The organism is Microbacterium sp. NPDC089698, from assembly GCF_044749045.1.
Classification (GTDB): Bacteria; Actinomycetota; Actinomycetes; order Actinomycetales; family Microbacteriaceae; genus Microbacterium.
This window is the reverse complement of sequence record NZ_JBIVHE010000004.1, coordinates 309,257-365,248: the sequence shown is the minus strand read 5'-3', so window position 1 is coordinate 365,248 and position 55,992 is coordinate 309,257. Positions and strand designations below refer to the sequence as shown.

Sequence of the window (55,992 nt, the reverse complement as noted above, 5' to 3'; positions counted from 1 at the left end):
CGGATCCGTCTCCCGGGCTCCGGGAGAGCACCCCGGGACCGGGAGAGCACCTCGTCTCCTCTCACGCCGGCATCGCCGGTGTTCGCTCAACGCCCGGCGGGGTCCTTGACCGCGCCCCCGTACCGGCGTAGTCCGGAGGCATGCACGGGTTCGCGGATCGCGCCGACGCGGGGCGGCGGCTCGCGGCGCTGCTGGTCGCGGATCCGCCCGCCGATGCGGTCGTCCTCGGTCTGCCGCGCGGCGGCGTCCCCGTGGCGGCCGAGGTGGCGCGGGCGCTCGGCGCGCCCCTCGACGTGCTCGTCGTGCGCAAGGTCGGGGTGCCGTGGCAGCCCGAGCTCGCGATGGGCGCCGTGGGCGAGGAGGGCGCGGCCGTGCGCAACCCCGACGTCGTGCGCGCCTCAGGGATCGACGAGCGGACCCTGCGCACGGCCGAGCGCAGGGAGCGCGCCGAGGTGGAGCGCAGGGCGGGGCTGTTCCGCGGCGGGCGCCCCCCGGAGCCGCTCGCCGGGCGCACCGCGCTCATCGTCGACGACGGGATCGCGACGGGCGCGACCGTCCGCGCGGCCTGTGCGATCGCGCGCGCCCGGGGTGCGGCGCGGGTCGTCGTCGCCGTGCCGGTGGCGCCGCCGGAAGCGCTCGAGGCGCTGCGGGCCGGGCCGGATCCGGAAGCCGACGAGGTCGTCTGCCTGGAGGCGCCGGAGGACTTCATGGCGGTCGGCATGCAGTACGTCGACTTCCGGCAGACGCCGGACGAGGAGGTCGTCCGCCTGCTCGCCGCCGCGCGCTGACCGGATCCGGACGGCCAGGCGGTGGCGGACCCGGACCCGGACCTCGTTCCCGGACCATGTCCCGCTTCTGGTCGGTTTCGGGCCCCAGAACCGACCAGAACTGGGACATGGACCGACCAGAAGTGGGACACTGTCTGACCAGAACTGGGACACGGTCCGACAGCGTGCGGAAAGAGGCGCGACAGCGGCGCCCCGCTAGCCTGGCGACATGGATCCTGAGATCTTCTACGTGCTGGTCGGATCGGTGGTCGTCGCGGCGATCGCGCGCTGGAGGGGCTGGCCCGCGCCGCTGCTCGTGACGGTCGTCGCGCTCGCCGTGTCGTTCATCCCCGCGGTGCCCAACCTGCGCATCGACGGGCATGTGCTGCTGAACCTCGTGCTGCCGCCGCTCCTGTACTCCGCGTCGCTGGACGTGTCGTTCGTGAGCTTCCGTCGCAGCATGCCGCAGATCCGCCGACTCGGCATCGGCCTGGTCGTCGTGACCACGGCCGTGGTCGGGCTGGTCGCGTGGCTCATCATGCCCTCGCTGACCCTGCCCGGTGCGCTGCTGCTCGGCGCGATCGTCGCCCCGCCCGACGCCGTCTCTGCCGCGGCGATCGGCCGCAGGCTCGGCCTGCCGCGCCGGGTGATGACCGTGCTGTCGGGGGAGAGCCTCATCAACGACGCGACCTCGCTGACGCTGTACCGCGTGTTCGCGGCGATCGTGGCCGGCGCGACGATCAGCCTCGGCGGGGCGTCTGGCAGTTCGTCGTGGCGGTCGTGGTCGGCGTCGCGATCGGCGTGGTCGCGGGCCTCGGCATGCACCAGCTGCGCATGCGCATCTCGGATCCGGTCGTCATCGGCACCTTCGGCCTGCTCGCGCCGTTCGGCGTGTACGCGATCACGGAGCACCTGGGCGGATCCGGCGTCCTCGGCGTCGTCGCGATGGGGCTCGTGGTCGGCTACAACGCGCCGCGCACGAGCTATGCCACGCGCATGCAGGAGGCGCCGATCTGGCTCTCGGCGGACTTCCTGCTGGAGGCGTTCGTGTTCGCGTACATCGGGTTGCAGCTGCCGCCGGTGATCGCGGAGCTGGGCGCGACCCAGGTCGCGGGCGTGCTGTGGCTCTCGGCCGCGGTGCTCGTGGCCGTGCTCATCGTGCGACCGCTGTTCGTGTACCCGGCATCGGCATGGGGCGCGTTCTGGTCGAAGCTGCGGCTGAAGCAGTTCGAGCGCACGCTGGAGTCGGGGCAGCTCGAGCATCGGATGCAGGCGGTCGAGGAGAAACGGGCACGGCGGGGCTGGTCGAGCCGTCGGCCGACCGAGGAGCAGCTGCGCGAGCGATTCCGCGAGTCGCAGCTGAGCTGGCGCGACAACGCGGTGATCTCCTGGGCCGGCATGCGCGGCGTGGTCACCCTGGCGACCGCGCTCGCCGCGGCGGATCTCGCGGGGCTCGACTCGGGCGCCGCGCACGCGATCGTCGTCGTCGCTTTCGTGGTGACGGTCGGCACCCTACTGCTGCAGGGGCTCACCCTGCCGCTGCTGATCAAGGGTCTCGGGGTCGCCGACGTGAGCGATGAGGAGGATGAGGACCGGCGCCAGCTCGCCCAGGTCCGCGCCCGCACGCGCGAGGCGGGCAAGGTCTTCCTCGACGCCAAGCGCAAGGCCTGGGAGGCGGAGCACGGACCCGAGGCGCTCGCCGGATTCGACCGTTTCGCGCAGCGCTTCACCCGTGTCGAGCGCGACACCGAGAAGGGCCAGCGGGAGGAGGACCGCATGCCGCGTCCGAGCCGCGACGAACTCGTCGGGCTGTCCAAGGGCTGGCTGCAGGTGCGTCGCGACGTGCTGATCGCCGAACGCGATGCGGGGGAGCTCAACGAGGAGGTCATGCGCGAGCTCATCACCGCGATGGACGCCGAGGAGCTCGCCCTCGACACCCGCCTGGCCAGCCCCACCGCGGAGCGCTGACATTCGGATCCTCACTCTCAAGATTGAATCCCACTTGGGGATTCATCGGAATATGATGGTGGCATGACCACTCAGATCGCCGTCCGACTGCCGGATCCTGTCGTGGAGTTCCTCGATCGCGAGGTCTCCGCCGGGCGGGCGAGCAGCCGTGCGGCGGTCGTGGCGTCCGCGCTCGAACGCGAGATGCGCCGTCTCCTGGCCGAGCGCGACGTCGAGATCCTGCAGCGCGAGGGCGCGGCCGACGACCTCGATGGCCTCGTCGACTGGGCGGCAGGACGTATGGAGCTAGACGGCTGATGCGCGAGATCTGCCTCGCGCGGCTCGACAAGACCCGTCCCGTGCTGGTGCTGACGCGCGAGGTGGCGCGGGCGGCGATGACCAAGGTCACGGTCGCACCCATCACCACGACCGTGAAGGGACTCAGCAGCGAGGTTCTCCTCGGGGCACAGAACGGGCTCGATCATGCCTGTGCCGCATCGATCGACAACGTCGTGACGATCCCGAGCGCGAGCCTCGGGCGCACGATCGGGTTCCTGTCCGAAGAGCAGGAGCGCCGGCTGGCTCATGCGATCGTGCTCGCGTTCGATCTCGAACTGCCGCTGATGGACTCGTGATTCGCGCGTAACGGAGGACGCATGCGAAAGGCCCTCGGATCCCGAAGGATCCGAGGGCCTCGTGCGCGACGGGGTATCAGCGCGCGGATCCGACCGCGGCCTCGTCGGCGGCGGACTCGACGGACTCCGGTGCCTCGTCCTCGATGTCCTCGGCGAACGGCAGGCCGTTGCGCGGGGCGTTGTAGAGGTCGAGGTCGAGGATGCCCTCGCGCTTGGCGACGATCGTCGGGACCAGCGCCTGGCCCGCGACGTTCACGGCAGTGCGGCCCATGTCGAGGATCGGGTCGATCGCGAGCAGCAGGCCGACGCCCTCGAGCGGCAGGCCCAGGGTCGACAGGGTGAGCGTCAGCATCACGATCGCGCCGGTGGTGCCGGCGGTCGCGGCGGATCCGACCACCGAGACGATCACGATCAGGATGTACTGCATGATGCTCAGGTCGATGTGGAAGAACTGGGCGACGAAGATCGCGGCGAGCGCCGGGTAGATCGCGGCGCAGCCGTCCATCTTCGTGGTGGCGCCGAGCGGCACGGCGAAGGACGCGTAGCCGCGCGGCACGCCGAGGTTGCGCTCGGTGACGCGCTCGGTGAGCGGGAGCGTTCCGATCGAGCTGCGGCTCACGAAGCCCAGCTGCACGGCCGGCCACACGCCGGTGAAGTACTGCTTGATCGAAAGACCGTGCGTCTTCACGAGGATCGGGTAGACCACGAACAGCACGAGCGCGAGGCCGAGGTAGATCGCACCGGCGAACCAGGCGAGCGAGGTCAGCTTGTCCCAGCCGTAGTTGATGACCGCGGATCCGATGAGGCCGAAGGTGCCGAGCGGGGCGATGCGGATGATCCACCACAGCACGCGCTGGATGACCTTGAGCAGCGACTCGGTGAAGGCCAGGAACGGCTCGGCCTTGCGGCCCGCCTTGAGCGCGGCGATGCCGACGACCGCGGCGACCACGATGACCTGCAGGATGTTGAAGTTCACCGAGGAGACGAACGTGCCCTGCGCCTCACCCGGGCTGGTGCTGACCGCGAGGCCGAGGAAGTTCTGCGGGATCAGGCCGAGGAGGAAGTTCCACCAGGTGCCCTGGGTCGCGACGGCGCCCTTCACCAGGTCGGTGCCGGCGTGCGCGCCGGGCTGGATCGTGATGCCGAGCACGATCCCGATCGAGACCGCGATGAACGCGGTGATCGCGAACCAGAGGATGGTCTGACCGGCGAGGCGCGCGGCGTTCTGCACCCGGCGCAGGTTGGAGATGCTCGCGACGATCGCGGTGAAGATGAGGGGCACCACGGCCGCGCGGAGCAGCGTGACGTACGAGCCACCGATCTTGTCGAGCGTGTCGGACAGCACCGTGTGCGTGTCGTGCGTCGCTCCCAGCTGGCGGCCGATGAGGCCGGCGGCGATGCCGAGCACGAGCGCGGCGAGGATCTGGAAGCCGAACGAGGTCAGCAGCTTGCGGACGGGACCGCGCGTGTCCGGCGCCTTCGGGCGTCGTGCGGTCGCAGAAGAGGTGCTCATGGAGACTCCAAGTCGGAGCGCGGGGATGCGCGGGAGACGGGGCGGCGCGTGGACCGCGCCGGATGTCTGCAACGCTATGCGTCCGCTGATATTCCGGGCCCGGGTGTGACGAACGATGACACGGCGCGCTCGCGGAGTCGCCTCACGGGTCGTTGAGCGAGCGCAGCGAGACGAAACGCGGCGCCCTCACGCGCCCCCCGGTCGTTGAGCGAGCGGAGCGAGACGAAACGCGGTGCGCTCGCGGACTCACCCGGATCCTTGCCCTCCCTCCCGCGGTCACCCCGCGCTGACGGTGCTCTCCGCGGCGAGCCACGCGTAACCGTCGGGGTCGACGAACGTTCCCTCCGCGACGACCGCGAGGCGGTGCGCTCCGGTGCCGTTCGGATCGATGCCGACCTGCTTGGCGAGGGAGGCGCGCTTGTAGAGGGCGAGCTTCACGTCGCCGGAGTCGAACTCGACGTAGGAGGGGAAGCTCTTCGCGACGGTCAGGCCCTGCTCCTGGTAGAAGCGCCTGCTGGCCTTGACGCTGTCGACGCCGAGCAGCAGCACGAGCCGCTCGACCTCGCCGGTGGCGGGTGCCGTCGCGGTCTTGTTCGCACTCGCGATCTGCCAGGCCGTGCCGTCGGGGGCGAGGAAGGAGCCGCCGTAGCCCCAGAGGCTCTTCGCGACCGGCTTGATGACCGTCGCACCGGCGGCCAGTGCCCGCTCGACGGCGGCGTCGACATCGCCCGGCTGGACGAAGATCAGCGAGGGCGCGAAGCCGCGGAAGCCCGTGCTCGGCGCAGAGGTCGCGCGCACGCCGACGCGGTCCGCGAGGCCCAGAGCGTCCCGGTAGAAGGTCTCGGCTGCCGGCACGGCGTCGGAGGTGGTCTCGATGATGATGCGCTGAATGTTCATGCTTCGAGTCTCGGATCCGGCTCGAAAGGGCGCTTCTCGATTCCTGCTCGATGCGGAGCGCGGTGTGCTCCTGCTCAGACCGGTGAGGGACCCTACGGGAACAGCTGATCCAGCACGGGCCAGTCGCCCGCGTCGAGCGCCTTCGTGGCGGCGTCCTGGGCGGCCGGTGAGACGTGCCCGGACAGGGACCGGGCCCAGAGCGCCCGAGCGGTGTCCAGATCGTGCGTGCGCACGGCGGCGCCCATCTCGTAGATCGTGCTGTTGTAGTCGACGGTGTTGGTCACGTTCGGGATCGCGTCGAACGGCATGTGGGGGTCGATCCAGGGGATCGTCGGATCCGGGCGGAGGATCAGCTGCGCACCGGGTTGGATCGCGCTGCCGAGTACATGATCGAAGACGCTGACGGATCCGTAGTCGATGCACAGCCGCCGCTCGATCGAGATCAGATTGTCGTTCGGCGCGACGATGTAGGAGTAGATGCCCTGAGCATTGCTGACGACCTCGCCGCGCGCGCCGGACCGCGCACCTTTGTCGGTCAGCGAGCTCGCGAAGACCAGCCTCGCCGTAGGCGCACTGTCGCCCTTGCTCGTGATGCTGATCGTCGCCTCCTCCGTCGGGCAATCATCGGATCCATCGTCCTTGCTCGGAGTGGGCGACGGCGTGGGAGCCGGCGCCGCCGTCCGAGGGGCTGAGGACACCGCACTCGCGCTCGGATGCTCCAGACCGGCGAGAGCGGCGAAGGCCGGATAGGCCAGCACGACCAGACCCGCGATGACGGCGGCGGCCGCGACCCCGGTGACGACCTTGGCTGCGCGGCTCACGAGGATCACCGTAGTGCGCTCGGGCGTGTCGACGCCATAGGATGCTGCGTGCGCCGGAACCCGACGGCCGCAGCCCGCCGTCGCAGTGAAGGACTCCGATGACTGACGCCCCCGCACGCCCTGTCCGCAGCACGCTCTCCCGACGCACGGTGCTCCGCGCCGCGGCGTGGAGCACCCCCGTCGTCGTCGCGGCGGCCGCAGTCCCGTTCGCCGCCGCGAGCGTCGCCGCGATCGATGCCGCCGGCGTGGCGCTCACGTTCACCGGACCGCAGTGGAGCTCGGAGTTCCGCCTGAGCGGCGTGCTCCAGCTGCCGCAGGCGGCCGCGACCGCGACGACGGTTTCGGCGACGGTCACCTGGCAGGGCACCGGATCCAACGGCGCCGCCCAGGGCCTCTACCTCTACAAGGGCAACATCCCGGGTGGAGATGCCGGCATCGTGGGCTGGACGACCGTGACCGGCGCGGCCGACGACCAGCTCCACCAGACCTTCGTGTTCGAGACGATCGTCCCCGCCGGCACGACGCAGACACCGGTCGTCTCGAGCTACGACGGTTCCACCGCGAACGGCTTCATGTACGGCGCGGAGACCCCGAACAACGGCACCGCGTTCTGGGACGGCGTGATCACGATCCGCTTCTCGGCACCGGGATTCGCCGACGCCGTGCTCACCGTGCCCTACGTCCAGTAGGTCCGGCGCTCAGCGGACTCGCTGTTCGGCAGTCTGTCGTACGGCGGGCCGCAGTGCAGTCAGTTGACGCAGGGGACGTTGCCCGACTGCAGGGGCGAAGACGAGTCCGTGTAGACCGGGTGCGGCGCCGGGGTCGACGCAGAGCCCGAGGAGCCGGACGAGCCGGAGCTGGATCCGGAGGACGACGACTTCGGGGAGGTGGACGGCGCGGCGGTCGGCGTCGGCGGGTTCAGCAGGTCGTGCACCTGCGCCCGGATCGCGTCGACGTCGACGATGTTCACGCTCTGCCCGTCGACCGTGTCGAAGTGGTCGATCGGCAGGGTCACGAACGAGATGTTGCCGCCGGCGAGGCTCTGCGCCTGCTGGGCGAACGACAGCAGATCCAGCTTGTCGTCCATCGCCACGTCCTTCTTCGCCACGTCGATGAGCTTCTGCAGCTTGCCGAAGTCCGTGAACGTCGACGCCTGCTTGAGCTTCACGGCCAGCGACACCATGAACGCCTGCTGACGCCGGGTGCGGTCGAGGTCCGTCATGTCGAAGTCGCTCGAGGTCGTGTCGCGACGCTGGCGCACGAACGCCATCGACTGCGCGGCGTTCAGCTCCTGCACGCCCGCGGGGAAGTCGGCCCCCGAGAAGGTGTCGGCGGTGGCGTGGTTCAGGCACACCGTGATCGGCTGCACGGCCTGCGCCACCTCATAGAACGCGGCCATCGTCACCTCGACGAAGTGGTCGATCCGCACGCCGCCGAGGAACGCGGACACCGTCTTGATCGTGCTCTGCCGTGCCGCCGTCCTGGACTGCTGGTACGCGTCGGCCTCGGCGACACCCTTGTTGGTGAGCTTCGTCATCGAGGCGTCCATGGCGTCGCCGTAGGCTTCCTTGATCTTGCCCTTGTCCACGCCGTCGGGGGAGTCGGGGAAGTCCACGTAGTCGTCGCGCGGGATCGAGATCCCCACGGCCTTGCCGCCGTTCGCGGGGATGTGGATCAGCATGAGCACGTTGGTGTTGTAGCCGCCGACCGATGCGTCCTCCGCATGGATCTGGTCGTAGATCGCCTGCGGGAACGGCTTGCCGTTCTCGTCCACACGGCTGTCCAGTCCCATGATCAGGATGTTCGACTCACCCGTGTTCTGCTCCGGGCCCGTCAGCCCCGCGATCGAGGAGCGGTGGATCCCGTTGTTCGCGTCGGCGTAGGTGATCGTGATGAACGCCGCGGCCGCGATCAGCGCGAGCACGACCACGGCGATGATGCCCACGGTCCACCGGCGTCGACGGTACATGCGGCGCCGGGCGGCGTGCTGGGGGCTCATCGTCATCGTGCGGATCCGTTCCTGGGGGACTGGGCTGTGGACGGGTCGGTGGGGTCGTGCCGCGGCGCGCTGTGCGGGTGCGCCGAGGGCCTCGTCGATCCTCCGACGGGGACCTGTGTGGACTCCGGGAATGACGTGGGAAGCGGCGTGTAGCATCGCGTTCCCCGTCGGACGTTCGTCCTCCACAGTCTGGTGTTGCGTGGGGTTGTTCCCTGTTTGGGAATTTGGGTTTGATCTGGGGTTCGAATGTCGGTGGTGGCGGGGAGGATGGGGGTATGAGGACGTTGGATGCGATCGCGGCGCTGATCCCGACCCTGGCCGGGCGGATCGGTGCGGGTGCGGGCGCGTCGGACGTGCAAGTGGTGATCGAGGGGTTGGGGGATGATGCGGCGGTGGCCGCTCTTGAGGAGATCTCCGAGAACGTTCGGTTGCTGGATCAGTTGCGGTTGATCGTCACGGGCGTGATCGCGGGTCGTTCGACGCGTGAGGCCGGTCATGGCGGGTTGGCGCAGTCGCGCGGGTTTCCGTCGGCGGTGTCGCTCGTGCAGCAGGTCACCGGTGTCACGAAGACCGAAGCCGCCCGGCAGGTGCGGGTCGGGGAAGCACTCCTCGAGGAGCCCCCGGGGGCGGGTGCTGATCCCGATCCGTGGGAGGGCGTGGCACCGGATGAGCCCCTTATGCGGGAGTGGCGGCAGGTGCTGCGGGACGGGTTGCGGTCCGGGGCGGTGACGTCGGCGCAGTTCGACGCGATCCGCCGCGGACTGGGCGACCCACCCACCCCACCAGAAGGGTGCTCCGACGCCGACCGTGCCACCCACGACCAGACCATCCGCGACGCGTGGGCCCAGGCCGCCGTGCAGTTGATCGAGGAGGCCTCACGGCGGACCGTGGAAGAACTCGCCACCGCCGCCCGGACGATCCGCGACCTGCTCGACCCCGACGGGGCAGAGGTGAGGTTCCTGGCCCGGTATGAGAAGCGGGCGTTTCGGACCTGGTTCGATCAGGACGGACAGCGTCGGGCATCGATCGCGTTCGACGACGAAGGCGGCGCGCTCGTGGACACGATCTTCGCGGCCGCGCTACGACCCCGCCGCGGCGGACCCCGATTCGTCGACCCCACCGAGAAGGCATCCGCCGCGGACCTCGCCGCAGACCCGCGCACCAACGACCAGCTCTCCTACGACCTGCTCCTCGACCTCATCCGCACCGGGGCTCTCGCCGACCCGACCACGGTGTTCGGCACCCGGCAGGCCGGCATCCGGCTCGTCCAGCAGGTCGCGGTCGATGGCACCCCCGGCCCGGTCGCCGTCACCGAAGACGGACTGGTCTCCGTCCCCGCCACGGTCGCGGAACGGCGCATCTGCGAGACCGGGGCAGTGACGGTGACCGTCGACACCTGCGGGAACCCGCTCGACGTGGGCCGCGAATCACGGCTCTTCACGCCGACCCAACGCATCGCCCTCGCGATCCGCGACGGCGGATGCCGATGGACCGGCTGCGACAGACCAGCCTCGTATTGCGAAGCCCACCACATCGACGAATGGGCCCGCGACGACGGACACACGAACATCGACCGGGGGATCCTGCTCTGCCGGTTCCACCACATGCAACTCCACCACAGCGGCCGGCACATCACCCGCGATCGGAAGGACGACTTCGTCCTCCACCACCCCGACGGGGAACAGGTAGTGCTGCACCCAAGACTCCCGCTCCGCTACGCCTGGGGAGACATCGACCCACCACCCCCACGAACCCACACCACCGCCTGAACCCGAGGGGGAGAGAACGAGGCGCCGTGCGGGCGGCGACACAGCCGGCTCAGGATCACGACGCCGAACAGATGCGCGGACTCCTTCCTCGTGCGACGATAAGCGCATGTTCATGGTGACGACGAACGATGTTCCCGGCTATCGCGTGACCCAGGTGCTCGGCGAGGTCATGGGCCTCACGGTGCGCTCGACGAACTTCGGGCAGGGCTTCACCGCAGGCTTCCGAGCCCTCGGCGGAGGCGAGATCCCTGAGTTCACGCAGCTCATGTACGAGAGCCGGTACGAGGTCATGAACCGGATGTGGGCGGAGGCGGTGCAGCGCGGCGCGAACGCCGTGATCGCGATGCGGTTCGACTCCGGCTCCCTCGGCAGCTTCAGCGAGATGTGCGCCTACGGCACGGCCGTCGTGATCCAGCCGGTCGACGGCGCCATGCTCGCCCCGGCGCAGCCCACTGCGCCTCCCGCGCCGCCCGCGGCCTGAGCTCGGCCGCATTCCACGGGCGGTGGTGCCTTCTCGGGATGGATCCGCGAGGATCGTCCTTCAACGTCGTGGAATCTGACGCGATCCTGAACCCGGCTCACTCGGCGGAGGTTCTGAGCTCGCGGACAGCTTCCCAGGCGCCGCGCGAGCGAGGCCGCCACCACGTCACGGTTCGTCGCACGGGTCAGCCGACGGCGAACAACGGCTTGCACCCCTCGCCCGGTCGTTACTCTCGATGTATCCGGCACGAACTGTGCCATCGCCCCCACCGGGCAACGAACAAGGAGTGACATGTTCGAGAGATTCACCGACCGAGCCCGTCGTGTCGTCGTCCTCGCCCAAGAAGAGGCGAAGATGCTCAACCACAACTACATCGGCACCGAGCACATCCTCCTCGGCCTCATCCACGAGGGCGAGGGAGCCGCCGCCAAGGCGCTGGAGTCGCTCGGCATCTCCCTCGAGTCCGTGCGCGAGCAGGTGCAGGACATCATCGGCCAGGGTCAGCAGCAGCCGACCGGCCACATCCCCTTCACGCCGCGCGCGAAGAAGGTGCTCGAGCTGAGCCTGCGCGAAGCGCTGCAGCTCGGCCACAACTACATCGGCACCGAGCACATCCTCCTCGGCCTCATCCGCGAGGGCGAGGGCGTCGCCGCCCAGGTGCTCGTCAAGCTCGGCGCCGACCTGAACAAGGTCCGCCAGCAGGTCATCCAGATGCTCTCCGGATCCCCGGGGCGCGAGCCCGCCGCCGTCTCCGGCGCCGCGCACGACACCCAGCAGCAGGCCCAGGGCGGATCCCAGGTGCTCGACCAGTTCGGGCGCAACCTGACGCAGGCCGCGCGCGACAACAAGCTCGACCCGGTCATCGGGCGCGAGAAGGAGATCGAGCGGGTCATGCAGATCCTCTCCCGCCGCTCCAAGAACAACCCCGTCCTGATCGGCGAGCCCGGCGTCGGCAAGACCGCCGTCGTCGAAGGCCTGGCCCAGGCGATCGTGAAGGGCGACGTCCCCGAGACGCTCAAGGACAAGCAGCTCTACTCGCTCGACCTCGGATCCCTCATCGCCGGATCCCGCTACCGCGGCGACTTCGAGGAGCGCCTGAAGAAGGTCACCAAGGAGATCCGCACGCGCGGCGACATCATCGTCTTCATCGACGAGATCCACACCCTCGTGGGTGCGGGCGCCGCCGAGGGCGCGATCGACGCGGCGAGCATCCTGAAGCCGCTGCTCGCCCGCGGCGAACTGCAGACGATCGGCGCCACGACGCTCGACGAGTACCGCAAGCACTTCGAGAAGGACGCCGCGCTCGAGCGCCGGTTCCAGCCGATCCAGGTCAACGAGCCGAACCTGCCGCACACGATCAACATCCTCAAGGGTCTGCGCGACCGCTACGAGGCGCACCACAAGGTGCAGATCACCGACGGCGCGCTCGTCGCCGCGGCGAACCTCGCCGACCGCTACGTGGCCGACCGGTTCCTGCCCGACAAGGCGATCGACCTGATCGACGAGGCCGGCGCCCGCCTGCGCCTGTCGATCCTGTCCTCTCCGCCCGAGCTGCGCGAGTTCGACGACAAGATCGCCAAGGTCCGCGAGGAGAAGGAGCTGGCCTCCGAGGAGCAGGACTTCGAGAAGGCGGCCTCCCTGCGCGACCAGGAGAAGGAGTTGCTCGCCGAGCGGCTGCGCCTGGAGAAGCAGTGGCGCTCGGGCGACGTCGCGACCAACGCGGTCGTCGACGAGGGCCTGATCGCCGAGGTGCTGGCCCAGGCCACGGGCATCCCGGTGTTCAAGCTCACCGAGGAGGAGTCCAGCCGCCTCGTCTTCATGGAGAAGGCGCTGCACCAGCGCGTCATCGGCCAGGAGGAGGCGATCGCCGCGCTGTCCAAGACGATCCGCCGTCAGCGTGCGGGTCTGAAGGACCCGAAGCGCCCCTCGGGCTCGTTCATCTTCGCCGGCCCCACGGGCGTCGGGAAGACCGAGCTCGCCAAGGCGCTCGCCGAGTTCCTGTTCGACGACGAAGGCGCCCTGATCTCGCTCGACATGAGCGAGTTCGGCGAGAAGCACACCGTCTCGCGGCTGTTCGGCGCCCCTCCCGGGTTCGTCGGCTTCGAAGAGGGCGGCCAGCTCACCGAGAAGGTGCGCCGCAAGCCGTTCTCCGTGGTGCTGTTCGACGAGATTGAGAAGGCCCACCCCGACATCTTCAACTCGCTGCTGCAGATCCTCGAGGAGGGCCGCCTCACCGACGGCCAGGGACGCGTCATCGACTTCAAGAACACCGTGATCATCATGACGACGAACCTCGGTTCGTCGGCGATCGCCGGTGGCCCGGTCGGCTTCCAGATCGAGGGCAACTCGCAGACGACCTACGAGCGGATGAAGGGCAAGGTCGACGAGGAGCTCAAGCGCAACTTCAAGCCCGAGTTCCTGAACCGTCTCGACGACGTCATCGTGTTCCCGCAGCTCAACAAGGACGAGCTGCGCCAGATCGTCGGCCTGTTCGTGAAGCGCCTGAGCGACCGCCTGCTCGACCGCGACATGACGGTGGAACTGACGGACGCCGCCAAGGACCAGCTCATCGAGATCGGGTTCGACCCGACGCTCGGCGCCCGACCGCTGCGTCGCGCGATGCAGCGCGAGGTCGAGGACCAGCTGTCCGAGAAGATCCTGCACGGCGAGCTCAGCCCCGGCGACCACGTGCACGTGGACGCGAAGGACGGGAAGTTCGTCTTCACGACGGGTCCGCGCGGCGAGAAGGTCTCGGTCGGCGTGAACACCGCCGGCACGATCCCGACCACGCCGGACATCGCGGCGGGCGCGGCCTGACCGGATCCGGAACCCGTACGACGAAGGGGGACGAGCACCTCGGTGCTCGTCCCCCTTTTCGTGCGTTCGACGGGGTCGTCGAGCGCCCTTCGTCTCGCTGCGCTCGCTCAAGGGCCCGCAGCGACGAGGCGAAGGGCGTCTCGCTCCCTGCGGCGGTGCTCGCTCAACGTCCTCGGAGAGGGCTGCCGGTCAACGGCTCCGTGCGGTGGACGGACGCCGGCGGTTCCGGGCGGAGCGGCGCGGGCGATGCGGCGCCGTGGATGCGGGCGCTCCGGCCACAGGGGCGGGCGCGCCGAAGGACTCCAGCGCGGTGCGCGCGGCGGAGAGGGACGGATAGCTGCCGAGGCGGCGGCTGTGTCGGTCGTGCAGGACGTGGGACGCGCCGTCGACGGCCACGAAACCGGCGTATTCGCCGTCCGTGGTCGCCACGTACACGTCGTGGTCGGCCTGTTTCCAGGTGATGTTCATCGTGATGCTTCTTCGTGCTGCCCGGCGGCGCGCGGCAGCCGGGAAAGTCGGATCCCGTCTGGACGCGCGAAAACGCATCGGTGCGATTCGCGACCCTTCGACGAGCTCAGGGACCGTTCCGGACGGGTGGATCCTGAGATCGCTATCGGGATCGGGCGGCGCGGCACCGAAGAGACGTCGGCAGGCCAGGCGCGCAATCCTTCACCTTAGCAGATCTGTTCTCCCGGCGCAGGCCGCCGGGTTCGGCGCCGCACGACACGGTGTCGGAGGCGGGCGTCCCGCCTTGCGCCGCCACGACGGGGAAGCCGGGCGCGGAGGTCGAATAGCATCGCCCTGGCAGCACTCGACGAGGAGGACGGAGACGGCGATGACGCGGTGGGACATCGAGGACATCGACGGGCTCATCTTCTCGGACGGTTGGCGCGCGGGATCAGGCGGCACCCAGCCGATCGTGTCGCCCGGAGACGGCGGCGTGGTCGCGCAGGCCGGACTCGCGGACGAGTCCGACGTCGCGCGCGCGGGCGCGAGCGCTGTCGCGGCGCAGAGCACCTGGGGGCGTACGTCGTACCGCACCAGGGCCGACGTGCTCAGGAAGGCGGCGGACGCGCTGCGCGAGATCCGGGCGGACGTCGAGCACGTCCTGATCCGGGAGAGCGGATCCCTGCCCGGCAAGGCCCGTCACGAGGTCGACAAGGCGATCGACGAGCTCGTGGCCGCGGCCGGCCTCGTCACGGTGTCGCAGGGCGACCTGCTGCCCGTCGAGGACCCCGGGACGATCGGGATGGCCCGGCGGATCCCCGTCGGCGTGGTCGGTGTGATCTCGCCCTGGAACGCCCCGCTCATGCTCGCGATCCGCTCCGTCGCGCCGGCGATCGCGCTCGGCAACGCCGTGCTGCTCAAGCCCGACGTCAAGACGGCGTTCTCCGGCGGTGCGGCGATCGCCGAGGTCTTCCGCCGTGCCGGGCTCCCGGACGGCGTGCTGCACGTGCTCCCCGGCGGCCCCGCGACGGGCGAGGCCGTGGTGCGCTCCCCGCATACGACCGTGATCTCCTTCACGGGCTCGTCGGCCGCGGGCCGCCGGGTCGGCGAGGTTGCGGGCGGCCTGCTCAAGCGCGTGGTGCTCGAACTCGGCGGCAACAACGCCTTCCTCGTCATGGCCGATGCGGATCTGGACCAGGCGGTCGCCGCGGGCGTCGCCGGATCCTTCCGCCATCAGGGGCAGATCTGCATGGCCACCGGCCGCCATCTCGTGCACGAGAGCATCGCCGACGAGTACGTCGAGCGTCTGCGCGCCGCCGCCGCGGCGCTCGTGCCCGGAGATTCGCTCGCCCCCGGCACGACGCTCGGGCCGCTCATCACCGCCGCGCAGACCGAACGCGTGCACGGGATCGTGCAGGCCGCGGTCGCGGACGGCGCGCGGGTCGTGCACGGCGGCGCCCACGACGGTCTGTTCTACGCGCCGACCGTGCTCGACGGCGTCGACGAGAGCAACGCCGCCTTCCGCTCGGAGATCTTCGGCCCGGTCGCCCCCGTCACCCGGTTCCGCACCGAGGACGAGGCGCTCGCACTCGCGAACGCGAGTGACTACGGCCTCACAGCCGCGATCCACACGCGCGACGTGGCCCGCGCCCTCGGCTTCGCCGCGCGGCTCAGAGCCGGCATGGTCGCGGTCAACGGGCAGACGATCTACGACGCCGCGCACATCCCGATGGGCGGCATCGGCGCCTCCGGCAACGGAGGCCGCCACGGCGGCCACTGGAACCTGGACGAGTTCACCTACTGGCAGTGGGTGACGGTCCCCACGATCTCGGGCTGAGACCCGGCCCGCGGGCGGAAGAGGACGTGCTGCTCCGAGGGGGACGGCACGTCCTCCTTCGTCGTCTTCGCGCACCGTGACGGGATGCGACATCGTGTCGGAAACGGCGGCCGACTTTCGCGCTCTCGGCACGTATCGTCGCGTTCCGGCGCCTCCCTAGCCTGGGATTCCCGCATTCGAGGAGGAATCCGTGACCGCATCCGTGAAGAGCCCCCGCGCCGCCCTGCCGCCCCTCGGCGAGGACGAGTGGCCCGAGGCCGTCGAGGTCGTCATCATGGGCGGCGGGCCGGTCGGCATGAGCTGCGCGATCCTGCTCGCCCAGCGCGGGATCGACGTGCTGCTCCTGGAGCGCCGCGACTTCGTGTTCCGCTTCCCCCGGGCGCATCTGCTCAATCCGCGCACCATGGAGGCGTTCCACGACATGGGCGTCGCGGAGGACATCTACGCGGCGACGCCGACCCACGACCGCTGGCGCAAGGCGGTCTGGTACACGACCGCGACGGGGCCCGGCCGTTTCGACGGGCTCAAGATCGGCGAGGTCCCGGCCTGGGGCGGTGGACCCGATGCGGAGCGGTACCGCGCCTCGAGCCCCCGCGCCTTCGCGAACATGCCGCAGCTGCGGCTCGACCCCCTCATCCACCGGCACGCGGTCGCCGCGGCGCCGGGCCGGATCCGCGCGAAGCAGGAGGTCGTCGGCATCCGACAGGACGCGGAATCCGCGACCGTCGAGATCCGCGACGTGCTCTCGGGCGAGGTGCGGGAGGTGCGTGCGCGCTACGTGATCGCGGCCGACGGCGGCCGCGACAGCGCGGCCCTGCTGGGCGTCGAGCTCGAAGGCCCCCGCGACATGCGCGAGGTCGTGAACTACCACGTCAGCCTCGACCTCTCCGCCTGGTCGGAGCCGGACGCGCTGCTCGGCCATTTCCTCCACCCCGCCGGCGGGGCGCGCCGGCGCGGCACGATCCAGGCCCTCGGCCCGACCCACTACGACCGCGATTCCGAGGAGTGGCTCGTCTCGGTCGCCGGCTGGATGGTCGAGGGGGATCCGGACGACGAGGCCGCGCTGTTCGACTCGATCCGCCGCATGCTCGGCCTCGGCGAGGACCACGCGATCACGATGCACTCGATGACCCGCTGGACCTACAACGGGCTCGTCGCCAAGGCGTTCCGCGCGGGGCACGTCTTCCTCGCGGGCGACGCCGCGCACAAGCATCCGCCGACCGGCGGACTCGGGCTGAACAGCGGCATCCAGGACGCGCAGAACCTCTGCTGGAAGCTGGCCGCGGTGCTCGACGGCCAGGCGCCGGACGCCCTGCTGGACAGTTATCAGGCCGAGCGCCGGCCGATCGTGGCCTGGTACACGGCGCACTCGCTCGAGAACGCGAACCGGCACCCTCCGATCGCCGTGGCACTGGGTTTCGGTGAGGACGAGGTCGAGGGATTCCGCAACCTCGAGGTGTTCGTGAGCGACACCCCGGAAGGGGAGGCGATGCGCGCCCGCGTCGCGGCCGAGGTCGCGCACAATGCGCACGACTACAGCCAGCTGGGCGTCGAGGCCGGGTTCCACTACGCGGCGGGCGCGCTGGTCCCCGACGGGACCCCGGTGCCGGGAGACCCCTCGGATCCGACCGACTTCCAGGCGACCTCGCGTCCCGGGCACCATCTGCCGCACGTCTGGCTGCAGAGCCGCAGGGCCCAGGACGGCACCGCGCCGTCCTCGCACGACCTCGTCGCGCGGGTGGGGCTGACGCTGCTCACGTCCACGTCCGCCGCCCCGCGCTGGCAGGAGGCGATCGACCTCATCGGCGGCGCCCTGCCGGTCACGGTCGTCGGGATCGACGACGCCGACGAGGCCTGGCGCGCCGCGCGCGAGATCGGCGACGACGGCGCGCTGCTCGTGCGCCCCGACCGCAAGGTCGCCTGGCGCACGGCCGAGATGCCCGCCGACCCCTCGATGGTGCTCGACGACGCGCTCGCGGTCATCCTCCGCGGCGGGCACGCCCCCGCCGAGGATCCGGCCGAGCCGTTCCTGAAGCGCATCCGCGCCGCGGCGAGCGTGCTCGTGCAGTGAGCCGGGGCCGCGGCGCCCGAACGGCGGCGCCCGAACGGCGGCGCCCGAACGGCGGCGTCGCAGGCGGAGCCGATTCGGACACCGTGTCGGATCCGCCCGGGGGAGATTCCCGCAGCCCGCCGATCCGCCGGGATCCGGGCTCTCATAGCGTCGAGACAGCGACGAAGCCCCCGGCCCTCCGGACCGCAGAAGACTCAGAAGGAGCCCCCGTGATCATCGATGTCCACGGCCACATGTCCGCCCCGGACGCGTACTACGCGTGGAAGGCCTCGCTGCTCGCCGCGCGGGGTTCGCACGGCGGCAAGCCTCCGGTCATCAGCGATGACGCCCTCATCGCGTCGTACAACGCGCCGCATCCGAGCTTCGGGAACATCTCGCACCTCGACCACATCGACGGCGCGGGCATCGATCTGCAGCTGCTCTCGCCGCGACCGTTCCACGCGATGCACTCGGAGCGCCCGACCAAGATCGTCGAGTGGTTCACGGCCGAGACCAACACTCTCATCCACCGGGCGACGGAGCTCTTCCCCGGCCGCTTCCAGGGCGTCGCCGGGATCCCGCAGAGCCCGTACCTGAGCGTCGAGCAGTGGCTGCCCGAGCTGCGCCGCGCCGTGACGGAGCTCGGCTTCGTGGGGGCGATGGTCAACTCCGACCCCTATGAGGGCACCGAGGTGCCGCCGGCGATGGGCGAGCGCTACTGGTACCCCCTGTACGAGGCGCTCTGCGAGCTCGACGTGCCGATGCTGCTGCACTCCGCGGGGTGCAAGTTCCCCTCCCGCGAGCCGTACAGCCTGCACTTCATCCAGGAGGAGACGGTCTCGGTCTGGAGCATGATCCAGGCGAACGTCTTCGCCGACTTCCCGGATCTGAAGGTGGTCGTCGCGCACGGCGGCGGCGCGATCCCGTATCAGATGGGCCGCTTCCTGCCCTCGGTCGTGCGCACCGGCGTCTCCTACCTCGACAAGCTGCGCAATTTCCACTTCGACTCCTGCCTCTACACGCAGGAGAGCCTGGAACTGCTGCTCAAGGCCGTCGGCACCGACCGGGTGCTCTTCGGATCCGAGAAGCCGGGCACCGGATCTCAGATCGATCCCGCGACCGGACGCTGGTTCGACGACATCCACCTGCTCATCGACGACATCGAGTGGCTCGACGACGACCGCCGCGCCGACGTGCTCGAGAACAACGCGCGCGCCCTCTTCCGTCTCTGACGGCCGCGTCCCGCACTCCGAGAAAGGATCCACCATGACCGAGATCGTCGCCGGATTCGGCACCTCGCACGGCCCGCAGCTCAAGGCCGCGCCGCCCGAGGCCTGGGAGACGCGCGGGGTCGCCGACCGCCGCAGCAAGGGCCTGAAGTTCCGTGGAGGCACGTACTCGTTCGACGAGCTCAAGGCCCTCCGCGAGGACTTCTCCGCCGAGATCACGCACGACGTCATGCAGCGCCGCTGGGACAGCTGCCAGGCGTCGATGGACTCCCTCTCCCGCTTCATCGCGGACCAGGACGTGGACGTCCTCGTGATCATCTCGAGCGACCACAAGGAGACCTACGGCGACGAGTGGCTCGCGCCGTTCTCGGTGTTCTGGGGCGACGAGGTCGCCCACGTGCCGTACACGCAGGCGCAGCTGGACGAGATGGCGCCCGGCCTCGCCGAGGCCGCGATGGGGGATGTGCCGGATCGCACGGTCATGCGGCCCACGCACCGCGCGCTCGGCAAGCACATCATCCAGTCCACCCAGGCGGACGACTTCGACACCGGCGCCACCGAGATCATCCCGGCCGGACGCTACGAGAACCACACGATCCCGCACGGCTTCGGCTTCATCTATCAGCGCTTCCTCGGCCAGGACTCGACGATCCCGATGGTGCCGATCTTCATCAACACGTTCTGGGAGCCGAACCCGCCGAGCGCCAAGCGCTGCTACGACTTCGGGCGCGCCGTCGGCCGGGCGATCCAGTCCTTCCCCGGGGATCTGCGGGTCGGCGTCGTCGCCTCGGGCGGCCTCAGCCACTTCGTGATCGACGAGAAGCTGGACTCCGAGTTCATCCAGGCGATGAAGGACCACGACGCCGACTACCTCTCCTCGGTCCCCGCGGGCGAGATGATGTCGGGCGCCTCCGAGCTGCGAAACTGGATCGCGGTCGCCGGCATCGCCGACGAGGTCGGCCTGAGCGTCACGAACGTGGACTACGAGCCGTGCTACCGCACGGAGGCGGGCACGGGCAACGCGATGGGCTTCCTCACCTGGGAGCCGAACGCCGGGGAGCGGAACGCCCGATGACCGATCCGATCGTCGCGGCGCTGCGCGGGCTCGACAGCTGCGCGGTGTCGGACGCGCTGGACGCGCTCGGGCTGCCCGGTGCGGTGACCGTGCTCGCACAGCGCTGGCCGTCCGCCACGGTGACGGCCGGCCGGGTGCGCACGGTCACCGCGGGTCCCAAGGCCACGAGCGGCCCCGCGACGCACATCGCGACGCCGCTCGTCGCCGTCGCGGAGCCCGACGACGTCGTGGTGATCGACAACCACGGCCGCACCGACGTGTCGTGCTGGGGCGGGCTGCTCGCCGAGGCCGCGGTGCTCCGCGGCGTCGCCGGCGTGATCGTCGACGGCGCCTGCCGTGACGTGCAGGAGAGCGCCGCGCTCGGCCTCCCCCTCTACGCGCGCGCCGCCGTGCCGGTGAGCGCGCGCGGCCGGATCGTCCAGCAGGCCGCAGACGAGCGGATCCAGGTCTCCGGCGTCTCGGTCGCCTCCTTCGACTACGTGATCGCCGACGTCAACGGCGTCGTCTTCCTCCCGGCGGACCGGGCGGAGCGCGTCGTCGCGCTCGCCCGGCGGATCGCCGACCGCGAGGAGCGCATGGCGGAGGCCGTCCGCGCGGGCCGCGACGTGAGCGAGGTCATGCACGACTCCCAGTTCCCGACCGTCACCGCAGAGGAGCGAACCCCATGACGGACCCCCTCATCGAGCGCTTCCGGGTGCTCGGCACCGCGACCGTCTCGGACGCGCTCGACAAGCTGCGCCGCCCAGGGAGCCTGCTCGGGCTCGCGCCCCTCGCCGACGGCCAGCATATGGTCGGCCGCGCCTTCACCGTCCGCTATGTCAGCGCCCAGGTGCCGGCCGGCACGGTCGGTGACTTCATCGATCAGGTGGAACCGGGCCAGGTCGTCGTTCTCGACAACGACGGGCGCGTGGACTGCACCGTGTGGGGCGACATCCTCACGGCCGTCGCGCACCACCGCGGGATCTCCGGGACCGTGATCGACGGCGTCTGCCGGGACACGCAGCGTGCCCTCTCGATCGGCTATCCGGTATACAGCCGGGGGCGCTTCATGCGCACCGGCAAGGACCGGGTCGAGGTCGCGGAGGAGCAGGGGCCGGTCACGATCGGCGGCGTCACGGTCCGTCCGGGCGACATCCTCCTCGGCGACTCCGACGGGGTCGTCGCGATCCCGCAGGACTGCGAGGCCGAGGTGCTCGAGGTCGCGGAGACGATCCACGCCCGCGAGGAGTCGATCCTCGCCGCGGCGCTCGGCGGGGCCTCGATCGCCGAGGCCCGTGCGCGCTACGGCTATCACGACCTGCAGCGGGCCGAGGCGTGAGCGCGGTGCACGAGCCCGACGCCGCCGAACTGCTGCGGCTCGGGAGCGCGACGCTGTACGAGGCGTCCGGGCTGGACTGCTTCCTGGACGCCGCGTTCCGTCCCGCCTGGGATGGTGCGGAGATCGTCGGTCGCGCGCTGCCGGTGTCGGCGCAGGCCGGAGACAACCTCGCCCTCCACCACGGCCTGGAAGCGGCGGGCCCCGGCGACGTGCTCGTGGTCGATGCCGGAGGGGCGCCCTTCGGCTACTGGGGCGAGGTCATGGCGGTCGCGGCGCAGGCGCGCGGCATCGCAGGGCTCGTGATCGACGGCGGCGTGCGCGACACCGTGCAGCTGCGGGAGCTCGGCTTCGCGGCGTTCAGCACCTCGATCTCGATCCGCGGCACGATCAAGCAGTGGCCCGGCACGATCGGGAGTCCTGTCACGCTGCGCGGGAGGGTCGTGAACGCGGGCGACCTCGTGGTCGCGGATCGTGACGGCGTCGCGATCCTGCCCTCCGGCGACGTCGACCGGATCCTGGACGCGGCTCGCGCCCGCGCCGCCAAGGAGGACGCCTACATGACGCGCCTGCGCGCGGGGGAGCTCACCCTCGACCTCTACGACTTCCGCCGCCTGGGGGATCCGATCCGCCGCGCGGCCGACACGAACGGAGCACGATGACCGGCATGCCGGACGCCGACGTCCTCATCATCGGAGCGGGGCCGGTGGGCCTGCTCGCCGCCCTCGACCTCTCGTCCCGCGGCGTCTCCGCGATCGTGGTGGAGACGCGCGACTTCCTGGAACCGCCGAACGTGAAATGCAACCACGTGGCGTCCCGCACGATGGAGAGCCTGCGCCGGCTGGGGATCGCCGCCGAGGTGCGCGCCGCGGGGCTGCCTGCCGACTACCCGCAGGACGTGGCCTTCCGCACCTCCCTCACGGGCATCGAGCTGTCCCGCATCCCGATCCCGGCGAGCGGGGAGCGGTACACCGCGACGGTCGGCCCCGACACGACCTGGGCGACACCCGAACCGCCGCACCGGATCAACCAGACCTTCCTCGAGCCGATCCTCGCCCGGCGCGCTGCCGCGGCGCCCGGGGTGACGCTCCTCAACCGCACCCGGTTCCACTCTTTCGCACAGGACGAGGACGGCGTCACCGCGACGATCAGCGACCTCGACGGGGAGAACGAGCGCACCCTGCGCGCCCGCTACCTCATCGGCGCGGACGGCGGGCGATCCGCCGTCCGCAAGCAGATCGGCGCGACGCTCAGCGGCGACCCCGTGCTGCAGCACGTGCAGTCCACCTGCATCCGCGCCCCGCATCTCTACGGCCTCATGTCGGCCGAGGAGCCGCGGGCATGGGGCTATTACACGTTCAACCCGCGGCGGGTCGGGCACGTCTACGCGATCGACGGCACCGGGACGTTCCTCGTGCACACCTACCTCTCGCCCGAGGAGGCGGAGGATCCCGGATCCGTCGACCGCGATGCCGCGATCAGGGCGATCCTGGGCGTCGAGGAGGACTTCTCGTACGAGGTCGTCTCGAAGGAGGACTGGGTCGCACGGCGGCTGCTGGCCGACCGCTTCCGCGACGGCCGGGTCTTCATCGCGGGGGACGCGTGCCACCTCTGGGTCCCGTTCGCGGGCTTCGGCATGAACGCGGGCATCGCGGACGTCCTGAACCTCACCTGGCTGCTGGGCGCGCGGATCGCCGGCTGGGCGGAGGAGCGGATCCTGGAGGCCTACCAGGCCGAGCGGCGTCCGATCACCGAGCAGGTCTCGCACTTCGCGATGAGTCACCAGCAGAAGCTCGCGAAGCCCGGGCTGCCCGCCGCTCTCGAAGAGGAGGGCGCGGAGGGGGACGACGCACGACGCGCCTTCGGCGTCGCCGTGCACGATCTCAACGAGCCGCAGTTCGCGGCGGCGGGCCTCAACTACGGCTACAGCTACGACGCCTCGCCGATCATCCGCTACGACGGCGGGACGGCCCCCGGCTACACGATGGGCACCTACTCGCCCTCGACCGTGCCGGGCTGCCGCGCCCCGCATCTCCGGCTCGAGGACGGGGCCTCGCTCTACGATCTGCTCTCCCCGGGATACACCGCGGTCTGCGCCCGCGGCGCGCAGGTCGACGTCCTCGCCGCGGCCGCGGAGCTCCGCGGGATCCCGTTCTCCGCGGTCGAGGTCGCTCGGCTGCCGGCGGAGTACGAGCACCCGATCACGCTCGTGCGGCAGGACCAGACCGTGGTCTGGCGGGGTGCGGCACCGACCGCGCCGGAGGCCGCCGCGCTCTGGGAGCTGCTCCGCGGGGCCGTCTGAGGCCGCCTGGAGGTCGCCGCGTTTCGTCCCGCTCCGGTTGCGCCGGGACTCGCTCAACGACCCCGGGACTCCTCCCGGGGCCGTTGAGCGCGGACGCCGCAGGCGACCGGGACGAAACGCGGTCCCCCCGGCAGGCGCCGTCGCTCAGCGACGGATGACCTTCGTCGCCGCCATCGCCTTGAGTCCCTCGACACCGAACTCCAGGCCGTAGCCGGAGGCCTTGGTGCCGCCGAAGGGGATCGACGGATCCACGCCGCCGTGCTGGTTGATCCACACCGTGCCGGCCTCGAGGCGCTGCGCCACGGCGGCGGCCTCATCGGCGTCGGGGCCCCAGACCGAGGCGCCGAGACCCTGTTCGGTGCCGTTCGCGCGGCGCACGGCGTCGTCGACGTCGGTGTAGCGCACGACGGGCAGCACCGGACCGAACTGCTCCTCGTCGACGATCGCGGCCCCGTCCTCCACGTCCGCGACGATCGTCGCGCGGTAGAAGAGCGGGCCGAGCTCGGCGGCCGGTTCGCCGCCCGTGACGATCCTGCCGCCGCGGTCACGGGCATCGTCGACGAGGCGCGCGACGATGTCGAACTGCGCCGGGTTCTGCACGGGCCCGAGCCGGTTGCCCTTGTCGTGCCCCGAGCCCATCGGCGCGGCAGCCGCACGCTCGGCGAGGGCCGCGACCACGTCGTCGTAGACCGAATCGTGCACGTAGAGGCGCTTGAGCGCGGCGCACACCTGGCCGGTGTTCATGAAGGCGCCCCAGAACAGCCGGTCGGCGACCGCGGCGACGTCCGTTCCCGGCAGCACGATCCCGGCGTCGTTGCCGCCGAGCTCGAGCGTGAGGCGGGCGAGGTTGTGCGACGAGCTCTCCACGATGCGGCGCCCGGTGGGCGTGGATCCGGTGAAGACGATCTTGGCGATGTCCGGGTGGGCGGCGAGCGCCGCGCCGACCTCGCGGTCCCCGGAGACGGCGGTGACGACGTCGGAAGGCAGGTGGCGACGGAAGATCTCGGCGAGGGCGAGCACGCTCAGCGGGGTGTTCTCCGAGGGCTTCATGACGACGGTGTTGCCCATGCGCAGTGCCGGCGCGATGTGCCAGACCGAGATCATGACGGGGAAGTTCCAGGGGCCGATGGAGGCGACGACGCCGAGCGGGACGTAGTGCAGCTCGGTGCGGGAGGAGCCCTCCTCGCGGAGCACCTGCGGCTCCAGGGCGGTGTCGGCGGCGGAGCGCAGCCAGTGCGCGGCGCCGTGCACCTCTCCGGCGCCGTCGATCTTGCCCTGCTCGGCGGTGACGATCTCGCCGAGCTCCTCGGCGTGCGCGTCGAGGTCGTCGGCGACGAGATGCAGCAGGCGGGAGCGCTCGGCGTGCCCGAGGGCGGCCCAGCCGGGCTGGGCGCCGCGCGCGGCCTCGATCGCGCGGTCCAGATCCGCCACCGTCCGGATCGGCGCCCGACCGACCTCCGCGCGGGTCGCGGCGTCGAGGATCGGGCGTCCTCCGGGGTTGGAGACCGAGGTCAGCAATGCGTTCATGGCAGCTCCCTTGCGTGCGGCGGGATCGGGGCGACCGGAGGAGGCCCGCAATCATCTCTAATCAATATAGTCATTTGGTGGATCGGCGTCTGCGCCTCAGCGCAGGCCGGCGAGCGTCGCGACGCGCAGCGCCGTGTGCAGCTCGCGGCGCACGCCCCCGTCCGCGAGGTCCACGTCGGCGATCGCGCGGATGCGATCGAGCCGGTAGTAGAGCGTGCTCCGGTGCACGTGGAGCTCCTGGGCCGTGCGCTGCGCATCGCATCCGCAGTCCAGATAGGCCTCGAGCGTGTGCGCGAGGTCGGGCCCGGACTGCGCGTCGAGCAGGCGCTGCACGGCTTCGGGGAGGTCGGTGAGTGCCAGCTCGGCGAGCGGCAGCTGCAGCAGCACGCGGTCGAGGCCCAGCTCGGCCCAGTGCGCGACGCTGCCCCGCTCGCCGTCGACGACGGCCGCCCGCTGGGCGATCCGCGCCTCCCTGAGGGAGCGGACCGCCGAGGCGAGCGGGGCGTGGGCCCCGCCGATCCCGGCGCGCAGGGCGGAGAACGCCGGCTGGGCGAGCAGGGCGGTGAGCCGGTCGGCATCGATCTCGTAGGGGACGGCGATCACGGCCTCCCCGTCGATCACGGCGCCGACGGCCTTGAGGGTGGGGAACACCGGGATGCTCGCGACGGCCCTGTCCAGCAGCAGGCGCAGGGTCGCGGCGCTCGCGGCCGCACCGGGGGCGACGGCGAGCGAGATCGCGGTGTAGTGCGGGGCGGGGGAGAGCAGGCCGCTCGTGAGCAGTTCGTCCGCGGCTCGCGCGCGCTGGTCGGCACCGCCGCCGAACAGCGCGGAGAGCAGCCGAAGGGCCCTGTCCTCGTCCTGCCTGCTGCCGAGCGCCATCGCGGCGAGCACTACGCCGAGCTGCTCGCGCCCGGTGCGCAGCACCTCATCATCGGCCGCGGGCTCGTGCCCTTCGGGGATCGTCGACGAGACGTAGCCGACGACGTGACCGTCGTGCCGGACCGGTGCGACGAGGCGGGTCTGTCCGCCCTCGATCGCCGGGATCAGCACCGGACCGTCGGCCTGACCGACGCGGAACTCCTTGATCGACTCCCGCGCGCGGGACGATCCGCGGTGGGCCAGGATGATCGCCAGCCGCGCATGGTCGACATCGCCGTCGTGCACGCTGAACGCGATCACGGCGAACTCGGCGTCGAACACGATGATGGGCCGGCCGAGCCGGTCCGCATAGGCCTGCACCTGCGCTTCGAGCGTCATCGCCCGCCTCCCTGTCTGCTGCTGCTCCCCGCGGTCCGACGGGAGCCCTCGCGAGACTCCGCGGAAGCGGCGGAGGGACGGCCGCGTTGCAGAGAATCGAGAAATAGATCTATATTCATTATATTCATTTCTTGAGAGGCGATGCGATGGCAAAGATGACAGGCGGCGACGCGCTCACCCTGGCCCTGCTCAGCGAGGGCGTCGAGACGGTCTTCGGGATCCCCGGCGTCCAGCTCGACGGGCTCACCGACGGGATGTACCGCAAGCAGGACGAGATCGACCTGCTGGTCCCGCGGCACGAGCAGAGCACGACCTACATGGCGGACGGCTATCACCGGGCGTCCGGCAAGCCCGGCGTCGCGATGGTCGTGCCGGGCCCCGGGGTGCTCAACGCGGGCGCCGGCATGGCGACCGCGTACGCCTGCTCCTCGCAGGTGATGCTCCTGGCCGGCACGATCCCGTCCCGGCTCGTCGGCGGCGGCCTCGGCGCCCTGCACGAGATCCCGCGGCAGACGGAGACCGTCGAGGGGCTCACCAAGTGGTCGATGCGTCCCACCCGGGCCGAGGAGATCCCGGAGCTCGTGCACGAGGGCTTCCGCCAGATGCGCACCGGCCGTCCCCGCCCGGTGGCGCTCGAGCTCGGACCCGACCTGCTGCACGCCGAGATCGATGTGGAGGTCGGCGACCCGTTCACGGCGGAGGCGCCGGTCGCGCCGGCCCAGGACGTGGCGGCGCTCCTGCACCTGCTGGCGGAGAGCGAGCGCCCGGTCCTGCACGTCGGCGGGGGCGTGCGCGGGAAGCGCGCCTTCGCCCTCATCGCCGCGCTCGCCGAGAAGCTGGACGCGCCGGTCGTCATGAGCGAGAACGGCCGCGGTGCGATCGACGCGCGCGATCCGCACGCCCTGCCCGCGTTCGCGCTCTGGGAGCTGCGTGCGACGGCCGATCTCGTGATCTCGTTCGGCAGTCGCTTCCTCACCCCGTTCGGCCAGCAGCTGAACGTCGGGGACGCGAGGATCGCGCTCGTGAACGTCGAGGCCGCGGATCTCGGCGCGCCCCGGCGTCCCGACCTCGCGATCCAGGCCGATGCGACCGCGGTGCTCGAGGCGCTCGTCGCCGAAGCGCCGGCGCGCGAGGGGTGGGGCGACGAGCTGCGCCGGATCCGCGCCGCGTGCGAGGAGCGGATCCGCGAGCGGGTCGCGCCGCAGATGGCCTTCGTGGACGCGATCCGCGCCGCCCTCCCCGAGGACGGCGTGTACGTCAACGAGCTCACCCAGATCGGCTATGTCTCGACCTACGGCTTCCCCGTGCAGGCGCCGCACTCGTACGTGTGGCCCGGCTATCAGGGCACGCTCGGCTATGCGATGCCCACGGCGCTCGGCGCGGCCGTGGGGGCGGGCGGGCGTCCGGTCGTGGCGGTGACCGGCGACGGCGGGATCGGCTGGTCCCTGCAGGAGTTCGCGACCGCCAAGCGCTACGGGATCCCCCTGGTGACCGTGCTGTTCGAGGACGGCCGGTTCGGCAACGTCTGGCGCATTCAGCGCGACACCTACGGCGGCCGGTTCATCGGCTCGGATCTCGTGAACCCCGACTTCGCGGTGCTCGCGCAGGCGTTCGGCATCGACTTCGTGGACGTCGAGGACGCCGACGGCGTCCGCACCGCGATCGAGGCCGCGATCGCGGCCCGTCGTCCGGCCATCGTCCGCGTGCGGGTGGACGTGTTCCCCTCGCCCTGGTCGCTCATCCACGAGAAGCACTGATCCGCGCCGGGGCCGCGGCGATCGGCGGCGGAGCGATCCCGCCCCTCCGCCGCGGCTCCGGATCCCGCCTCCGGCGACGCCCCACGGTGATCCGGTGGGGCTCATCGGGCGCCGACATGCGCGAGGGCGAGTGCGGCGAGGGCGGCCGCCTGATCCGCCAGGACGCCGTCCTCGAACAGCGCGCGGGGGGAGTGGTTCATCTCCGCCTCGTCGGGGTCGATCCCCGCGGGTGTCGCGCCGAGGAAGAGGAATGCCCCCGGCACCTCGGCGAGGACGGCGGAGAAGTCCTCGGAGGCCATCGAGGGTTCCGTCGCGCGCAGCGCGCGGCCCTCGCCGAGCAGTCCGCCGATCGTCGCGAGCGCCCGCTCGGCGCACGTCTCATCGTTGACGGTGACGGGGTAGACGGTACGGAACGAGACCGTGGCGCGGCAGCCGTGCGCCGCCGCGATGCCCTGCGCGAGAGCCGGTAGCTCCGCCTCCAGCACGTCCCGGCTGCGCTCGGAGAGGATGCGGATCGTCGCCCCGAGCGAGGCGGTGTCGGGGATGGCGTTGATGATCTCGCTGCCGGCGAGCTTCGTGACGGACAGGACGATCGGATCCGAGGTCGGGAAGCGCCGGGTCGCGAACGCGTGCAGGGCGAGGACGATCTGCGCGACGGCCGGCACGGGATCGATCGCCTGCTGCGGACGCGACCCGTGCCCGCCGCGGCCCTCGACCACGACCTCGAGCGCGCAGGCGCCCGCCATGATCGTCCCGCCGCGGGTCGAGAACACGCCCGGCGGTCCCGGGAGGACGTGCACGCCGTACGCGGCCTCGACGCGCGTTCCCGCGGCATCGAGCACGCCCTCGCGGATCATCCTCAGGGCTCCGCCTCCGGCCTCCTCGCCGGGCTCGAACATGAGCACGACCGCGCCGGCCATCCGCTCCCGTCGCGCGGCCAGCAGCCGGGCGGCACCGACGAGTCCCGCGGTGTGCAGGTCGTGCCCGCAGGCGTGCATGACCCCTTCGCGGCGAGAGGCGTAGGGGAGTCCGGTGCGCTCCTGCACCCGGAGGGCATCCATGTCGGCGCGCAGCAGCACGGCGGGGCCGGGGTGCGCGCCGCGCACCACGGCCGTGATCGAGGAGAAGTCCTCGGGGCCCGAGGCCATCTCGAGGTCGAGCTCGCCGAGGGCGTCCTGCACCGCGCGCTGCGTCCGGGGGAGGCGGAAGCCCGCCTCGGGATGCGCGTGCAGCGCGCGTCGCAGGGCGACGAGGCCGGGCAGGAGCGCTTCCGCATCCGCGCGGAGCGCCGCAGGATCCGTCATGGGGGCTCCTTCGTCCCAGATCGACGATCCGTGGCCGCCGATGCCGATTGGATATGATGAATATATCCAATAGATGCTGCGCCGAGACCGGTCACCTCATACTCTGTACTCACGCGTGGCCGTCTCGGGGTCACCGCAGGGATCACCGGGGGAAAGTCATGACGCAGATCACCAACGCCGCCGTCGCCGTGCAGGTGGCGAAGTCGCTCGAGGACGAGATCGTCTCCGGCGGCTGGAAGGCGGGGCACTTCATCGGGCGGCGGCAGGAGCTCGCCACCCGATTCGGGGTGGCGCCCGCGACCCTCGGCGAGGCGATCCAGCTGCTGCGCTCGCGCGGCGTCGTGGACGCGAAGCCCGGTCCCGGCGGCGGGATCTTCGTCGCGTCGCGCTCGCCGTTCATGCAGCTCAGCGACCAGCTGCTGCAGCTGCGCGAGGGCAAGGCGACCGCGAGCGACTGTCTCCGCGTGCTCGACGCGCTGGATGGCCTCGTGCTGCACGATGCGATCGAGCACGCGAGCGACGACGACGTCGCCGAGATCGCGGCGCTGGCCGAGCGGCTCCAGGCGGTGTGGGGCACCGATGCGGGGCCGTCGGCGATCTGGGCGCTGCACGCGCGGATCGCCGAGATCACGCCGAACGAGCTGCTGCGCAGCCTCTACACGAACCTCGTCGACTACATCATCGCCGAGCAGCTCGAGGGCGCCACCGCGCCCAGCACGCCAGAGCGGCTGCGCACCCATCTGGACTTCGCCGAGGCCGTCGGCCGACGCGATCACGCCCTCGCGCGCTCCGCGGCGGAGCGCCACCGGCATTCCTCGGTCGCGACCCTGCTCTCCTGAGGATCCGAAGGATCCGAAGGCTCCGGCGGGTTGACAGGAGGACGCGTCTTCAATAATGTTCATATTCATTATTAAGAATTAACTTCCCGCCCGAGGAGGACGCATGCCGCTCGAGTTCCGAGGCGTCGTCGACGAGATGCTGCAGACCCCGAACCGTCCCGCCGGGGCGACCCCGCCGCCCATCCGGCTCTCGCAGAACGAGATGCCCTGGACGCCGTCGGCGCCGATCGTCGCGGCCATGTCCGCGGCGGTCGAGACGTCGCACCGCTACCCGGACTATCACCGTGCCGCGGCCCGTGCCGCGATCGCCGGGACGCTCGGCGTCGACCCCGACCGGGTCGCCGTGGACAACGGCTCCGGATCCCTCCTGCACGGGCTCGCCCGGCTCGTCTGCGAACCGGGCGTGCACGGCGTCTACCCCGCGCCGTCCTTCGAGGCCTACAAGGCGGCACTCGCCCTGGCCGGGGCCGACGCGACCGCGGTCGGTCTCGCCGACGACGGCGCGATGGACCTGGAGGCGATGGCCGCGGCGATCCGTCCCGAGACGCGCATCGTGTACCTCTGCAACCCGAACAACCCGACCGGCGGCCTGATCCCGGTCGAGGGGCTGCGGGAGTTCCTCGGGCGCGTGCCGGAGAACGTGATCGTCGTGCTCGACGAGGCCTACCGCGAGTTCGTGACCGACGAACCGGTCGAGGCCACGCTGCCGCTCCTGGACGAGTTCGAGAACCTCGTGATCCTGCGCACGCTCTCGAAGTCGCACGGGCTGGCCGGCATCAGAGCCGGCTACGCCGCGGCCACCGCGCGGATCGCGGAGGCGCTGCGGCGCACCTCCGTCGGGTTCGCGCTGAACGGGATCGCCGAGGCCGCGCTCATCGCGGCGTTCAGCCCCGAGGGCATCGCGATCGCCGACGAGAGGGTCGCGACGATCGTCGCGGAGCGCGCGCGCATCGTGCGCGCGCTCGACGAGGCGGGGGTGGCGGTGCTCCCGAGCCAGTCCAACTTCCTGTTCCTCCCCGGCGACGCCGGCGCGCTCATGGCGCGCTTCGCGGAGCAGGGCGTCCTCGCCCGGCCGTTCCCGAACGCCGGCGGCGCGCGTGTCACGGTCGGTCTCCCCGCGGAGAACGACGCCGTCCTCGCCGCCCTTCTCTGACCCCTGATCGTTCTCCGGCGCGTCGCGATCGCGCGCCGGGGATCGCCGACGAACACGATCGCGCCCCCGGCGGCCCGGGTTCCGACACCGTGTCGGATCGCCCGGGAAGGACTTCGGAGCCGGGCCCGATGAGGCCCGCGCAGCGGCTTCCTACGCTGACAACACGACAGACGGAGCGGTCTGATCCCGGGTGACCGGTGGTCTCGGATCCGCTCTCGCACACGGAAGAAGAGGGCAGTGACGGCAAGCGACTTCGAACGCGACCGGCGAGCATCGATCCGGCGCTCGATGACCGGCGGGTTCGGCTGGACGGTGTTCCTCGCCGCCCTGACGCTCGTGTTCGTCTACCCGGTCTCGATGATCGCCATCGGCGCGTTCCGCGACGGGCTGCCGTCGGACGACCTGCCCTTCACGATCGGCGGCCTCCTCGCGGCGTTCCAGGATCCCGAGACGTGGAAGACCATGGGCAACTCGCTGCTGCTCGTGGTCGTGTGCGGCACGATCTCGGTCGCCGGCGGCGGGCTCTTCGCCTGGATCGCGGCGAACACCAACGTCCCCGGCCGTCGCCTGCTGACGCCGCTCATGGCGGTGAACCTGTTCGTGCCGCCGCTGTTCCACACGCTCGGCTGGATCATGCTGGGCAACCCGCAGAACGGCCTGCTCAACCAGTTCGGCCGCATGCTCGGCATGCACGGACCGCTCATGAACATCCAGAGCTGGGGCGGCCTGTTCCTGCTCATGTCGCTCGGCTACATGCCCTTCGCGTACCTGCTCATGCTCGGCGCCTTCAAGAACCGGGACCAGTCGCTCGACGAGGCCGCGGCGATCAGCGGAGCCGGAGCGGTGCGGACCTTCTTCACGATCACGATCCCCTCGGTCGGACCTGCGATCACCGGCGCCGCGATCCTCATCGCCGTGCTCGTGTTCCAGTCCTTCGACAGCCCGCAGCTGATCGGGCGCCAGGCCAACATCTTCGTGTTCTCGACGCAGATCTTCCACTACGTGCGCGATCAGGCTCCCGCCGAGTACACGAAGGCCTTCGCGCTCTCGCTCGTGCTCATCGTGCTCGTGCTGCTGCTCTTCCTCGCGCAGCGCTGGATCCTCCGCGGCCGCAGTTTCACGACCCTCACCGGCAAGACCTCGCGTCGCGAGCCGCAGGAGCTCGGGCCCGTGCGCTGGGTGCTCTCGGCCCTCATCGTCCTGTTCCTGCTGCTGAACCTGATCCTGCCGCTGTTCGCGATGATCCTCGGCAGCCTGCAGCCGATCTTCGGCGTCATGAGCACCGGGCTCACCTTCGACAACTACGTGCAGATGCTCACGGATCCCGAGTTCAGCTCGAGCCTGGGGCTCACGGCCTGGCTCGCGGTGATCGGCGGCTTCGGCTCGATCGCCGTCGCCCTGCTCACGACCTACGTCACCGCGCGCCGCACCGGTTTCATCCGCTCGTACACGTCGTTCTCGGTGTGGATCCCGTGGGCGCTGCCCGGCATCGTCCTGGCGCTCGCGTACATGTTCGCGGTGCTGTACGTGCCGGCGTTCCGCGGCCTCTACGGGACGGCGTTCCTCATGACGCTCGTGCTCATCGTCGCCACGATCCCCGTCTCGAGCCGGATCGCGGAGGGCGCGCTCGCCCAGCTCTCGCCCGAGCTCGAGGAGGCGGGGCGCACGTCCGGCGCCGGATCCTGGCGCGTGCTGCTCACGATCGTGCTCCGGCTCGTCGTGCCCAGCTTCCTGTCGGGCTGGTTCCTCTCGGCGCTCTTCATCGCCGGCAACCTGTCCGTGCCGATGCTGCTCGCCCCTCCCGGACTGCAGCCGGTCTCGCTGACCGCGTTCCAGCAGTTCCTGCAGGGCAACATGTCGCAGGGCGCCGCGCTGTTCATGATCATCCTCGTCGCGGCCATGGGCGTGCTCGCGCTCGCCGCCGGATCCATGAAGCTCGCCGCGGTCCTCCGCGCCCGCGCCGGCCGCTCCGGCCGCGCCCCCTCAGTCCCCCTCACCCGGATCACCCCCTGACACACCCGAGAGGAAGAATGATGACGTTCTCCCGCACCACCCTCCGCCTCGCGACGGCCACTCTGGCCGTCGGAGCGCTCGCAGCACTGACCGCCTGCTCGTCCGGCACCGCCGCCGCCAAGCCCGACGCCCCGATCGAGGTCCCCGGCACGGGCGCCGCCGGCAACGCGCACATGAACGACCTCTACGACAAGGCGGTCTCGGCAGGCAAGACCGACATCGTCGTCTACGGCCCCAGCGTCTCGTCGCAGAAGGCGCTGTTCAAGGCCTTCACCGACCGCTTCCCCGGGATCAAGGTCGTCCAGCAGGACCAGCCCGACGCCCAGAGCATCACGAAGATCGAGACCGAGGCGCAGAGCGGCAACCGCATCGCCGACATCTACGACGGCGGCGAGTCTCCGCAGGTCGCCGCGAAGCCGGACCTGTGCACCAAGGCCGACGTGAAGACCGCTCCGGACGGCTTCGAGATCCCGACCAACTTCGACGGCCGCCTCACCTACTATGCGATGCGCTACTTCGTGTTCGTCTACAACACCGACATGGTGAAGGAGAACGAGGCCCCGAAGAACTGGAAGGACCTGCTCGACCCGAAGTGGAAGGGCAAGATCACGGTCGGCGACCCGACGGTCCCCGGCGGCATCCGCTACATCCTCACCTCGCTCATGGTGCCGGAGAGCGCCGACAAGTGGGGCAAGCCCTACGTCGAGGCGCTCGCCCAGCAGGACGTGCAGTTCGCGCAGTCCGAGCCCAACGTGCCCGCCGACGTGGCGAGCGGCCGGTTCCCGATCGGCATCGCCGTCTACCAGGGCTTCTACGAGGACGTGAAGGCGAAGGGCGGCCCGGTCGCCGCCGTCTTCCCGCTCGACGACGGCGGCAACTTCATGTCCCGCACCGGCATGTGCATCGTGAACAAGGCCCCGCACGCGGACGCCGCACAGCTCTACATCAACTGGCTGTACTCGCCCGAGGGGCAGAAGGCGCTCGCCGAGAAGAACAAGTCCTACGGCTGGACGCCGGACGCCCCCGGCCCGCAGGGCGCCCCGGCTCTGAGCAAGCTCGGGCGCCTGCCGTTCTCCAACCCCGACCCGAACTTCAACCAGCCCTACTTCGACTTCATCAACGCGCAGTTCAAGAAGTAGCCGCTTCGAAATCCGACGTCCCCCAGCGAGAGAGCACTGATCGGCATGACTGAGGTCCAGGTATCCGGACTGACCAAGCGCTACGGCGGCAAGACCGCTCTGCACGGATTGGATCTGACGATCGGATCCGGCGAGTTCGTCACCCTGCTCGGCCCCTCGGGCTGCGGCAAGACGACGACGCTGCGGTGCCTGGCCGGTCTCGAGCGCCCCACGGGCGGACGCATCAGCATGGGCGATCGCATCGTCGTCGACACCGACCGGCGCACGTTCGTGCCGGCCGACAAGCGGCAGGTGGGCATGGTGTTCCAGAGCTACGCGCTCTGGCCGCACATGAGCGTGGCGGAGAACGTCGCCTACCCGCTCAAGGTCGCGAAGGTGGGGGCGGCCGAGCGCCGCACCCGTGTCGCCGACATGCTCTCCGCGGTGGGACTCGCGGACTTCGAGAAGCGTCCGGTCACCGCCCTGTCGGGCGGCCAGCAGCAGCGGGTGGCTCTCGCCCGCGCGCTGGCCGCCCGGCCGGGCATCATCTTCTACGACGAGCCGCTCTCCAACCTCGACTCCAAGCTGCGCTACCAGATGGGCCAGCAGGTGCGCGCGCTGCACAACCAGTTCGAGACGACCTCCGTCTACGTCACGCACGACCAGGAGGAGGCGATCACGCTCTCCGACCGGATCATCGTCATGAGCGAGGGCGCGATCGTGCAGGACGGCTCGCCCAGCGAACTGTACGACCGCCCCAACTCGGCGTACGTCGCCGACTTCATGGGCTTCCAGAACATCCTTCCCGGCACGATCCGCGCCGTCCGCGACGGGATCGCCGACGTCGAGGTCGACGGCACCTCGCTCGTGGTCTCGGGCGTCGTGACCGGCGAGGCCGCGGCGGGGGAGCGGGCCGATGTGGCCTTCCGCGCCGCGCACGCCCGGATCATGCCGGTCGACGATCTCGCACCCGGCGCCGGACGGTTCCGCGCGGCCGTCGAGCGCAGCACCTACCTCGGCAGCGCCGTCAACCTCCTCGTCCGCACCGACGGGCTGCCGCTGCGCGTGCGGGTGGAGACGGGCGAGATGGCCGCGGACGCGGTGCCGCGCCCCGGCGACGCCTACGGCTTCGCGATCAACCCCGCCCGCGCGGTCGTGATCCCGCACCGCTCGGCGGCGGCGCCCGCCGAGGACGACTACCTGACCACGATGACCGATGCGATCGTCGCCGCGCACTGAGCGACCGACGCCCGAGAGGAATGCCCATGAGTGACCTGCCCACCCCCCGCTCCGATGCGCCGCGTATTCGTGAGCTCGCCGAGATCGGCGGCCGCTCGGATACGCGGGACGTGCTCGCCCACGCGACCAAGCAGGCGCGCGACGACTACGACGACTACTTCATCGTCGACATCGATGCGCACGTCTCGGAGGACCACTTCTGGGGCGAGGTGCTGAGCCTCATCGACAACGATGTGTGGCGCGACCTGGGCATGAGCCAGTACGCGGGCTTCGCCGGCAACAACGCGCTCCTGAACATCCAGCCCGGCATGTCGCAGCAGAGCGTCGGCGGCCGCATCGGCCACCAGGGCCGCAAGGAGCCCACCGACGGCACCGAGGGGCACCCGTTCGTCACCGCCGCGCGGCGCGGCATGGACGCGATGGGCCTCGACTACCAGGTGGTGTTCCCGAGCGCGATGCTGCTGCTCGGCATGCACCCGCAGGACGAGGTCGAGGTCGTGCTGGGCCGCGCCTTCAACCGCTGGCTCACCGAGGTGATCCTGCCGCCGAACCCGCGCCTCAAGGGCATGCTCTACCTGCCCTACAACACCCCGGAGGTGTGCGAGGAGCTGGTCGAGCAATACGCCGACGATCCGGGGATCATCGGCTACACGGTGTGCTCGACGCGCAACAACCCGGTGCACTCCGACGTCTACACGCGCCTCTACAAGCTCATCGAGGACAGCGGCAAGCCGCTCGCGTTCCACTCCGGCTACCACTGGGGGGACCCGTCGTTCGCCCAGCTGAACCGCTTCCTCTCCATGCATGCGCTCTCGTTCACGCACTACAACCAGATCCACGTGACGAACTGGATCATCAACGCGATGCCGGAGCGCTTCCCGAAGCTCAAGATGGTGTGGGTCGAGAGCGGCCTGGCGTGGATCCCCTTCCTCATGCAGCGTCTCGACCACGAGGTGCTCATGCGGCCGAGCGAGGCCCCCGGTCTCAAGCGCCTGCCGAGCGAGTACATGAAGGAGATGTGGTACACGACGCAACCCATGGAGCGGACCAACATGGAGCTGCTCGAGGCCACCATGAAGTCCTTCAACGCCGAGACGCAGCTGCTCTACTCGTCCGACTGGCCGCACTGGGACTGGGACGCGCCGTCCACGATCACCCGCCTGCCCTTCCTCTCCGAGCAGGCCAAGCGCAACATCCTCGGGCTGAACGCCGCACGCGTGTTCAACCTCCCCACCGACCGACAGAAGCCCTCCGCGGAGCGCGTGCTCCTGGAGCGACCCGGGATCTCCTGACATGACTGACACCGACACCACCACCACCGCCCCCGAGATCGCCGAGCTCTCGGCGGTCATCACCCGCCTCGGCGAGCTCGTGCAGCACGTGCGCGACAGCGAGCGCGGCGCCGACGTCTCCGACGAGCAGATCGCCGATGTGCTCTACGCCGCCGCCCGCCTCTTCTCGGCGAAGACCGATCGCGTCGGCAAGATCTCCTGGCCGATCCGCGAGGACGCGCTCAACGCGACCGAGACCGTCGTCCTCGTGACGGCGCTCCTGGACGCCGCGGACGTGAACCTCTTCGACATGGCGATCTGGTACCGGAGAGCCGAATGAGCGCGCAGGTCGTCCGCCGGGACGTCGTCGTCGCGAGCCTTGCCGATCTGCAGGAGCGCGAGCGGATCGTCGTCGACGTCGACGGGACCGAGCTCGGCGTCTACTTCCACGCCGGCGAGGTGCGCGCCTGGTACAACGTCTGCCCGCACCAGGGCGGCCCGGTCTGTCAAGGCAAGATCATGCCACGCACCGTCCAGCTCGTGCGGGGCGAGGACGGGCTCAAGAGCGGCGGACCCGGATTCCATCCCACCGACCGCAACATCGTGTGCCCCTGGCACGGCTTCGAGTTCGACATCCTCACCGGCAAGCACCCTGCGGACCACCGCGTCGGGCTGCGCCCGATCCCGGTCCGCGTCGACGCCGACGACGTCATCGTCACGGTCTGACGAGACCGGCGGACCCCTCCGGCCCCGCCGCCCGCTCCCCGAGAGCAGGGCGGCGGGGCCGCGTCGTCTGCGGCCGCACAGGGCGGCGGTCGTAGGCTGGAGGGATGAGCGACTATCTCGTCCGGCCCGCGCGGGCCGCCGACGTCCAGGGCATCTACGCACTCCTGGAGCCGCTCGTGGAGCGAAGGATCCTGCTCGGCAAGGACATCGCGGTGCTCTACGGCGCGGTGCAGGAGTTCGTGGTGGCGGAGGCCGACGGTCGCCTCATCGGCTGCGGCGCGCTGCACGTCATGTGGGAGGACCTCGGCGAGGTGCGCACCCTGCTCGTCGAGGAGGGATGGAAGCACCACGGCGTCGGGCGGGCCATCGTGGAGCGCCTCGAGGCGCACGCGGTCGATCTCGGCCTCAGCCGCCTGTTCTGCCTGACCTTCGAGGTGCCGTTCTTCGAGCGTCGCGGATTCGCGCCGATCGGCGAGCAGGTCGTCGACCCCGACGTCTACACCCAGCTGCTGCGCAGCGGCGACGAAGGCGTGGCCGAGTTCCTCGATCTCGCGCACGTGAAGCCGAACACGCTCGGCAACACGCGGATGCTCAAGCACCTTGTCTAACCTGGAAGCATGAGCCCTCGCCAGTCCGCCGCCGTCTATCGTCGCCGGCGGATCGTGGTCCTCGGCATCATCATCGTGCTGCTCGCGCTGCTGATCGTGCTCGTATGGGCGCTCGTCGGGCGCGGAGCACCCGGCGCGGATCCGAAGCCCGCTCCCACGACCTCGTCGACGCGCTCGCCCTCGCCGACCGCATCGGCGCCGCCCGCCACTCCGGATCCGAGCGCCGACGCGAGCCCCGACCCCGCGACCACGCCGGGCCCGACGAGCACCGCGGGCGCCGGGCCGGTGCCCTGCACCGCGGCGGAGGTGCAGGTCACGGCCGTCGCCGATCACGACAGCTACTCGGCCGACGAGAACCCGAAGCTCTCGATCTCGCTGACCAACAGCAGCAGCAAGGACTGCACGATGAACGTCGGCACCACGACGCAGGCGTTCACGATCACGAGCGGGAACGACACCTGGTGGCGATCCACGGACTGCCAGCAGACCCCGAGCGACGCGGTCCAGACCATCAAGGCCGGCGCGACGATCACCAGCGCGACCCCGGTCGTCTGGGATCGCACGCGCTCGAGCGTCGACACCTGCGATGCGGCGGACCGGCAGCGCGCCCCGGGAGGCGGGGCGGCCTACCGGCTGACCGTGTCGATCGGCGGGTTCCAGAGCACGAATCCGGTGCAGTTCCTGCTGAATTGATCCTGGACGGATCGTGGGAATATGTCGCCTGGGTGCAACCTTTGGGATACCATAGGAAGCAAGTCTTCGAGATCTTGACGGTTGCCATCCCCAGTGGCTTCGACAATCTCAAGCGTCCCCAGCGCATCGTCGTCCGTCGTCGAGGACTTTGAGGGCCTCTTCGATCGTCTGTCCCCAAGCGATGAGCGAAGAGGTCCTCTCCTATGCTGGAACGATGGCCGTGAAGAAGTCGAAGAAGAAGGCACCGGCCGCGGCGGACTTCCGCTCCGAGGCGCTCGCGCAGGCGCTCGAGAAGCAGGACATGGCCGCGGTGGCGCTCGCCCTGCGCAACGGCAACACGGTCGTGCCGCTGATCCGACCCGGTGCGAGGGACGACCCGCGGGACGGCGGCGAGGTGTGGACGTATCGGGATCCGGCGACCGGCGACGTCGCGCTGCTGCTCTTCAGCGATGCGAAGCACAAGCCGGCGAACCTCCCGCCCGGCGTCGGGATCTACTCGCCGCTGTGGCTCCGCTCGTTCCTGACGACCCACCGCGAGGTGATCACGACCGTGTTCCTCGACATCGCCGGCCCGCACCCGATGCAGGCGTCTCCCGAGGAACTGCTGCGCGCGCTCGAGGCCTGACCTGGCGCCGGAACGCGCACGCCCCCGGCATCAGAACGCGGGCACCTCGTCGTCGAGGCGGCGCGGCGCCCGATGCGCCTTGACGTCGCCGAGGGCTCCGCGCAGGGTCGCGGAGCGGTCGTCGATCACGTGCGCATAGCCGAGCCGAGCCGCCTCGGAGCGGCGCTGGGACGCCTGGGTGACCGGGCGCACCTCGCCGGCGAGGCTCAGCTCGCCCACGGCGGCGAGCGTTCGCGGCACGGCGTCGTCCCTGAGGGATCCGGCCACCGCGATCGCGATCGCCAGATCCGCCGCCGGCTCGACGAAGCGCACGCCGCCCACCGTCGAGACGTAGACGTCCTTGTCGCTGGTCTTGATGCCGGCGCGGCGCTCGAGCACGGCGAGCACCATCGCCACGCGTGAGGAATCGAGGCCGTTCACGACGCGGCGCGGGTTGGGTGCCTGGGTGGGGATCGTGAGCGCCTGCACCTCGACCGGCATCGCGCGCCGGCCCTCGAGCGCGATCGCGACGCACGTGCCCGGCTCCGGACGCCCGCGCGACAGGAACAGGCTCGACGGATCCGGCACCTCCGCGATCCCGGATCCGGTCATCTCGAAGCAGCCGACCTCGTCGGTCGGCCCGAACCGGTTCTTGAGCGCCCGGACGAAGCGCAGGGACGTCTGGCGGTCGCCCTCGAAGTGGCAGACGACGTCGACGAGGTGCTCGAGCACGCGGGGACCGGCGACCGATCCGTCCTTCGTGACGTGCCCGACGATCACGATCGGGAGATCCCGTTCCTTCGCCACCCGGATGAGCGCCGACGCGACCTCGCGCACCTGAGCCGGCTGGCCGGCGGCGCCATCCGACAGCGCGGAGGCGACGGTCTGCACGGAGTCGACGATCACGAGCTCCGGGGAGACCTCGTCGATGTGGCCGAGGATCGTGCCGAGGTCGGTCTCGGCCGCGAGGTACAGCTCGTCGTGCAGCGCTCCCGTGCGCTCCGCGCGCAGCCGCACCTGCGCCGTGGACTCCTCGCCACTCGCGTACAGCACCCGCCGGCCGGACCGGGCCGCCGCGGCCGCCACCTCGAGCAGCAGCGTGGACTTGCCGACGCCCGGCTCGCCGCTCAGCAGGATCGCCGCTCCCGGCACGATGCCGCCGCCGAGCACGCGGTCGAACTCGGCGACGCCGCTCGAGCGCCGTGGCGACTCCTGCGAGGTGAGCGACGTGATCGGGCGCGCCTGCCGGCCGGACGCCGGGGCCGTCGCCTCGACCCGGCGCACGATGCCGGTCTGCGCGGCCTGCTCGGTCACCGTGCCCCACTGCTGGCACTCGCCGCACCGGCCCACCCATTTCGCGGTCGTCCACCCGCACTCGGTGCAGACGTACGCGGGGGCGGAGGGTTTCCGGGAGGCCATGCAGCAAGGCTAGCCGGGGCCGCCGACGCTCCGTCCCGTTACGCGGACGACGGGCGGCGGGAGTGGCGCACCGGTAGCCTCGAAGCACACGACGAGGGAGCGCGCATGAGCCAGGGCACCACCACCTTCCGCACGGTCGAGGAGCAGCAGGAGCGCGTGCTCGCCGCCGTCCGCCCGCGTCCCTCGGTGACGATCGGGGTGGACGAGGCGGCCGGGTTCACGCTCGCCGCGGACGCGGTCGCCGTGAACCCGGTTCCGGTCTTCGACAACTCCGCGATGGACGGTTTCGCGGTGCGGTTCGCGGACGTCGCGGCCGCGAGCGAGACGGATCCCGTGACCCTGCGCGTGACGGCGGATCTGCCGGCGGGGAGTCCCGAGGACCCGCCCCTCGACCCCGGTTGCGCCGTGCGCATCATGACCGGATCCGCGCTGCCAGGCCAGGCCGACACGATCGTCCCGTTCGAGGACACCGCGGGCGGGCTGGCGGACTCGCTGCAGACCGCCGTCGTGCAGCGTGCGCCGTTCGCGGAGGGCGCGCACGTGCGTCGCGCCGGGGCGGACGCCGCAGCCGGCTCCGTGGCCCTGGCCGCGGGGGCGCTGCTCGGACCGCGGCAGCTCTCGGCGCTCGCCTCGGTCGGGATCGCCCAGGTGCGGGTCGCGCCCCGCCCGCGCGTCGCCGTGGTGTCGACCGGATCCGAGCTGGTGCCGCCGGGTGCACCCCTGCGGCGCGGGCAGATCCCGGAGTCGAACGGCGTGCTGCTGGCCGGGCTCGCGGCCGAGGCCGGGGCGGACATCGTGCTGCGCGAGGTCGTCGGGGACGAGGGCGACGGGCCGGCGGAGGCCGCGGCGCGCGCCGCCGCGCTCGGCGCCGATGTGGTGATCTTCTCCGGCGGCGTGAGCGCGGGCGCGTATGAGGCGGTGCGGCTGAGCATGGGCGAGACGATGGAGTTCGTCGCGGTGGCGATGCAGCCAGGGAAGCCGCAGGCGTTCGGCGCGACCGCCGACGGCATGCTGCTGTTCGGACTGCCCGGCAATCCGGTCAGCGCCGCGGTGTCGTTCGAGACGTTCGTGCGCCCCGCGCTGCTGCGGCTCCAGGGCCGGACCGAGGTGCACCGCGAGCTCCGCCGCCTGCCCGCGGGCGCGGCCTGGCGCACCCCTCCTGCGCGCCGCCAGTACCTGCCGGCCGTGATCGTCGACGGTGCCGTGGTGCCCGCGACGAGAGGCGGATCCGGCTCGCACCTCACGGTCGGTCTCGCCGGAGCCACCGCCTACGCGATCGTGCCGGCCGACGTGGAGGCCGTCGAGGTCGGGGATCTCGTCGACGTGTGGGAGCTGCACTGAGCACGTCCGCCCCGTCGATCGCCGCCCTCGTGCTCGTGGGCGGGCGCGCGCGCCGCTTCGCCGGCGTCGCCAAGCCTCTGCTCGAGTTCGGCGGCTCGACGCCGTGGCAGCGCACCCTGGCGGCCCTCGGCGAGGACCGCGTCCGTCCGGTGCTCGCCGTCGGGACCGCCTGGGACGCCGACGAGCCCGCTCCGCCGGCCGGCGCGGCCATCGTCCCCGTGATCTGGGTGCGGGAGGACCCGCCGTTCGGCGGCCCCGCCGCGGCGATCGCGGCGGGGCTGTCCGGGCTCGAGGGGGCGGAGTGGGCGCTGCTGCTCGCCGGCGACCTCGTGCATCCGGCCGACGTCGTGCGGACGCTGTGCGGCGCCGTGCGCGCTGCCGAGGAGGAGAGCGCGGGGGAGGACGCCCTCGATCCCGTCGACGCGATCGTGTTCCGCGCCGACGGCCGCGCGCAGTGGCTGGCCGGCGCCTACCGCGTCGAGGCGCTCCGCGCCGCGCTCGTCGCCCTGGGGGATCCGTCCGGCAGGGCCGTCCGAGAACTGCTCGGAGGGCTTCCGATCCGGTGGATCACGGACGAGGATGGCCTCACAGCCGATATCGACACCCCCGATGACCTGGAGCGCGCCCGCGCGGTGCTGGCCGATCCGTCCGCCCGTCACGACGAGGAGCCCCGATGACCCCGAACGATCGCACGCTGCCCCCCGAGGCGCTGGACGACTGGGCCGCCGAGCTGCGCGAGCGGTTCGGCCTCGCGGAGGAGGACGTGCCGGTCGCGCTGATCCTCGACCTCGCGCGCGATGTCGCGAACGGCGTCGCGCGTCCTGCCGCACCGTTCAGCGCCTTCGTCGCGGGTCTCGTGGCGGGCCGCGCGGGCGGCAGCCCCGGCGACGTGCGCGCCGCGGTCTCCGCGATCTCGCAGCTCGCCCTCGCGCACGGCAGGGACTGAGCGTCCGGCGCACCCGTCGGCATCCGGGATCCGCATGGTCGTGATCCGAACCTCCTATCGCGCGCGGCATTATTCACGGCCGAAGTCCCCATGGGCGGCGATGCGCGATGCGAGTATGGAACCATGGCCAGCGCCGGGCCCGTCTGCGGGCCGATCTCCAGCTATTCGCGGGTGCGGATCCTGCACCTCGTGCAGGCACGTCCGCACCGCACGATCGGCGAGCTGTGCGAGGCCACGGCGCTGCATCCGAACACGGTGCGCGAGCACCTGCAGCGGCTGATCGAGGGGGGCTACGTCGTGCAGGCGACCGAGCACCGCACGACCCGCGGGCGTCCGCGCGTGCTGTACAGCGCCGCGACCGGCGCGCCGGAGGCGTCGAGCCCCGTCGCGAAGCAGAAGGCCGACGACGCCGCCCGCCGCGGGGACCTGCTGCGCCGCATGCTGCAGACCGAATCCTCGGGCCTCGGCCAGCAGGCGCTCTACCAGCTCGACGCCCTCGTCGAGCACCTCGAGGAGAGTGGCTTCGAGCCCGTGATCGACGAAGGCCGGCTCACCGTCGAGCTCACCCCGTGCCCGCACGCCGCCGCTCGGCCCGAGCACCGCCCGGTGCTCTGCCAGGTGCACCTCGGTCTCATGCAGGGCGTGCTCGCCCAGGCCGGCGGGCCGCTGACCGCGCGCTGCGTGCGCTCGGCGGCGCGGCCGGAGGAGTGCACGGTCGAATTGGACCGGGTCGGCGGATCCCGGTTCGCCATCGACGACCGCGTCGGATCCCCGACCGGATCCGCATCCGCTCACGGCACAGGATCCCGCATCGGATCCGCGAACGCAGGAGGCCCCGCGCATGGATTGGCTTGATCCGCTCGTCCTGTCCCGCTGGCAGTTCGGTCTGACGACCGTCTACCACTACCTGTTCGTGCCTCTCACGATCGGCATGGCCACCGTCACCGCGATCTTCCAGACCGCGTGGGTGCGCACCGGCAAGATCGAGTACCTGCACCTGACCCGGTTCTTCTCGAAGATCTTCCTCATCAACTTCGCCATGGGCGTGGTGACCGGCATCGTGCAGGAGTTCCAGTTCGGCATGAACTGGTCGGATTACTCGCGCTTCGTCGGCGACGTGTTCGGCGCCCCGCTCGCGTTCGAGGGCCTGCTCGCGTTCTTCCTCGAGGCGACGTTCATCGGGCTGTGGATCTTCGGCTGGGACAAGCTGCCGAAGAAGGTGCACCTCGCCACGATCTGGGGTGTCGCGATCGGCACGATCCTCTCGGCGTACTTCATCATCGCCGCGAACGCGTTCATGCAGAACCCGGTCGGCTATACCTTCAACCCGGCGACGAACCGCGCCGAGCTCACCGACTTCTGGGCGCTGCTGACCAACAAGGTCGCGCTCGCCGCGTTCCCGCACACGATCTTCGGCGCGTTCATGCTCGCGGCCGGCGTCGTGATCTCGGTCTCGGCCTGGCATCTGTCCCGCGGCCAGCACGTGGCGACCATGCGGAAGTCGCTCAAGTTCGGCCTGTGGGCGATCCTCGTCGCGACCGCGGGCGTGGTGCTCTCCGGCGACCAGCTGGGTCTCGCGATGTATTCGACGCAGCCGATGAAGATGGCGGCCGCCGAAGCGACGTTCAACACGGTGTGCGGCAAGGACGCGGCGTTCAGCCTGTTCACGCTCGGGACGCCGGACGGCAAGACCGACCTGTTCTCGATCCGGGTGCCGTATCTGCTTTCGCTGCTGTCGAATCACACCCTCGACGGCTGCGTGCACGGCATCAACGACCTGAATGCGGAGTACGCGCAGAAGTTCGCCTCCACGGGCCTCACCGAGTTCAACCCGGTGCTGTGGGTGACGTACTGGGCGTTCCGCTGGATGATCGGACTCGGGATGGCCCACGCGCTGGTCGCCGTGGCCGGCCTCTGGTTCACCCGCAAGAACGCCAAGCGCGAGCCCGCGCAGTGGATGTGGAAGATCGCGATCTACTCCTTCCCGCTGTCCTTGGGCGCGAACATCGTCGGCTGGGTCTTCACCGAGATGGGCAGACAGCCCTGGATCGTGTTCAGCCTGATGACGACGAAGAACGGCGTCTCGCCGGGGGTGAGCGGGGTCGAGGTGCTCATCTCGCTCATCTCCTTCACCGCGATCTACGCCGCCCTCGCGGTCGTGGAGATCGGGCTCATCGTCCGCGCCGCCAAGAAGGGGCCCGACATCACAGAGAAGCACGACGAGGACGCCCCTGTCCCGTCGGTCGTGTACTGAGGAAGGAGACGGACATGGATCTCGCAACGCTCTGGTTCTGGATCGTCGCCCTGTTCTTCGTGGGCTACTTCGTGCTCGACGGCTTCGACTTCGGGGTGGGCATGTCGCTGCCGTTCCTCGGCAAGGACGACGTCTCGCGCCGCCAGGTGATCAACACGATCGGCCCGGTCTGGGACCTCAACGAGACCTGGGTGATCGTGGCGGGCGCCTGCCTGTTCGCGTCGTTCCCGGAGTGGTACGCCTCGCTGTTCAGCGGCTTCTACCTGCCGCTGCTCGTGATCCTGCTCGCGCTCATCCTGCGCGGGGTGTCTTTCGAGTACCGGCACCAGCGGGACGACCCGCGCTGGAAGCGCCGATTCGACACGATGATCGTGATCGGATCCGCCGTTCCGGCACTGCTCTGGGGCGTCGCGTTCGGCAACATCGTGCAGGGCGTGGCGCTGGACGAGAAGCACGTTTTCCGCGGATCGGTGTTCGATCTGCTGAACCCGTACGGCCTGCTCGTCGGCGTCACCACGCTGCTCCTGTTCTTCCTGCACGGGCTGTACTTCGTCGCGCTCAAGACCGACGGCGTCGTGCACGAGCGCGCTCGCCGGGTGGCGCGGCTCGCCGCCCTGCCGACGATCCTCGTCGCCGCGGGGACCGTGGTGTGGACGATCGTGATCGCCGCCGGACGTCCTTCGCTGCTCTGGGCCGTGATCGCGCTCGGCGCCGTGGCCGCGGTGTTCCTCATCGTGTCGGTGGTGTTCTCGCTGCGCGGCCGTGACGGCTGGGCGTTCGCCGCCGGGGTCGTCACGATCCTCACGGCCGTGCTCATGCTGTTCTCCGCGCTGTTCCCGAACGTGCTGCCGTCGACGATCGATCCGGCCAACTCGCTCACGATCCAGAACGCGTCGAGCACGCCGTACACGCTGCAGATCATGAGCTGGACCGCGCTCGTGGCGATGCCGCTCGTCCTCGCGTACCAGGCATGGACGTACTGGGTCTTCCGCAAGCGCGTGCGCCGGTCGACGATCGAGGCGGCCCCCGCGCACGCATGATCCCCCTCCCGTCCTCGCTGTCTTCGCTGTTCCGGCCGTCCCCGCGCCGCCCCGCGACCGCCCCGTCTGCAGGAGCGCCCCTCGCCCGGGCACCCCTCCACTTCCGAGTCGTCCCCGTGAGCGCACTCCATAGCGTGCGCTCACGGGGACGAGGCGAAGGTAGAAGGGCGGCGGGGCGGGGCGCGTTCACGGCGGGGGAGCGGATCCGATGAAGCCGATCGATCCGCGGCTGCTGCGATGGGCGCCCACCGCACGCACCTACCTCGCGGTCTCGGCGGGGATCGCGCTCGTGCAGACCGCGGTCACGATCGGGTTCGCCGGCCTGCTCGCCGCAGGGATCACGGACGTGGCGGAGGGGCGCTCGCCGCTCGGCCACGTGCCCTGGCTCGCCCTCGTGGTGCTCGTGCGCGCCGTGCTGCTCTGGGTGTCCGAGGCGTGGGGCGCCCGGGCGGCCGCGCAAGCCGGGCGCGAGTTGCGGACGGCGCTGCTCGACGCGATCTCCCGCCGCGGTCCTGCCTGGCTCGGCACACGCAACCGCGCCGCCCTCGCGGTCACGGCGGGTCACGGACTCGATGCCCTGGATCCGTACTTCTCCCGGTACATCCCGCAGCTCGTGCTCACCGCGATCGCGACGCCCGTCATCGTCGCCGTGATGTGGTGGCAGGACTGGCCGAGCGGGCTCGCGGCGGTCGTCACGCTGCCGCTCATCCCGCTGTTCCTCATCCTCATCGGCATCGCGACCCGCACGGTGCAGCGCACGCAGCTGCAGGCGCTGCACGCGCTGGCGGCGCGGTTCGCCGACACGGTGCAGGGCCTCGCCACGCTGCGGCTGTTCGGGAGGGAGCGCCGCGCCGCCGCCCGGATGCGCGAGACCGCCGACCAGTACCGCCGCGAGACCATGCGCGTGCTGCGGTTCTCGTTCCTCTCCGGCTTCGCGCTCGAGCTGCTCTCGTCGCTCGCGGTCGCGATCATCGCCGTCTCGGTGGGCCTGCGACTGCTGGACGGCGAGCTGAGTCTCGGCGTCGGCCTGTTCGTGCTGCTGCTGGCGCCGGAGGCGTTCCTGCCGCTGCGCCAGGTCGGGGTGCAGTTCCACGCCGCCGCCGAGGGCGTCGCCGCGACGGAGGACGTCTTCGAGGTTCTGGAGTCTCCGGCGGCCGGGTCCGGCGTTCACGGCGCGTACTTGGCTGCAACTGAGTCCGGGATCCAGCCATCTGCGCGCTGCGAAACAGGACGGGGGATCCGGCTGGTCGTCGACGGGGTCGCCGTGCGGCACGGAGAGCGGCGGCTGCCGGAGGTGTCGTTCACGGCGGAGCCGGGCAGCGTCACGCTCATCGAAGGACGGAGCGGATCCGGCAAGTCGAGCCTGCTCGCGGCGCTGCGCGGGGCGGCGTCGCACGAAGGAACAGTCGTGGCAGAAGGCGCGGCGGACCCGGATCCGATCACGTGGCTGGCGTGGGCCGGCCAGCGCCCGGGGCTCATCCGCGGCACGATCGCCGCGAACGTCGCGCTCGGCGATCCTGAGTCCGATCTTGCGCGCGTCCGCACGGCTCTCGCCGATGCCGCTGCGCCCGATCTGGATCCGGCGCAGGAGCTCGGCGTGCAGGGGGCGGGGCTCTCCGGAGGTCAGGCGCAGCGCGTCGCCGTGGCCCGCGCCCTGTACCGGCTCGGATCCGGCGCGCGCGTGCTCGCGCTCGATGAGCCGTCGAGCGCCCTCGACGCCGTGACGGAGCAGCGGCTGTGGGAGTCGCTGCGCCGTGCCGCCGACCACGGCGCGACGGTGCTGCTCGTCTCGCACCGGGAGTCGGCCCGCGCGATCGCGGACCAGGTGGTGCGGGTGGGTGACGGCGCCGTCGCGGCGATGGGCGCCCGGACGGGCGCCGATCTGCGCGAGAGTCCGGCGGCCGCACCGACGGGGTCATTGAGCGAGGATCGCGAAGCGGACGACCGAGACGAAACGCGGCGCCCGGTCGGGGGCGACGTTTCGTCTCCGACGCCTTCGGCGGCTTCCCTCAACGACCAGGGGGATCAGGATCCGAATCAGGATCAGGATCAGGATCCGGATCTGATCCCGGATCTGCCGGCCTCGGTCGGCGGGATCCTGCGGTTCGCGATGCCCCCCGCCCGCCGGTTCCTGCCCGCGATCCTGGCCGGGATCGTCTCGGCGGCGGCTGCGGTCGGCCTGCTGCTCGTGAGCGGCTGGCTCATCGTCACGGCGTCGCTCGTCGACAACCTCGTGCCGCTCTCGGTCGCGATCGTCGGGGTGCGGTTCTTCGCGGTGACCAGGGCCGTCACTCGGTACCTCGAGCGCCTCGTGGGTCACGACGCCGCCCTCGGGCGCCTCGCGGATCTGCGGGCCGCGGTCGTGCGCCGGCTCACTCCGCTGGCCCCTGCCGGACTCGGCTCCACCGACCGAGGCTCCGTGCTCGCCGCCCTCGTCGACGACGTGGAGAACCTGCAGAACCTGCCCCTGCGCGTGGAGCAGCCGCTGCTCACGGGCGGCGTCGTTGCCCTCGTCTCGATCGGCGTCCTCGCTGCGATCGCCCCCTCGGCGGCCCTCGCTCTCTCGGTCTGCCTCGTGATCGCGGTCGCCGGTGCGGTCGTGCTCGGCGGCATCGCCGGTGGCAGCGCCGAACGCGCGCTCAGCCGCGACCGTGCGGCGCTCGCCGGAGCCCTCGTCGACGAGCTCACCGCGCTCGACGTGCTGCAGGCCTACGGCGCAGAGCCGATCGCACGCGGTCGGATCCGCGCCGCCGACGAGGCGCTGCGGCGCACGACCACCCGGGCCGCCGTCGCACAGGCGCTGTCGTCTGCGGTCGTATCGGTCACCGCCGGTGCCGCCTCGATCTGGGCGCTCGCGGTCGCGGCGCCGGGGCAGGCCGGGGGAGCGGTCGACGCGCCCTGGTTCGCGGTCGCCGTGCTGCTGCCGATGGCCGTGTTCGACGTGTTCTCCGCCGTGCCGCAGGCGGCCTCGGCCTGGCGCGGGGTGCGCGCCGGCGCGGAGCGGATCCACGCCCTGCTGCCCTCCGCCCTGCCGGCCGAGGTGCGCGGCGACGAGGGCGAGGGGCGCATCGAGGACGGCGCGCTCCGCCTGCGCGGCGTGACGGCGTCGTGGCCGGGAGCCCGCACCCCTGCCCTGCGCGAGCTCGACCTGGACGTCGCGCCGGGCGAGCGCATCCTCGTCACCGGATCCAGCGGCGTGGGCAAATCGACGCTCGCCGCCGTCCTCGTGGGCTTCCTGCGCTTCGGGGGCTCCTATCGAGTCGGCGACAGCGACGCCGCCCTGGTCCCGGGGCCGGAACTGCGCCGCCACGTCGGGCTGTGCGAGCAGGATCCGATGCTCTTCGACGAGGACATCCGGCAGAACCTGCTGTTCGCGCGCGAGACCGCGACCGATGCCGAGCTGTTCGCCGTGCTCGACCGGGTCGGCCTCGGCCCGTGGGTGCGCGAACGCGGCGGGCTCGACGCGCGAGTGGGGGAGCGCGGCGCCCTCGTCTCGGGTGGTCAGGCGCAGCGCATCGCGCTCGCCAGGGCGATCCTGCGCGGCTTCCCCGTGCTCGTGCTCGACGAGCCGACGGCCGGGGTCGATCCGGACGCATCCGACGCACTCCTGCGCGATCTGCTGGGCGCGGCCGGATCCCAGACCGTCGTCCTGGTCTCGCACGTGGAGCCGCCCGCCGGGACGGTCGATCGGACCGTCCGGCTCGACGCGGGGCGCATTCGGGCCGTCCAGGCCTGAGCCGACACGCGCAAGCAGCCGGGCGCGGCGGATCTCACCGCCGCGCCGGCTGCCGACGCGTGGTCAGGCGGCGATCCCCGGCACCTCGTCGAGGCGGCGGTAGACCGGGATCCCCCGACCCTCCGCGATCGCGACGTCCTGATCGGCCCCGCGGGACTCGCCGGGCAGGCGCAGCACCGCATCGCAGTGCTGCAGCAGGCGCTCGGCCGTCGGGTACATCACCTCGTTCGCGAGCGGATCGCCGGGGCCCGTCGCACCGGCGCTGGACAGCACGGGCAGCGCGACCCACTCGCCGATCATCGGGATGTGCCCGGCGCGGAAGATCGGCCAGGCCGCCTCCTCGAGCCGAGCCAGGTTCTGCGCCATGAGCGCGGGGTCCCCTCCGGTGCCCGAGGCGTAGGGGCCGGCGATCAGGATCATGAGTGGCTTCGTCATGTCGGGTACAATACAGCAGAAACGTGCATGACTCGGAAGGAATCGGAATGCTTGCTGCCGCACGCAAGGAGATGCTGCTCGAACGGCTGCGCCGTGACGGACGCCTGGTCGCCAAGGACATCGCCGCAGAGCTGGGTCTGTCGGAGGACAGCATCCGCCGCGACCTGCGCGAGCTCGATGCGGCAGGGCTCGCGGTGCGCGTCTACGGCGGGGCGCTCCCGGCATCGCCCGCCGTCGTCGACTACGGGCGGCGCACGGCTGTGTCCCCCGACAGCAAGGCGCGCGTGGCCGCCGCGGCCGCGGCCCTCATCGAGCCCGGGGCGACGGTGATCCTCGACGGCGGCACCACGACGCTCGCGATGGTCGCCCGGATTCCGGTCGCGCTGCGGTGCACGGTCGTCACGCACAGTCCGACGGTGGCCGCCGCGCTGCTCGACCACGCCGCCGACGTCTTCCTCATCGGCGGGCAGCTGTTCAAGCACTCCGCCGTGGCGTGCGGCGCGGCGGCCGTCGAGGCCGCGCAGCGGATCAGCGCCGACCTGTTCTTCCTCGGCGTCACGGGCGTGCATCCGACGGCGGGGCTGACCACGGGGGATCCGGAGGAGGCGGCGATGAAGCGCGTCCTCGCCTCACGCGCCGCGGAGACCTACGTGCTCGCGAGCGAGGAGAAGATCGGCACGGCCTCGCGGTTCGGCGTCCTCGCGCTGGACGAGGTGGCCGGCGTCGTCACGGACGCGGATCCCGCGGATCCGACGCTCCGCGAACTCGTCGCTTCGGGCGTCCGCCTCATCGCGGCGGACTGATCCGGATCCGGAGTTCCGGACCTTGCGATCCGTGGCGGAGTCCCGGGTCCCGATCTTGCCGACCGCGGCGGGATCCCGGGTTCCGATCTTGCCGACCGCGGGGGGATTCCGGGTCCCGAGGCGTCGTCAGGGCCAGAGCGGTGCGGTGGGCTCGAGCACCTCGCCGAGCGCCTCGAAGGCGTGGCGGCGCTCCTCGATGCGGCGGTGCAGCTCCTGCTGCGCATCATCGATGACGTCCGGATCCAGCGGCGCCGAGGTCACGTCGGAGCGGGCGTGCTCGGCGGCGAGGTGCGCGTCGAGCTCGGGGCCCGAAGTCCACGAGGTGATGAGCGCGTAGCGCGGCGCCGTGCCGCGATGCCAGACCGCGTGCCAGAAGCGCTGGGTGTCCACGACGATCCGCGAACCTGCGGGCAGCGGCAGTCGCACCTCGGTGGCGGGGTCGAAGCGGTCCTGCCGCAGGATCAGCAGCGAATCCGGATCGTCGGTGAGGTTGTAGAAGCCGCGGACGACCCAGCCCGTGCCGTCGGGGTTGAGGCGGTTGTTGTCGTCCTGGTGCAGGTTGTAGATCGCGTCGGCGTAGGTGTTCGGCTGCAGCTCGACCACGCGGCAGCGCCCGATGTTCGCGCCCGCCTCCTGCGCGCGTCGCACGAGTGTCGGGGCCAGGGCCGTCTGCGCGGCGATCCAGACGCCGTCCTTGTCGGGGCGCGGAGGCGTGTGATTCCAGAAGCCGTTGCAGTCCGCCTCGCCGGAATGGCTCGCGAGCGGCGCGAACCGCGTGACGCCCGAGGAGCGCCACGGCGCATACGCGAGATCGAGCCATTCGGCCGGGTCTGCGGACTGATCATACGGATCCAGCACCGCGAATCCGGTCTTCTCCAGCGCGGGCGAGTGGATGTGCGACATGGCGGGGCCTCCGATCCGTCTTCGCAACCAACTTAGGGCATCCTAACTCGATGGCGTGCGACGCGTGCGGGGCGCAACCGTGCAAAACCGGCTCTGCGAACCGTCCTACGCTGGCAGACATGACCAACCCCCGCGGAGCGCTGCTGGTCGGCAGCGTGAACTACGACGACGCCGAGACCACGATGCGCACCGCCGCCGAGATCCTCGGGCCGCGACTGCGGCGCATCCCTGACGGCGAGGTCGGCGTCCGCTTCCACTGGATCATGTTCCAGCCCGATGTGCTCGGGCAGGCGCAGGGGATCGAGCGCGTCGGCGCAGAGCGGATCCCCTTCGGCGCGGGTCTCGACGCCCGGCCCCTGCGGATCGCCGACGGCGTCGAAGCGTCTGAGATCGCGCTGCCGCCGCTCGGCTACGCCTCCGCGGCGCGCGAGTCGTATGCGGTCTTCCGCCGCCTGCGCGCGGAGGGTGCGATCGCCGAGGGCGTGCGCTTCCAGGTGTCGCTGCCCACGCCGCTCGCCGTGATCTCATCGTTCTTCGCAGGCGACGACCGCGTCGCGATCGAGCCCGTCTACACGGCGGCGCTGCTCGGCGAGCTCGAGGAGATCCTGGCCGCGATCCCGCACGCCGATCTCGCGATCCAGTGGGACGTCGCGAGCGAGATGGGCATCATCGAGCGCGCCGCCGGTTACGGCAAAGTCATGGACGCGTGGTGGCCCGGGGATCCTTTCGACGGCCTCGTCGCGCGGCTGGCGGCGCTCGTCGACGCGGTGCCGGCGGACGTCGAGGTCGGCGTGCACCTCTGCTACGGCGATGCCGCGGAGAAGCACTTCATCGAGCCGGCCGACGCCGGCGCGCTCGTCCGCTACGCGAACGCCGTGGTGGCGGCGGTCGGTCGTCCTCTGACTTGGCTGCACCTGCCCGTCCCGATCGAGCGCGACGACGACGCGTACTTCGCGCCGCTCGACGCGCTGGCGCTGGGCGACGACGTCGAGCTGTACCTGGGCCTCGTGCACCGCGAGGACGGCGCCGAAGGGGCGGAGCGTCGCATCGCGGCCGCCTCTGCGCACGTCGCCGAGTTCGGCGTGGCCACCGAGTGCGGCATCGGACGGGCCCCCGCCGGATCCACCGAGGGCATCCTGCGCACCCACGCCGAGGTCGCCACGGCCTGGTGAGGGCGGGTGCGTCTGACGTCGCCGAGCGCACGGGATCCCGTCGAGTGCACGGGATCCCGGCGTCGACAAGCCGTGAGCTCGGCAGGATCCGGTGGATTCGGCGGGCGGCGCGCCCGGGTCGCAGTGCTCGATTCGCGATCGATCCCGCCGTCGCGTAAGCTGTTCCGCGGTGACGTGTCCGAGCGGCCGAAGGTGCAACTCTCGAAAAGTTGTGTAGGGTAACCCCCTACCGTGGGTTCAAATCCCACCGTCACCGCCATGAAAACCCCCGAGGAATCGGGGGTTTTCGCGTATCCGGGTGGTGCGTTGCACGGCCCAGACGAACGGTGAGAGGAGCGGGCGGACAGCCGACAAATGCTGCCCGCCCGCTGCACTCACGCGCGTTCTGCGGAGAACCGGTTCTCCGCCGCGTCGAACTCGGTCACGCGCAGGTTCAGTTGCTCGCCGGGCTCGCCCTGGGCGCCTTTCGCGAGGCCGGCAACGCCGGCGTACTCCACGAGAACACCGAACGGCAGCGACTTCGTGACAGTCGCGGCGATGATGTCACCGGCCGCAAGAGTCTGATCGTCCATGTATTCACCCCCTCTCCCAGAATCGGGCGAAGGAGGACAGGAGGATCACGGGGCGGGCGGGCAGCCCTTCCCATACGTGCCGCGCTTCGCGTCCAGCACCATCCCGATCTTCACGGCTTCATTGTAGATCGCCGCATCGCACGTCTCTCGTGGGCGAAGCGACGTCATCGGGAAGGCCAGTCATCCCTGGCCAGGTGCGCCGTACTGGCCGCCGTCCGGCAGCGGTGGGCATGAGGCCGTCGTGGTCTGCGCCGCGACCTCGGCGCGCACCTCGACGCCGTCCGGCAATGCGTCGACCGTGTAGACGATCCCCTCTTGCGCACCCTGAGCCGGAATGTAGCCCACCGCCGTCGACGTGACGTCCGGGTTGTCCGGCCAGGGCCCGCCCGCGGTCGAGATGAGGTCGCCGGTCGGGTGCTCTCGCAACCAGTTCCCGGCTTCGGTCACGCCCATGCCCGGGATCTTCCAGTAGGCCGTCAACTGGGCGTACGGACCGCACGGCCAGCCCGTGAAGGAGCTGAAGGGCTTCAGGTCCGCAGGCGTCGCCGGTACCGCGCCCGGCGGCAACGTGGCCTCGGCGAGCCAGGCGTGCGCCTGTTCCTGCGCCCGGGCGTCCGTGCTTCCCGAGGCCACGACGGACGACGCCGACTCGCTGGGCGACGGGGAGGGAACAGCCGACGGCGGAGGTGCTGTCGATGCCGCTCCTGCGCCGGTCGGAGCCGTGGCGCACCCCGTCAGGGCGAGCGCCAGGACGGAGGCCAGGAGCAGAGACGCGCGGATCCGCATGCGTACACGATAGACGTCGCCGGCCTCGGCGTGCGGGAACGGCCGGTCGGAGACTGCGGAGAGCCTGAGGCTCGGGATGACGTCGCCGACCTCGTTCACCAGAGGGACGCGAGCATCGCTGCGAGCACGGTCACCAGGAGGGCGAGATAGGTCCACGCGTGCACACGATCGGGGATCGGAAGGGGGTGCCGGCGCAGGACGACGATGACGGGGATCGCCCCGGCCAGCAGCAGCGCCGCCGCTCCGATGTCGACGAGCCCCACGGAGAGGAACGGCGCGTGGACAGGCGCCGCGTGGGGGAGGGCCAGGAAGGCGATGCTCGCAGGAAGGCTGAGAGCAAGGGTGAGCGGGTTCGCCAGGGCGGTCGCCTCGCTCATCGGCAGGCCGGAGCGGCGCAGCAGAGGCACCGTCATCACGCTGCCTCCGACACCGAGCACTGACGCGACCGCACCGATCGGCAGTCCATAGGAGGAGGGGATCCGTGCCGTGCCGCGTGGAGCGCTCGCCCGAGTCGCGCGAGTGAAGAAGCCCGGGCGCACGGACACGTCGACGATCGTCACCGCCAGGTAGGCGAT

The 55,992-nt window shown here is 71.1% G+C and carries 51 protein-coding genes, 1 tRNA gene and 1 pseudogene (1 of these 53 running past the window's edge); 39 read left to right on the top strand and 14 right to left on the bottom strand.

Features of this window, described 5'->3' with window-relative positions; all coding sequences use genetic code 11:
• The first annotated feature begins 140 nt into the window (after nucleotides 1-140).
• The 5 genes and pseudogenes from ACIPY5_RS13700 (at nucleotide 141) to ACIPY5_RS13680 (ending at nucleotide 3,349) form a co-directional block, all read left to right on the top strand.
• Complete coding sequence (locus tag ACIPY5_RS13700; protein WP_400971589.1) at nucleotides 141-788, top strand: phosphoribosyltransferase; 648 nt, start codon at nucleotides 141-143, stop codon at nucleotides 786-788.
• A 208-nt stretch (nucleotides 789-996) separates the two neighbouring features.
• Nucleotides 997-1,458 (top strand): annotated as a pseudogene (locus ACIPY5_RS13695) (cation:proton antiporter); the annotation flags it as partial.
• Between the two features lie 80 nt (nucleotides 1,459-1,538).
• A complete protein-coding gene (locus tag ACIPY5_RS13690) occupies nucleotides 1,539-2,735 on the top strand; it encodes a cation:proton antiporter (protein ID WP_400971587.1) in 1,197 nt (398 codons plus the stop codon).
• 63 nt (nucleotides 2,736-2,798) lie between these two features.
• Nucleotides 2,799-3,032, top strand: coding sequence for a hypothetical protein (locus ACIPY5_RS13685; RefSeq protein WP_400971585.1), 234 nt, complete (start codon nucleotides 2,799-2,801; stop codon nucleotides 3,030-3,032).
• A complete protein-coding gene (locus tag ACIPY5_RS13680; RefSeq protein WP_400971583.1) occupies nucleotides 3,032-3,349 on the top strand; it encodes a type II toxin-antitoxin system PemK/MazF family toxin in 318 nt (105 codons plus the stop codon). Before ACIPY5_RS13685 ends, ACIPY5_RS13680 begins: the two co-directional genes overlap by 1 nt.
• A gap of 76 nt (nucleotides 3,350-3,425) precedes the next feature.
• On the opposite strand, the gene ACIPY5_RS13675 is transcribed toward ACIPY5_RS13680, so the two are convergent.
• The 3 genes from ACIPY5_RS13675 to ACIPY5_RS13665 form a co-directional block, all read right to left on the bottom strand.
• Nucleotides 3,426-4,862, bottom strand: coding sequence for a dicarboxylate/amino acid:cation symporter (locus ACIPY5_RS13675; protein WP_400971581.1), 1,437 nt, complete (start codon nucleotides 4,860-4,862; stop codon nucleotides 3,426-3,428).
• Nucleotides 4,863-5,138: 276 nt separating this feature from the next.
• Nucleotides 5,139-5,759, bottom strand: a complete 621-nt coding sequence (locus ACIPY5_RS13670) for a glyoxalase (protein ID WP_400971579.1) — start codon at nucleotides 5,757-5,759, stop codon at nucleotides 5,139-5,141.
• 92 nt (nucleotides 5,760-5,851) lie between these two features.
• Entirely contained in the window at nucleotides 5,852-6,580 is a 729-nt protein-coding gene (locus tag ACIPY5_RS13665; protein ID WP_400971577.1) for a hypothetical protein, read from the bottom strand.
• A 98-nt stretch (nucleotides 6,581-6,678) separates the two neighbouring features.
• On the opposite strand from ACIPY5_RS13665, the gene ACIPY5_RS13660 reads away from it, so the two are divergent.
• On the top strand, nucleotides 6,679-7,269 hold the full coding sequence (locus tag ACIPY5_RS13660) for a hypothetical protein (protein WP_400971575.1): 591 nt from the start codon (nucleotides 6,679-6,681) through the stop codon (nucleotides 7,267-7,269).
• Nucleotides 7,270-7,328: 59 nt separating this feature from the next.
• Here the strand turns inward: ACIPY5_RS13660 and ACIPY5_RS13655 are convergent, their stop codons facing one another.
• Nucleotides 7,329-8,585, bottom strand: coding sequence for an LCP family protein (locus ACIPY5_RS13655; RefSeq protein WP_400971573.1), 1,257 nt, complete (start codon nucleotides 8,583-8,585; stop codon nucleotides 7,329-7,331).
• A gap of 269 nt (nucleotides 8,586-8,854) precedes the next feature.
• Between ACIPY5_RS13655 and ACIPY5_RS13650 the strand changes: the two genes are divergently transcribed.
• From ACIPY5_RS13650 to ACIPY5_RS13640, 3 genes are all read left to right on the top strand, one after another.
• Entirely contained in the window at nucleotides 8,855-10,348 is a 1,494-nt protein-coding gene (locus ACIPY5_RS13650; protein ID WP_400971571.1) for a DUF222 domain-containing protein, read from the top strand.
• 106 nt (nucleotides 10,349-10,454) lie between these two features.
• On the top strand, nucleotides 10,455-10,829 hold the full coding sequence (locus ACIPY5_RS13645) for a YbjQ family protein (RefSeq protein WP_400971569.1): 375 nt from the start codon (nucleotides 10,455-10,457) through the stop codon (nucleotides 10,827-10,829).
• A 291-nt stretch (nucleotides 10,830-11,120) separates the two neighbouring features.
• A complete protein-coding gene (locus ACIPY5_RS13640) occupies nucleotides 11,121-13,646 on the top strand; it encodes an ATP-dependent Clp protease ATP-binding subunit (protein ID WP_309341361.1) in 2,526 nt (841 codons plus the stop codon).
• Nucleotides 13,647-13,835: 189 nt separating this feature from the next.
• Here the strand turns inward: ACIPY5_RS13640 and ACIPY5_RS13635 are convergent, their stop codons facing one another.
• On the bottom strand, nucleotides 13,836-14,114 hold the full coding sequence (locus ACIPY5_RS13635; RefSeq protein WP_400971567.1) for a hypothetical protein: 279 nt from the start codon (nucleotides 14,112-14,114) through the stop codon (nucleotides 13,836-13,838).
• A 367-nt stretch (nucleotides 14,115-14,481) separates the two neighbouring features.
• On the opposite strand from ACIPY5_RS13635, the gene ACIPY5_RS13630 reads away from it, so the two are divergent.
• The 8 genes from ACIPY5_RS13630 (at nucleotide 14,482) to ACIPY5_RS13595 (ending at nucleotide 23,901) form a co-directional block, all read left to right on the top strand.
• A complete protein-coding gene (locus ACIPY5_RS13630; protein WP_400971565.1) occupies nucleotides 14,482-15,930 on the top strand; it encodes an aldehyde dehydrogenase family protein in 1,449 nt (482 codons plus the stop codon).
• 190 nt (nucleotides 15,931-16,120) lie between these two features.
• Complete coding sequence (locus ACIPY5_RS13625) at nucleotides 16,121-18,001, top strand: FAD-dependent monooxygenase (protein WP_400971563.1); 1,881 nt, start codon at nucleotides 16,121-16,123, stop codon at nucleotides 17,999-18,001.
• A 209-nt stretch (nucleotides 18,002-18,210) separates the two neighbouring features.
• The gene (locus ACIPY5_RS13620; RefSeq protein ID WP_400971561.1) at nucleotides 18,211-19,212 is read left to right on the top strand and encodes an amidohydrolase family protein; all 1,002 of its coding nucleotides are present in this window, start codon (nucleotides 18,211-18,213) and stop codon (nucleotides 19,210-19,212) included.
• A 34-nt stretch (nucleotides 19,213-19,246) separates the two neighbouring features.
• Nucleotides 19,247-20,284 (top strand): hypothetical protein, encoded by a 1,038-nt coding sequence (locus ACIPY5_RS13615; RefSeq protein WP_400971559.1) that lies wholly within the window; start codon nucleotides 19,247-19,249, stop codon nucleotides 20,282-20,284.
• A complete protein-coding gene (locus ACIPY5_RS13610; protein ID WP_400971557.1) occupies nucleotides 20,281-20,952 on the top strand; it encodes an RraA family protein in 672 nt (223 codons plus the stop codon). The genes ACIPY5_RS13615 and ACIPY5_RS13610 overlap by 4 nt, the downstream gene beginning before the upstream one ends.
• On the top strand, nucleotides 20,949-21,602 hold the full coding sequence (locus ACIPY5_RS13605) for an RraA family protein (protein ID WP_400971555.1): 654 nt from the start codon (nucleotides 20,949-20,951) through the stop codon (nucleotides 21,600-21,602). The genes ACIPY5_RS13610 and ACIPY5_RS13605 overlap by 4 nt, the downstream gene beginning before the upstream one ends.
• A complete protein-coding gene (locus ACIPY5_RS13600; protein WP_400971553.1) occupies nucleotides 21,599-22,261 on the top strand; it encodes a 4-carboxy-4-hydroxy-2-oxoadipate aldolase/oxaloacetate decarboxylase in 663 nt (220 codons plus the stop codon). The genes ACIPY5_RS13605 and ACIPY5_RS13600 overlap by 4 nt, the downstream gene beginning before the upstream one ends.
• Entirely contained in the window at nucleotides 22,258-23,901 is a 1,644-nt protein-coding gene (locus tag ACIPY5_RS13595) for an FAD-dependent monooxygenase (RefSeq protein ID WP_400971551.1), read from the top strand. Before ACIPY5_RS13600 ends, ACIPY5_RS13595 begins: the two co-directional genes overlap by 4 nt.
• Before the next feature lie 144 nt (nucleotides 23,902-24,045).
• Here ACIPY5_RS13595 and ACIPY5_RS13590 read toward each other — a convergent pair whose 3' ends face one another.
• Together ACIPY5_RS13590 and ACIPY5_RS13585 are read right to left on the bottom strand one after the other, a co-directional pair.
• Complete coding sequence (locus tag ACIPY5_RS13590; protein ID WP_400971549.1) at nucleotides 24,046-25,428, bottom strand: aldehyde dehydrogenase family protein; 1,383 nt, start codon at nucleotides 25,426-25,428, stop codon at nucleotides 24,046-24,048.
• Between the two features lie 96 nt (nucleotides 25,429-25,524).
• Nucleotides 25,525-26,685 (bottom strand): PucR family transcriptional regulator, encoded by a 1,161-nt coding sequence (locus ACIPY5_RS13585; RefSeq protein ID WP_400971547.1) that lies wholly within the window; start codon nucleotides 26,683-26,685, stop codon nucleotides 25,525-25,527.
• 146 nt (nucleotides 26,686-26,831) lie between these two features.
• On the opposite strand from ACIPY5_RS13585, the gene ACIPY5_RS13580 reads away from it, so the two are divergent.
• Nucleotides 26,832-28,442, top strand: coding sequence for a thiamine pyrophosphate-binding protein (locus tag ACIPY5_RS13580; RefSeq protein ID WP_400971545.1), 1,611 nt, complete (start codon nucleotides 26,832-26,834; stop codon nucleotides 28,440-28,442).
• 101 nt (nucleotides 28,443-28,543) lie between these two features.
• Here ACIPY5_RS13580 and ACIPY5_RS13575 read toward each other — a convergent pair whose 3' ends face one another.
• Nucleotides 28,544-29,746: a M20 family metallopeptidase gene (locus ACIPY5_RS13575; RefSeq protein WP_400971543.1), complete on the bottom strand. Its 1,203-nt coding sequence runs from the start codon at nucleotides 29,744-29,746 to the stop codon at nucleotides 28,544-28,546.
• Between the two features lie 158 nt (nucleotides 29,747-29,904).
• Between ACIPY5_RS13575 and ACIPY5_RS13570 the strand changes: the two genes are divergently transcribed.
• The 11 genes from ACIPY5_RS13570 to ACIPY5_RS13520 all read left to right on the top strand — a co-directional run bounded on the left by ACIPY5_RS13570 (nucleotide 29,905) and on the right by ACIPY5_RS13520 (nucleotide 40,031).
• Entirely contained in the window at nucleotides 29,905-30,585 is a 681-nt protein-coding gene (locus ACIPY5_RS13570; protein WP_309341375.1) for an FCD domain-containing protein, read from the top strand.
• A gap of 103 nt (nucleotides 30,586-30,688) precedes the next feature.
• Nucleotides 30,689-31,738, top strand: a complete 1,050-nt coding sequence (locus ACIPY5_RS13565) for an aminotransferase class I/II-fold pyridoxal phosphate-dependent enzyme (RefSeq protein ID WP_309341376.1) — start codon at nucleotides 30,689-30,691, stop codon at nucleotides 31,736-31,738.
• Between the two features lie 237 nt (nucleotides 31,739-31,975).
• On the top strand, nucleotides 31,976-33,751 hold the full coding sequence (locus ACIPY5_RS13560) for an iron ABC transporter permease (protein ID WP_309341377.1): 1,776 nt from the start codon (nucleotides 31,976-31,978) through the stop codon (nucleotides 33,749-33,751).
• 20 nt (nucleotides 33,752-33,771) lie between these two features.
• Entirely contained in the window at nucleotides 33,772-34,890 is a 1,119-nt protein-coding gene (locus ACIPY5_RS13555) for an ABC transporter substrate-binding protein (RefSeq protein ID WP_400971541.1), read from the top strand.
• A 45-nt stretch (nucleotides 34,891-34,935) separates the two neighbouring features.
• The gene (locus tag ACIPY5_RS13550; RefSeq protein WP_400971539.1) at nucleotides 34,936-36,108 is read left to right on the top strand and encodes an ABC transporter ATP-binding protein; all 1,173 of its coding nucleotides are present in this window, start codon (nucleotides 34,936-34,938) and stop codon (nucleotides 36,106-36,108) included.
• Between the two features lie 26 nt (nucleotides 36,109-36,134).
• Nucleotides 36,135-37,400, top strand: coding sequence for an amidohydrolase family protein (locus ACIPY5_RS13545; RefSeq protein ID WP_309341380.1), 1,266 nt, complete (start codon nucleotides 36,135-36,137; stop codon nucleotides 37,398-37,400).
• 1 nt (nucleotide 37,401) lies between these two features.
• The gene (locus ACIPY5_RS13540) at nucleotides 37,402-37,719 is read left to right on the top strand and encodes a hypothetical protein (RefSeq protein ID WP_400971538.1); all 318 of its coding nucleotides are present in this window, start codon (nucleotides 37,402-37,404) and stop codon (nucleotides 37,717-37,719) included.
• Nucleotides 37,716-38,105 carry a Rieske (2Fe-2S) protein gene (locus ACIPY5_RS13535; RefSeq protein WP_400971536.1) on the top strand — a complete coding sequence of 130 codons (390 nt, stop codon included), beginning with the start codon at nucleotides 37,716-37,718 and terminating at the stop codon, nucleotides 38,103-38,105. Before ACIPY5_RS13540 ends, ACIPY5_RS13535 begins: the two co-directional genes overlap by 4 nt.
• 104 nt (nucleotides 38,106-38,209) lie before the next feature.
• Nucleotides 38,210-38,713 (top strand): amino-acid N-acetyltransferase, encoded by a 504-nt coding sequence (locus tag ACIPY5_RS13530; RefSeq protein ID WP_309341383.1) that lies wholly within the window; start codon nucleotides 38,210-38,212, stop codon nucleotides 38,711-38,713.
• Between the two features lie 9 nt (nucleotides 38,714-38,722).
• On the top strand, nucleotides 38,723-39,406 hold the full coding sequence (locus ACIPY5_RS13525) for a hypothetical protein (protein WP_309341384.1): 684 nt from the start codon (nucleotides 38,723-38,725) through the stop codon (nucleotides 39,404-39,406).
• A gap of 214 nt (nucleotides 39,407-39,620) precedes the next feature.
• Nucleotides 39,621-40,031, top strand: coding sequence for a dehydrogenase (locus ACIPY5_RS13520; RefSeq protein WP_400971533.1), 411 nt, complete (start codon nucleotides 39,621-39,623; stop codon nucleotides 40,029-40,031).
• A gap of 30 nt (nucleotides 40,032-40,061) precedes the next feature.
• Here the strand turns inward: ACIPY5_RS13520 and radA are convergent, their stop codons facing one another.
• Complete coding sequence (radA, locus tag ACIPY5_RS13515; RefSeq protein WP_309341386.1) at nucleotides 40,062-41,429, bottom strand: DNA repair protein RadA; 1,368 nt, start codon at nucleotides 41,427-41,429, stop codon at nucleotides 40,062-40,064.
• 105 nt (nucleotides 41,430-41,534) lie between these two features.
• On the opposite strand from radA, the gene glp reads away from it, so the two are divergent.
• The 7 genes from glp to cydD all read left to right on the top strand — a co-directional run bounded on the left by glp (nucleotide 41,535) and on the right by cydD (nucleotide 50,746).
• Nucleotides 41,535-42,770, top strand: coding sequence for a gephyrin-like molybdotransferase Glp (gene glp, locus ACIPY5_RS13510; protein WP_400971531.1), 1,236 nt, complete (start codon nucleotides 41,535-41,537; stop codon nucleotides 42,768-42,770).
• A complete protein-coding gene (locus ACIPY5_RS13505; RefSeq protein ID WP_400971530.1) occupies nucleotides 42,755-43,447 on the top strand; it encodes a molybdenum cofactor guanylyltransferase in 693 nt (230 codons plus the stop codon). Before glp ends, ACIPY5_RS13505 begins: the two co-directional genes overlap by 16 nt.
• Nucleotides 43,444-43,716, top strand: a complete 273-nt coding sequence (locus ACIPY5_RS13500) for a DUF6457 domain-containing protein (protein WP_309341389.1) — start codon at nucleotides 43,444-43,446, stop codon at nucleotides 43,714-43,716. The genes ACIPY5_RS13505 and ACIPY5_RS13500 overlap by 4 nt, the downstream gene beginning before the upstream one ends.
• Before the next feature lie 123 nt (nucleotides 43,717-43,839).
• Nucleotides 43,840-44,571: a helix-turn-helix transcriptional regulator gene (locus tag ACIPY5_RS13495; protein ID WP_400971527.1), complete on the top strand. Its 732-nt coding sequence runs from the start codon at nucleotides 43,840-43,842 to the stop codon at nucleotides 44,569-44,571.
• Nucleotides 44,558-45,970 carry a cytochrome ubiquinol oxidase subunit I gene (locus ACIPY5_RS13490; protein WP_400971525.1) on the top strand — a complete coding sequence of 471 codons (1,413 nt, stop codon included), beginning with the start codon at nucleotides 44,558-44,560 and terminating at the stop codon, nucleotides 45,968-45,970. Before ACIPY5_RS13495 ends, ACIPY5_RS13490 begins: the two co-directional genes overlap by 14 nt.
• 14 nt (nucleotides 45,971-45,984) lie before the next feature.
• The gene (gene cydB / locus ACIPY5_RS13485) at nucleotides 45,985-47,010 is read left to right on the top strand and encodes a cytochrome d ubiquinol oxidase subunit II (protein ID WP_400971523.1); all 1,026 of its coding nucleotides are present in this window, start codon (nucleotides 45,985-45,987) and stop codon (nucleotides 47,008-47,010) included.
• Nucleotides 47,011-47,218: 208 nt separating this feature from the next.
• On the top strand, nucleotides 47,219-50,746 hold the full coding sequence (cydD, locus tag ACIPY5_RS13480) for a thiol reductant ABC exporter subunit CydD (protein WP_400971521.1): 3,528 nt from the start codon (nucleotides 47,219-47,221) through the stop codon (nucleotides 50,744-50,746).
• 63 nt (nucleotides 50,747-50,809) lie between these two features.
• Here cydD and ACIPY5_RS13475 read toward each other — a convergent pair whose 3' ends face one another.
• Nucleotides 50,810-51,181, bottom strand: a complete 372-nt coding sequence (locus ACIPY5_RS13475; protein ID WP_400971519.1) for a DUF4406 domain-containing protein — start codon at nucleotides 51,179-51,181, stop codon at nucleotides 50,810-50,812.
• Nucleotides 51,182-51,228: 47 nt separating this feature from the next.
• On the opposite strand from ACIPY5_RS13475, the gene ACIPY5_RS13470 reads away from it, so the two are divergent.
• On the top strand, nucleotides 51,229-51,984 hold the full coding sequence (locus ACIPY5_RS13470; RefSeq protein WP_400971517.1) for a DeoR/GlpR family DNA-binding transcription regulator: 756 nt from the start codon (nucleotides 51,229-51,231) through the stop codon (nucleotides 51,982-51,984).
• A gap of 126 nt (nucleotides 51,985-52,110) precedes the next feature.
• Here ACIPY5_RS13470 and ACIPY5_RS13465 read toward each other — a convergent pair whose 3' ends face one another.
• Entirely contained in the window at nucleotides 52,111-52,887 is a 777-nt protein-coding gene (locus tag ACIPY5_RS13465) for a hypothetical protein (protein WP_400971515.1), read from the bottom strand.
• A gap of 119 nt (nucleotides 52,888-53,006) precedes the next feature.
• Here ACIPY5_RS13465 and ACIPY5_RS13460 point away from each other — a divergent pair, with 119 nt between their 5' ends.
• Together ACIPY5_RS13460 and ACIPY5_RS13455 are read left to right on the top strand one after the other, a co-directional pair.
• A complete protein-coding gene (locus ACIPY5_RS13460) occupies nucleotides 53,007-54,059 on the top strand; it encodes a hypothetical protein (protein WP_400971513.1) in 1,053 nt (350 codons plus the stop codon).
• Nucleotides 54,060-54,227: 168 nt separating this feature from the next.
• A tRNA-Ser gene (locus ACIPY5_RS13455) sits at nucleotides 54,228-54,318 on the top strand.
• Between the two features lie 115 nt (nucleotides 54,319-54,433).
• Here ACIPY5_RS13455 and ACIPY5_RS13450 read toward each other — a convergent pair.
• The 3 genes from ACIPY5_RS13450 to ACIPY5_RS13440 form a co-directional block, all read right to left on the bottom strand.
• Nucleotides 54,434-54,631, bottom strand: coding sequence for a hypothetical protein (locus ACIPY5_RS13450; RefSeq protein ID WP_309341398.1), 198 nt, complete (start codon nucleotides 54,629-54,631; stop codon nucleotides 54,434-54,436).
• Between the two features lie 180 nt (nucleotides 54,632-54,811).
• The gene (locus ACIPY5_RS13445) at nucleotides 54,812-55,516 is read right to left on the bottom strand and encodes a hypothetical protein (protein WP_400971510.1); all 705 of its coding nucleotides are present in this window, start codon (nucleotides 55,514-55,516) and stop codon (nucleotides 54,812-54,814) included.
• On the bottom strand, nucleotides 55,513-55,992 hold the 3' portion of the coding sequence (locus tag ACIPY5_RS13440; RefSeq protein ID WP_400971508.1) for a sulfite exporter TauE/SafE family protein. 321 nt of this gene lie beyond the right edge of the window; 480 of the gene's 801 nt are visible here — the last part of the coding sequence; its start codon lies beyond the right edge, outside the window; its stop codon occupies nucleotides 55,513-55,515. The genes ACIPY5_RS13445 and ACIPY5_RS13440 overlap by 4 nt, the downstream gene beginning before the upstream one ends.

Bases quoted from the DNA above. Each gene is read 5' to 3' on its own strand.
- ACIPY5_RS13700 (WP_400971589.1), top strand. From the start codon at position 141: ATGCACGGGTTCGCGGATCGCGCCGACGCGGGGCGGCGGCTCGCGGCG.
- ACIPY5_RS13685 (WP_400971585.1), top strand. From the start codon at position 2,799: ATGACCACTCAGATCGCCGTCCGACTGCCGGATCCTGTCGTGGAGTTC.
- ACIPY5_RS13680 (WP_400971583.1), top strand. From the start codon at position 3,032: ATGCGCGAGATCTGCCTCGCGCGGCTCGACAAGACCCGTCCCGTGCTG.
- ACIPY5_RS13675 (WP_400971581.1), bottom strand. From the start codon at position 4,862: ATGAGCACCTCTTCTGCGACCGCACGACGCCCGAAGGCGCCGGACACG.
- ACIPY5_RS13670 (WP_400971579.1), bottom strand. From the start codon at position 5,759: ATGAACATTCAGCGCATCATCATCGAGACCACCTCCGACGCCGTGCCG.
- ACIPY5_RS13660 (WP_400971575.1), top strand. From the start codon at position 6,679: ATGACTGACGCCCCCGCACGCCCTGTCCGCAGCACGCTCTCCCGACGC.
- ACIPY5_RS13655 (WP_400971573.1), bottom strand. From the start codon at position 8,585: ATGACGATGAGCCCCCAGCACGCCGCCCGGCGCCGCATGTACCGTCGA.
- ACIPY5_RS13650 (WP_400971571.1), top strand. From the start codon at position 8,855: ATGAGGACGTTGGATGCGATCGCGGCGCTGATCCCGACCCTGGCCGGG.
- ACIPY5_RS13645 (WP_400971569.1), top strand. From the start codon at position 10,455: ATGTTCATGGTGACGACGAACGATGTTCCCGGCTATCGCGTGACCCAG.
- ACIPY5_RS13640 (WP_309341361.1), top strand. From the start codon at position 11,121: ATGTTCGAGAGATTCACCGACCGAGCCCGTCGTGTCGTCGTCCTCGCC.
- ACIPY5_RS13635 (WP_400971567.1), bottom strand. From the start codon at position 14,114: ATGAACATCACCTGGAAACAGGCCGACCACGACGTGTACGTGGCGACC.
- ACIPY5_RS13630 (WP_400971565.1), top strand. From the start codon at position 14,482: ATGACGCGGTGGGACATCGAGGACATCGACGGGCTCATCTTCTCGGAC.
- ACIPY5_RS13615 (WP_400971559.1), top strand. From the start codon at position 19,247: ATGACCGAGATCGTCGCCGGATTCGGCACCTCGCACGGCCCGCAGCTC.
- ACIPY5_RS13610 (WP_400971557.1), top strand. From the start codon at position 20,281: ATGACCGATCCGATCGTCGCGGCGCTGCGCGGGCTCGACAGCTGCGCG.
- ACIPY5_RS13605 (WP_400971555.1), top strand. From the start codon at position 20,949: ATGACGGACCCCCTCATCGAGCGCTTCCGGGTGCTCGGCACCGCGACC.
- ACIPY5_RS13595 (WP_400971551.1), top strand. From the start codon at position 22,258: ATGACCGGCATGCCGGACGCCGACGTCCTCATCATCGGAGCGGGGCCG.
- ACIPY5_RS13590 (WP_400971549.1), bottom strand. From the start codon at position 25,428: ATGAACGCATTGCTGACCTCGGTCTCCAACCCCGGAGGACGCCCGATC.
- ACIPY5_RS13585 (WP_400971547.1), bottom strand. From the start codon at position 26,685: ATGACGCTCGAAGCGCAGGTGCAGGCCTATGCGGACCGGCTCGGCCGG.
- ACIPY5_RS13580 (WP_400971545.1), top strand. From the start codon at position 26,832: ATGGCAAAGATGACAGGCGGCGACGCGCTCACCCTGGCCCTGCTCAGC.
- ACIPY5_RS13575 (WP_400971543.1), bottom strand. From the start codon at position 29,746: ATGACGGATCCTGCGGCGCTCCGCGCGGATGCGGAAGCGCTCCTGCCC.
- ACIPY5_RS13570 (WP_309341375.1), top strand. From the start codon at position 29,905: ATGACGCAGATCACCAACGCCGCCGTCGCCGTGCAGGTGGCGAAGTCG.
- ACIPY5_RS13565 (WP_309341376.1), top strand. From the start codon at position 30,689: ATGCCGCTCGAGTTCCGAGGCGTCGTCGACGAGATGCTGCAGACCCCG.
- ACIPY5_RS13555 (WP_400971541.1), top strand. From the start codon at position 33,772: ATGACGTTCTCCCGCACCACCCTCCGCCTCGCGACGGCCACTCTGGCC.
- ACIPY5_RS13550 (WP_400971539.1), top strand. From the start codon at position 34,936: ATGACTGAGGTCCAGGTATCCGGACTGACCAAGCGCTACGGCGGCAAG.
- ACIPY5_RS13545 (WP_309341380.1), top strand. From the start codon at position 36,135: ATGAGTGACCTGCCCACCCCCCGCTCCGATGCGCCGCGTATTCGTGAG.
- ACIPY5_RS13540 (WP_400971538.1), top strand. From the start codon at position 37,402: ATGACTGACACCGACACCACCACCACCGCCCCCGAGATCGCCGAGCTC.
- ACIPY5_RS13535 (WP_400971536.1), top strand. From the start codon at position 37,716: ATGAGCGCGCAGGTCGTCCGCCGGGACGTCGTCGTCGCGAGCCTTGCC.
- ACIPY5_RS13530 (WP_309341383.1), top strand. From the start codon at position 38,210: ATGAGCGACTATCTCGTCCGGCCCGCGCGGGCCGCCGACGTCCAGGGC.
- ACIPY5_RS13525 (WP_309341384.1), top strand. From the start codon at position 38,723: ATGAGCCCTCGCCAGTCCGCCGCCGTCTATCGTCGCCGGCGGATCGTG.
- ACIPY5_RS13520 (WP_400971533.1), top strand. From the start codon at position 39,621: ATGGCCGTGAAGAAGTCGAAGAAGAAGGCACCGGCCGCGGCGGACTTC.
- radA (WP_309341386.1), bottom strand. From the start codon at position 41,429: ATGGCCTCCCGGAAACCCTCCGCCCCCGCGTACGTCTGCACCGAGTGC.
- glp (WP_400971531.1), top strand. From the start codon at position 41,535: ATGAGCCAGGGCACCACCACCTTCCGCACGGTCGAGGAGCAGCAGGAG.
- ACIPY5_RS13500 (WP_309341389.1), top strand. From the start codon at position 43,444: ATGACCCCGAACGATCGCACGCTGCCCCCCGAGGCGCTGGACGACTGG.
- ACIPY5_RS13495 (WP_400971527.1), top strand. From the start codon at position 43,840: ATGGCCAGCGCCGGGCCCGTCTGCGGGCCGATCTCCAGCTATTCGCGG.
- ACIPY5_RS13490 (WP_400971525.1), top strand. From the start codon at position 44,558: ATGGATTGGCTTGATCCGCTCGTCCTGTCCCGCTGGCAGTTCGGTCTG.
- cydB (WP_400971523.1), top strand. From the start codon at position 45,985: ATGGATCTCGCAACGCTCTGGTTCTGGATCGTCGCCCTGTTCTTCGTG.
- cydD (WP_400971521.1), top strand. From the start codon at position 47,219: ATGAAGCCGATCGATCCGCGGCTGCTGCGATGGGCGCCCACCGCACGC.
- ACIPY5_RS13475 (WP_400971519.1), bottom strand. From the start codon at position 51,181: ATGACGAAGCCACTCATGATCCTGATCGCCGGCCCCTACGCCTCGGGC.
- ACIPY5_RS13470 (WP_400971517.1), top strand. From the start codon at position 51,229: ATGCTTGCTGCCGCACGCAAGGAGATGCTGCTCGAACGGCTGCGCCGT.
- ACIPY5_RS13465 (WP_400971515.1), bottom strand. From the start codon at position 52,887: ATGTCGCACATCCACTCGCCCGCGCTGGAGAAGACCGGATTCGCGGTG.
- ACIPY5_RS13460 (WP_400971513.1), top strand. From the start codon at position 53,007: ATGACCAACCCCCGCGGAGCGCTGCTGGTCGGCAGCGTGAACTACGAC.
- ACIPY5_RS13450 (WP_309341398.1), bottom strand. From the start codon at position 54,631: ATGGACGATCAGACTCTTGCGGCCGGTGACATCATCGCCGCGACTGTC.